We start from the raw sequence: 57,671 nt of genomic DNA, 5'->3' as shown, positions 1-57,671 counted from the left end.
GAGACGGACGACCCGGTCGTCATCGTCTCGATGAGCTGCCGCTACCCCGGCGGCGCCGACTCCCCGGAGCGCTTCTGGGAGCTGGTCGCGGCCGGGACCGACGCCATGTCGCCGTTCCCCGCGGACCGGGGCTGGGACCTGTCGGGAGCGGGCGGGTTCACCGCCGAGGGCGGATTCCTGCACGACGCCACGGAGTTCGACGCGGACCTATTCGGCATCTCGCCCCGCGAGGCCGTCGCCATGGACCCGCATCAGCGGGTGCTCCTCGAAGCCTCCTGGGAGCTGCTCGAGCGCGGAGGCATCGCGCCGACCTCCGTACGGGGCACGCGCGTCGGCGTCTTCGTCGGCGCCTCCGCCGCGGGCTACGCCATGGCCGGCGTCCTGCCGGAAGGCTCCGAGAGCCACGCCCTGACCGGCACCTCCAACAGCGTGCTGTCCGGCCGCATCTCCTACACCTTCGGGCTCGAGGGCCCGGCGGTGACCGTCGACACGGCGTGCTCGTCGTCGTTGGTGGCGCTGCACCTGGCGGCGCAGTCGCTGCGCACCGGCGAGTGCTCCATGGCGCTCGCGGGCGGCGTCACCGTGATGCCCTCGCCCGCGGTGTTCGCCGAGTTCGGCCGCCAGGGCGGCCTGGCCGGGGACGGCCGGTGCAAGGCGTTCGCGGCCGGCGCGGACGGCACGGGCTGGGGTGAGGGTGTGGGTCTGCTGCTGCTGGAGCGGCTGTCGGACGCGCGCCGCAACGGGCACGAGGTGCTCGGGGTGGTGCGGGGTTCGGCGGTGAACCAGGACGGTGCGTCGAACGGTTTGACGGCGCCCAACGGTCCTGCGCAGCAGCGGGTGGTGCGGGCGGCGCTGGCCGCGGCGGGTCTGGAGACGTCCGAGGTCGACGCAGTAGAGGCGCACGGTACGGGTACGCGGCTGGGTGACCCGATCGAGGCGCAGGCATTGCTGGCGACGTACGGACAGGACCGCGAGGAGCCGCTGTATCTGGGGTCGGTGAAGTCGAACATCGGTCACACTCAGGCTGCTTCGGGTGTCGCGGGTGTGATCAAGATGGTGGAGGCGATCCGTCGGGGTGTGCTGCCCCGGACGCTGCACGTGGACGAGCCGACGCCGCATGTGGACTGGTCGGCCGGCGCGGTGACGCTCCTTACCGAGGACCGTCCCTGGCCGGAGACGGGCCACGCCCGCAGGGCCGGCGTGTCCTCGTTCGGGATCAGCGGCACCAACGCCCACGTCCTCATCGAGGAGGCCCCGCGTGAGCCGGCGCCGCAGGTGACCCCGCCGTCCGCCGACGAGCCGGACACCGCCGCTCCGCTCGTGCTCTGGCCGATCTCGGGCCGGTCCGAGGACGCGCTGCGCGCCCAGGCCGACCGGCTCCGCTCGCACCTCGACCGCACCGGCACAGCGCTCGACCTGCGCGCTGTCGCCCGCCAACTGGCCACCGCCCGGGCCGGCCTGGAGCACCGGGCCGTCGTGCTGGCGCCCGACGCCGACGGCCTGCGTCGCGGGCTCACCGGGCTCGCCGGAACCGCCGGTGCCGTCACGGGAGCCGAGATCGTCCGCGGCGTGGCCGCGAGCGGCGACCTCGCCTTCGTCTTCTCCGGTCAGGGCGCGCAGCGCGTCGGCATGGGCCGCGAACTGTACGAGAACTACCCGGTGTTCGCCGACGCCTTCGACGCGGTCTGCGCCCACCTCGACCCGGACCTGGACCGCCCGCTGCGCGACGTCGTCCTCCATGACGCCGAAGCGCTCGGCCGCACCGCCTGGACGCAGCTCGCCCTCTTCGCCTTCGAGGTGGCCCTCTTCCGGCTGCTGGAGTCCTGGAACCTGACCCCCGACCGGCTGGCCGGGCACTCCGTGGGCGAACTCGCCGCCGCGCACGTCGCCGGCATCCTGTCGCTCGACGACGCCTGCACCCTGGTGGCCGCCCGAGCCCGGCTGATGGGGGCGCTTCCCGAGGGCGGCGCGATGGTGTCGGTGCGGATGTCCGAGGCCGAGGCGCGCTCCGCGCTCGCCGGGTACGAGGACCGCGTGGGGATCGCCGCCGTCAACACCCGCGACGAGGTCGTCCTCTCCGGCGACGCCGACATCCTGGCGGAACTGGCCGAGGAAGGCAGGCGCACCGGCCGCAGGATCCGCTCCCTGGACGTCTCGCACGCCTTCCACTCCCCGCACATGGACCCCGTGCTCGACGACTTCGCCGCCGTGGCCGAGACCCTGGAGTACGGCCCCGCCCGCATCCCGCTGATGTCCACGGTCACCGGGCTCGAGGACGACGGTGCGATGTCCACCCCGGAGTACTGGGTCCGTCAGATACGTGCCACCGTCCGCTTCTCCGACGCCGTCGGCACCCTCCTCGGCCAGGGCGTGACCCGCTTCGCCGAGATCGGCCCCGGGGCCGCGCTCACCGTCCCGGTGGAGCGGACCCTGGACCGCGCCCGTGCGCTCGACGACACCACCGCCACGCTCGCCGTGGCGCTCCAGCGCTCCGGCCGGCCGGAGCACGTCGCGCTGCTCACCGCCGTCGCCCGGCTGCACACGGCCGGCGTCCCCGTCGGCTGGGACGGGCTCCTCGGGCCCGCCACCGGGCCCCGCCCCGATCTCCCGACGTACGCCTTCCAGCGGCGCCGCTACTGGCCCGCACCGCACCCCGTCGCGGCGCGGGACGGCGAGCGGACCGGCCGCTACCAGGTGACCTGGCGCCCCCTGCCCGAGCCGGGCCGGGCCGTGCCCCACGGCACCTGGCTCGCGGTGGGCGCCGCCGGCGGCAGCGCCGCCGCCCTGATCGCGCAACTGCGCGAGCAGGGAATGCGGGTGGCCGAGGTCCCCGACACGGGGGACAGCAGGCAGGCGTACGCCGAGGCGCTGCGGACAGCCCACGACGAGGCGACCGCGGTCACCGGGGCCCACGACGAAGCGTTCGCGGTCACCGGTGTGCTCTGCCTCGCCGAGGAACCCGCCACCGTCCTCGCCCTCGCCCAGGCACTCGACGACATCGCGGCGGACGCCCGCCTGTGGTGCCTGACCACGGGCGCCGTCGCCACCGGCCCGGCCGACCCGCCCGCCGACCCCGCCCGCGCCGCCGTCTGGGGACTGGGCCGCACCCTGGGCCTGGAGGCTCCCCACCGCTGGGGCGGCCTGGTGGACCTGCCCGCGAACCCGGACACGAGGACCGCGGCGCGCCTGGCCGCGCTACTCGCCGCCGGTACGTCGGGCGAGGACCAGATCGCCCTGCGGGCCACCCCCATGGCCCGCAGGGTCACCACCGCCCCGCCGCCCGCCGGGGCCGCGCCCTGGCAGCCCTCGGGCACCGTGCTGGTCACCGGCGGAACCGGCCGGCGCGGCCGGACGCTGGCCACGGCGCTCGCCGCGCACGGAGCCGGACATCTGGTGCTGCTCAGCCGCCGGGGCGCCGACGCACCCGGCGCCCGCGAGTTCGCCGAGAGCCTGCCCGTCGAGGTCACCTTCGCCGCCGCGGACGTCACCGACCGGGCCGCCGTCGCCGAAGTGCTGGCGGCGATCCCCGCCGACCGGCCGCTCACCGCCGTGGTCCACGCGGTGGGCGCGGAGGCGGACACCCCGTGGACGAAGCTGCGCCCGGGCGACCTGCGCGCGTCGGCCGCGGCCGACGGCGCCCAGGTGCTGCACGACGTGACGGGCGACCTGGCCACCGGCCTGGAGGCGTTCGTCCTGATCTCCTCGGGAACAGGCGTCTGGGGCGGCACGGGAGCCGCGGCACGCTCCGCCGCGAGCGCCCGGACGGACGCCCTCGCCGCGTACCGCCATTCCCTCGGTCTGCCCGCGACCTCGGTCTCCTGGGGGCCGTGGGCGACGGGCGAGGAGGACCCGGCCGCCCCGCGTCCCGCCCTGCGCCCGCTGGATCCCGCCACCGTCTGGGCCGCCCTGGCCGAGGCGGTGGCAGCGCCGGCGCCCTGCGCCGTCGTCGCCGACGTCGACTGGGGACGCTTCCACCCCGCCTACACCCTGGCCAGGCACCGCCCGCTGTTCGACGAACTCCCCGAAGTCCAGCGCCTGTTGGCCGCATCGGGTACTTCGGCCCTGGCACCGGACGCGGAAGCGGGACCCGGCCTCACCGGGCCGGACCGGCAGCGGGTGGGGCTCGATCTCGTCCGTACGACGGCCGCCACCGTGCTCGGGCACACCGACACCACGTCCGTCACCCCCGACCGCCCGTTCCTGGAGCTGGGTGTCGACTCGGTCGCCGCGCTGGAGATCCGCGACACGCTGGAGCTGGCCACGGGCCTGTCGCTGCCGGGCACCCTCGTCTTCGACCACCCCACGCCCGCCGCCCTCGCCCGCCACCTCGTCGGCGGTACGGCCGCCGACGGCGGCACCGCCCCGGCCGGGACGGCGCCCGCCCCGGTGCTCGGCATCTCGCCCACCGACCGCAACCCGGTCGGCCTGCTCGACTCCCTCTACCGGGAGGCCGTGCGCACCGGGCGGATCCAGGAGTTCCTCGAACTGGTCGGCGAGACGGCGAAGTTCCGGCCCATGGCCGACGACGTGCCCGAGGCGGGCGGACCGGCGGTGCTCACCACCCTCGCCGACGGCCCGGCGCCCGAGCTGCTGGTCTGCGTCAGCGGCCTGACGGCCGGCGGCGGTCCGCACGAGTTCGCGCGGCTGGCCGCACCGCTGCGCGGCGCACGCCGCGTGGCCGCGGTGCCCGTCCTCGGCTACGGCCGCGGCGAGCTGCTGCCCGCGACCCCCGAAGTCGCACTGGACTGGCAGGCGCAGGGCGTCCTCGCGCACGCCAAGGACACCCCGGTCGTCCTCTTCGGGCACTCCGGAGGCGCGCTGCTTGCCCACCGGCTGGCGGTGCGCATGGCCGAACTGGGGGCCCCGCCTGCGGGGTTGGTGCTGGCGGACGTCTACGCTCTGGACGACCCACTGATGGTGGAGTGGAACGCCGAGCTTTCCGAGGGGGTCTTCGACCGGGTGGAGCAGTTCGTCGCCATGGACGACAGCCGTCTCACCGCGATGGCCTGGTACGGCAACCTGTTCTGGACGAACCCGGATCCCGACACCCGCTTCCCGACTCTTCTGCTGCGTGCCACACAGCCGCTGCGCGAGCCCGCCGACGGCCGTGACTGGCGCAGCGCGTGGAAGGCCGCCCGCGACGTCGTCGACGTACCGGGCGACCACTTCACGATGATGGCCGAGCACGTCGGGACGACGGCTCGCGCAGTCCACCGGTGGATCGGGGAACTCCCCCGATGACCACCGTGAACCCCCACCACACCGACAGTCCGGCCGGCCCCGCCGGGAGCGTCCGGAAGCGCCCGTTCCATGGAGGAACCCCGATGACCATCCAACCGCTGGCCCGTGCGATCGGGGTGACCCGGCGCTACGGCGAGACGACCGCCGTGGACGGCATATCCCTCGACATACCGGCCGGACAGCTGATCGGCCTGCTCGGCCCCAACGGCGCCGGCAAGAGCACCCTCATCAACCTCTTCACCGGGCTGCGCAAGCCCACGCAGGGCAGGGTCGAGCTGTTCGGCCGCGACCCCCGGCACGTGGAGGCCCGCCGCCGGATGGGCATGACCCCGCAGGAGACCGGCCTGCCCGAGACCCTCAAGGCCACCGAGGTCATGGACTTCGTGGCGGCGCACTTCACGCGCTCCGCCGACACGAAGGAGCTGCAGGAGCGGTTCGGCATCACCGAGTTCGCCGGCCGCCAGGTCGGCGGCCTCTCCGGTGGCCAGAAGCGACGCCTGGCCATCGCGCTCGCGTTCGTCGGCGAACCCGACCTGGTGTTCCTGGACGAGCCGACCACCGGCCTTGACGTCGAGGCCCGCCGCACGCTGTGGGACGGCATCCGCGCCTTCCACCAGGGCGGCGGCACGGTCGTCCTGACCAGCCACTACCTCGACGAGGTGGAGGAGCTCGCCGAACGCGTCGTGATCATCGACCAGGGCCGCTGCGTCGCCGACGACAGCGTCGCGTCGCTGCGCCGGGTGAGCGGCCTGCGCCGGGTCACCGTGCGGATGGCCGAGGTACCCGATCTTCCCGGCCTCGTCGCCGTCGAGCGGGAGGGCGACCGGGTGCACCTGATCTCCCAGGACTCCGACCAGATGGTGCGCGACCTCGTCGCCTCCGGCGCGCCCTTCGACGAACTCGACGTCAGCGCCGGGTCCCTGGAGGACGCCTTCCTCGCACTGCTCGGCCGCAACCGGGACGCGGCCCCGATCACCGACGAAACCAAGGCCGTCGCGGAGGCGATCGCACGATGAACACCACTCTCGCCTATGTCAAGTTCGAGATCCTGGAGGCCGTCCGCATCCCCGCGGTCTTCTTCGGACTGCTCTTCATGCCCGCCGGCGGCATGTTCGTGTTCGTCGTCCCCACACTGGGCTCCGACCCCGCGACGGCGACCATGGGCACGGCCTCCATGTGCCTCTTCGCGGTGCTCATCATCTGCTCCGCGCAGTACGGGATGGGCATCGCCGACGCCCGGATGAAGCCCTGGGGAGGGTACGTCCGCACACTGCCCGGCGGACCGGTGCCGCGCATGGTCTCCATGGTGACGCTGAGCCTGCTGATGACCCTGCTCGGTGCGATCCCGCTGATCCTGGTCGCCGCCATCGGCACCGAGGCCAGTGTCTCCCCGGGGCAGCTCCTGCTCGGACTGCTGGCCCTGATGCTCGCGGTGGTGCCCTTCGCGCTCTTCATGCTGGCCATCGGGTACGCCGTCAACCCCTACCTGGTGGCCATGCTGACCAGCATCACCCCGCTCGTCCTGGTCGTGCTCGGCGGCCTGCTCGCCGACCCGTACGCGACGGACGGCTTCATCGCCACCGTCGCTCCCTACACCCCGGTCCGCGGCGCCGCGGAACTGGTGTGGGCGGCGGTGAGCGACTACACCCCGCAGCCCGCCTCGCTGATCGCGCAGGGCGTCTGGACCGTCCTCCTCGCCTTCATCGCGTTCCGTGCCTACCGCGCCGACGAGGGCCGCCGCTTCCGCTGAGCACGCGCCACCACCCCCGTCACCCGCACCGGTGTGCACCCGCACCACGCCACCCACACCCCCCACCCGCACCGCCCCACCCGCACCGCGTGCCCCCGTCCGTTCAACCGTGAGGTCTGCCGTGCCCGAAGCCCCGTCCGCCACCGCGCGCGACGCCGCCGTCACCGGCTCCATGTCCGTCCGACCCCTGCGAGTGGAAGGCGCCTACGCCTTCACCCCGAAGGTCTTCCCCGACAGCCGGGGCGCCTTCCTCTCGCCGTACCAGGAACCGGCGTTCACCGCCGCCCTCGGCCACCCGCTCTTCCCCGTCGCCCAGACCAACCACAGCGTCTCCGCCCGTGACGTGGTGCGCGGCGTCCACTACACCCTCACGCCGCCCGGCGCGGCGAAGTACGTCTACTGCGCGCGTGGCAGCGCCATCGACATCGTGGTGGACGTCCGCGTCGGCTCGCCCACCTTCGGCGCCTGGGACTCGGTGCTGCTCGACCAGACCGACCACCGCGCCGTGTACTTCCCGCTCGGCCTCGGCCACGCCTTCATCTCGCTCGAGGACGACACGGTCATGTCGTACATGGTCTCCAGCAGCTACGTCCCCGAGCACGAGCTGGCCCTCACGGTCCTGGACCCCGCGCTCGGCCTGCCGCTGCCGGACCGTGACCGGATGGTCCTCTCCGACCGCGACTCGGTCGCCCCCACCCTGGCCGAGGCGGCGGAGGCCGGGACACTGCCGGTGTACGAGCAGTGCCGGCAGATCGAGAAGGCGATGTACGCATGACGGCCCGCCCCGGCGGCGACGGCCGTCCCCTGGTCGTGGTGCTCGGCGCGTCCGGCTTCATCGGCTCGCCGCTCACCCGTGCCCTGGCCGCCAGACCCGTCCGGCTGAGACTGGTGGCCCGCCGCGAGACCCCCGTCCCCGCCGGGGCGGTCGCCGACATCGAGGTCCGCACGGCGGACCTCGCCGCGCCGGGCGCGATCGCCGATGCCGTCGACGGGGCCGACGCCGTCTTCCACCTGGTCGCGGCCACCGAGGCGGGCTGGCGGGTCACCGAGGACGACCTCGCCGCCGAGCGGCTGAACGTCGGCCTGGTCCGCGACCTCGCCGCGGCGCTCGGGGCCGGAAGCCGGGGAGCACGGCGCCCCGTCGTGGTCTTCCCCAGCACGACCACCCACCTGGGCGCCGGCCCCGGCGGGGCGGTCGACCCGGGCGACGTGAAGAGCCCGTACGTACGGCAGAAACTGCTCGCCGAGAACGTGCTCGCGCACGCCGCCGCCGAGGGCGTACTGTGCAGCGTCTCGCTCTGCCTGCCCACGGTCTTCGGCCACGGCCCCGCCACCACCGCTCCCGACCGCGGCGTGGTCGCCGCCATGACCCGCCGCGCCCTGGCCGGCGAGCCGCTCACCGTCTGGGGCGACGGCTCGGTCCGCCGCGACCTGGTCTACGTCGACGACGTCGTGGAGGCCCTGCTGGCCGCCCACGACCATGCCGACCGGCTCTCCGGCAGCTACTGGGAGATCGGCACCGGCACCGGCGTCACCCTGCTCTCCCTCTTCACCGGCGTCGCCGAGGCCGTCGCCGCGCAGACCGGAAACCCGGCCGTCCCCGTCGTGACCGTGCCCCCGCCCGACCACGCCGACCCGGCCGACAGCGAGGACGTGGTGGTCGACCCGAGGCCCTTCCACGCGGTCACGGGCTGGAGCGCGCGGGTGGAGCTGAAGGACGCGCTGCGACGCACCGCCGCCGCGCTGGCGCCGGCGCCGGCGCACTGGGGTGGAGCAGGCCAGGTGTAGGGGCCGTAGGGGGTGTTCGGCGCGTACGACCAGTCCCTATGTTCCTGCCGAGTACACCACCTCAGTGAACCCGGTCCGTTCCCGTCAACGGTCCCGTCTGGAGGACGGCAATGCGCATTCTCTTCGTGGCACATGCGGAGAAGACGCACTTTTTCAGCATGGTGCCCCTGGCGTGGGCGCTGCGCACAGCGGGCCACGAGGTCAGGGTCGCCACCCAGCCGGAGATGGCGGAGACCGTCACCAGGACCGGGCTGACGGCGGTGCCGCTCGGCGGCGACCACCGGTGGAAGCAGGTCATGGAGGCCAGCCAGGACGAAGGCTGGGGGGCCCGCGTCGCCGAAGCCGTCACGCGCTCGGCGGACCTGGGCCACGAGGAGCTCTTCCGCTTCTTCGACGAGACCACCTCCCGGTACTTCCGCACCGTCAACAACGACGACTTCACCGACGCACTGGTCGACCACGCCCGCTGGTGGCAGCCCGACCTGATCGTGTGGGAGCAGTTCACCTGGGCGGGAGCAGTCGCCGCCCAGGTCACCGGCGCGGCGCACGCCCGCATGCTGTGGGGGGCGGACGTCGTGACCCGCTCCCGCAACGACTTCCTGGACCGCCTCGCGGAGCTCCCCGAGGACCAGCGGACCGACCCGCTGCGCGACTGGCTCACCGAGTCGCTCGCGCGGCACGGCGCGGCCTACGACGAGACCGTCGCCAACGGACAGTGGACGATCGACGTCAGCCCGCCCGGCCACCGCATCGACAACGGCCTGCCGGTGGTCGGCGTGCGCTACATCCCGTACAACGGGCAGGCAGAGCTTCCCGAATGGCTCGCCGCCGAGCCGTCCAAGCCCCGCGTCGCCGTCACCGCCGGCATCTCCGTACGCGGCTACTTCGGCTTCGACATGTTCAGCATCGGCGCCCTCCAGGCCTTCGCCGACCTCGACATCGAGCTGATCGCCACCCTGCTGCCGGCCCCGGGGGAGTCGGCGGACATGGCACCGGACAACGCCACCGTCATGGACTTCGTACCCATGCAGGGCCTGCTGCCGACCTGTTCGGCCGTGATCCACATCGGCGGAGCGGGCGTCCAGTCCACCGCCGCCTACTACGGCGTCCCACAGCTGATCCTGCCCGGCTTCTGGGACACGGTCGTACGCGCCGACCTCGTCGAGCGGTCCGGCGCGGGCATCTCCCTGCCGCCGGGCCAGGTCACACCCGAGGGCGTGCGCGAGTCCCTCGTACGACTCCTCGAGGACCCGTCGTTCCGCACGGGAGCCGAGGCGCTCCGCAAGGACCTGCTGTCCGCGCCCTCGCCCAACGAAGTCGTCCCGGTCCTCGAGGACCTCACCGCCCGCCACAAGAGCGCAGTCTGAGCAGTCCGAGGGGACCACAGCCGTGTACGGTGCAGAATTCGCCGAGATCTACGACCTGATCCACCAGGGCCGGGGCAAGGACTACGCCCGCGAGGCGCAGTTCGTCGCCGGCCTCGCCCGCGAGAAGGCCCCGGCCGCCACCTCGCTGCTGGACGTGGCCTGCGCCACGGGCTCGCACCTGGGTGCCTTCGCCGAGACGTTCGAGACGGTCGCGGGCGTGGAACTGTCCGCGCCCATGGTCGAGGTGGCCCGTCGCAAGCTGGGGGACACCGTCCACCAGGGCGACATGCGCGACTTCGACCTCGGGGCCCGGTTCTCCGTCGTCACCTGCATGTTCGGCTCCATCGGCCACGCCATGACAGAGCCCGAACTCGTCGCCACCCTGAGGCGGTTCGAGGCACACCTCGAAGACGGCGGCGTGATCGTCGTCGACCCCTGGTGGTTCGACGACACCTTCACCCCGGGCCATGTGGCGGGCGACGTGTGCACCGTGGACGGGCTCACCATGGCCCGCGTCTCCCACGCCACCCGCCAGGACGACAAGTCCCGTATGGAGGTCCACTACACCGTCGCGGGCCCGGACGACGGCATCCGGCACTTCGTCGAGACCTACCTGGCACGCCTCTACACCAGGGAGCAGTACGAGAAGGCCTTCGCAGAGGCCGGTCTGACCGCCGAGTACCTGCCCGGGGTGCAGAACGGCCGCGGACTGTTCCTCGCCGTACGCGCCTGACCGGGCCGGAACGACATGACACAGGTGACCGAACAGGCACCCGCCACGCCGTTCGCCGAGTCGGCCCGGGCCGTCGACGGCGTCGTGACGGACACGGCGGCCTTCGACGCCTGGCTCGCCGACTGCCGCGACCGCTTCCACACCACCGTCGAACTCCGCCCGCTGGACGCGCTGCAGGGATGGTCGGTGGACCCGCACACCGGGGACGTCGGCCACTCCAGCGGCCGGTTCTTCGCCGTACGCGGCCTCGACGTGCAGGTCCCGGGCGCCGCCGTGGAACGCTGGCAGCAGCCCATCATCAGCCAGCCCGAGGCCGGCATCCTCGGCATCCTCGTCAAGGAGTTCGACGGGGTGCCGCACTGCCTGATGCAGGCCAAGGCGGAGCCCGGAAACATCAACGGCATCCAGCTCTCGCCGACCGTCCAGGCGACCCGGAGCAACTACAGCGGCGTGCACCGCGGCAAAGCCGTCCCCTACCTCGAATACTTCCGCGACACCGCTTCCCACCGGGTGCTCGCCGACGTCCTCCAGTCCGAGCAGGGCGCCTGGTTCCACCGCAAACGCAACCGCAACCTGATCGTCGAGACCACCGATCCGGTCGAGGTCCTCGACGGCTTCTGCTGGCTGACCCTGGGACAGCTCCACACCCTGCTGCTCCAGGACGACCTGGTCAACATGGACACCCGTACGGTGCTGTCCTGCTTCCCCACGGCCGCCCCCACGCCGGCCGAGTCCGGACCGTCGTACGGAGAACTCCTGCGCTGGATCACCGAGGAGCGCACCCGCCGCGAACGCCACGTCCGCGAGATCCCGCTGAACTCCGTCACCGGCTGGCAGCTCCGCGACGGCCGCGTCACCCACCGGGACGGACTCTTTTTCGACGTCGTCGGAGTCTCGGTGGAGGCAGCCGGCCGCGAGGTCGGCCGCTGGGACCAGCCGCTGCTCGCCCCACGCGGCACCGGACTGGTGGCGCTGCTGGTCCGCGAGATCGACGGAGTGCCGCACGCCCTGCTGCACGCCCGGGTCGAAGCAGGCCACCTCGACGTCCTCGAACTCGCCCCCACCGTGCAGTGCACCCCGCAGACCTACGCGCACCTGCCCCCCGAGGCCCGCCCCCGCTTCCTCGACACCGTGCTGACCGCGCCGGAGGAGAACGTCCTCTTCAGCGCCGTCCACTCCGAGGAAGGCGGACGCTTCCTGCACGCCCGCAACCGCTACGTGATCGTCGAGGCCGACGCCGGCCTCTCCCTCGCGGACTGCCCCGACTACCGCTGGACGGCGCTCCACGACACGGCCGCGCTGCTCCGCCACAGCCACTACCTCAACATCCAGGCCCGCTCCATCCTCGCCTGTCTACACGGCCTGGCCGGCCGGGAGGGAAAAGAGACGTCATGACCCTGCGCGTATGGGACTACCTCGACGAGTACGAGGCGGAGCGCGAGGACATCCTCGACGCGGTGGACCAGGTCTTCCGGTCCGGACAACTGGTCCTCGGACCCTCCACCACCGGCTTCGAGAAGGAGTTCGCCGCCTACCACGGGCTGGCGCACGGCGTCGGCGTGGACAACGGCACCAACGCCCTCGTCCTCGCCCTGCGCGCCCTGGGCGTCAAACCGGGCGACGAGGTCATCACGGTCTCCAACACCGCGGCGCCCACGGTCATCGCCATCGACCAGGTCGGCGCCACCCCCGTCTTCGTGGACGTGCGCGAGAGCGACTACCTGATGGACACCGCCCAGGCAGAGGCCGCGGTCACCCCGCGCACCCGCTGCCTGCTCCCCGTCCACCTCTACGGCCAGTGCGCCGACCTCGCCCCGCTGGAGAAGCTCGCCGCCCGCTACGACCTGGCGCTCCTCGAGGACTGCGCCCAGTCGCACGGAGCCCGGCAGAACGGCCGCCTCGCCGGCACCACCGGCAAGGCCGCGGCGTTCTCCTTCTACCCGACGAAGGTGCTCGGCGCCTACGGCGACGCCGGCGCGGTCGTCACCGACGACGCGGCCACCGACGCCGCACTGCGCCGATACCGCTACTACGGCATGGAGCGGCGCTACTACGTCGAGCAGACCCCGGGCCACAACTCCCGCCTGGACGAGGTGCACGCCGAGATCCTGCGCCGCAAGCTGCGCCGGCTCGACGGCTACATCGAGGCCCGGCGCCGCGTCGCGGCCCGCTACGCCGAAGCGCTCGCGGACACCGACCTCGTCCTGCCGCAGATCGTCTCCGGCAACGACCACGTCTACTACCTCTACGTCGTCAGGCACCCGCGCCGCGACGCCATCATCGAGGCGCTGCGCCCGCTCGGCGTCGAGCTCAACATCAGCTACCCCTGGCCGGTCCACACGATGACCGGCTTCGCCCACCTCGGGCAGCCCGAGGGTTCGCTGCCGGTCACCGAGGCACTGGCCGGCGAGATCTTCTCCCTGCCGATGTACCCCTCGCTCTCCGAGGAGCGACAGGACAAGGTGATCGCCGCACTGCGCGAGGTACTGCGCACGCTCTGACGCCGCACCGGTGCGGGGCGCTCAGTGCGTGAGGCGCAGCGGTAGCTCCAGCAGGCCGTGCAGGTTGAAGTGCTTGTTGACCGGCAGGTCCTCGCGCACCAGCTCGATCTTCCCGTAGCGCTCCAGCAGATGGGAGAAGACGGTCGCGGCCTCAAGCCGCCCCAGGACCGCTCCCAGACAGAAGTGCGGACCCGCACTGAACGCCAGCGTCTTCGGCTCGGTGCGGGCCAGGTCCAGCCGGTCGGGGTCGGGGTAGCGCTCCGGGTCCCGCCCGGCCGCGTCCAGCAGCCCCATGACATGAGCCCCCTTCGGGATGAGCTTCCCTCCGATCTCCAGGTCGGCGGTGGCGATCCGGGTGGCCAGCGTGACCGGCGGGTCGAAGCGGGCCAGCTCGTCCACGGCCGTCGACATCAGCGACGGGTCCGCCCGCAGCGCCTCCAGCGCCTCCGGCTGCTTCAGCAGAGCCAGCATGCCGTTGCCGATCAGGTTCACGGTGGTCTCATGACCGGCGTTGAAGATGAGCAGGATGTTGGCGACGATCTCGTCCTCGGTGAGCTGCTCGCCGTCCTCCGCCTGCATCAGCACCGACAGCAGGTCGTGCTCCGGGTCGGCGCCGCGCCGGGACGCCATCAGATCCAGCAGATACCTGCGGAACTCCGGCTCGGCCTTGTTCATGGCGATCCGCCGGCTGGGCGAGACGTCCGGGTCCAGGACGTAACCCACCTTGTCCGTCCAGTCCCGGCAGCGCGCCCGGTCCTCGACGGGGATACCGAGCAGCTCCCCGACCACCGCGACCGGCATCGGCAGCGCCAGGTCGCGGATCAGGTCCACCTCGCCGTCGCCCATGGCGTCGAGCAGACCGTCCACGATCTCCGTGATGCGCGGCCGCAGCCGGTCGATGAAGCGTGGCGTGAACACCCGCGCGATCAGCTTGCGCAGCCGCCGGTGGTCCGCTCCGTCCTGCAGCAGCAGCCACTTGTCCACGCTGCGCATCACGGGGCAGGTCGGCCCGCCCCGCGTCATCGCCCAGCCCGGCTCCTTGGGGAACGCGCTCGAGGAGTGCGGGGAGCGCAGCAGCGCGGACACGTCGTCGTAGCGGGTGAGCACCCAGTAGCCCAGCGGCGTACGGTGCACCGGATCTGTCTCCCGCAGCCGCCGGTAGTACCCGAACCGGTCGGCGGCCAGGGCGGGGTCGTTCAGGTCGTACAGCGCGCTCATGCCTTCGCTCCCTGTGCGTCGGTGGACTGCCGGCTCAGCTCTTGGTGAGCGCGGTACGGATCACGTCCAGCACCCGCGCGCTGTGGTCGAGCAGGAAGAAGTGCCCGCCGGACAGGACCTCCATCGCGAAGGGGCCGGTGGTGTGCCGCGCCCAGGCCTCGACCTCGGGGATGTGCGCCTTCGGGTCGGCGTCGCCGATCAGCGCGGTGACGGGGCAGCTCAGCGGCTCGCCCTGCTTCCACTCGTACGTCTCGGCGGCACGGTAGTCGTTACGGACGGAGGGGAGCGCCATCCGCATGATCTCCTCGTCCTGCAGCAGCCGGCTGTCCGTACCGGCCAGCGCGCGCACCTCGGCGAGCAGACCGTCGTCGTCACGCTGGTGCACGGTCTCGTGGCGCGTCGCCGAGGGCGCGCGGCGGCCGGAGACGAAGACGTGGGCCGCGGGCCGGCCGGCCTCCATCAGCTGGGCCAGCTCGAAGGCGACGGTGGCGCCCATGCTGTGCCCGAGCAGCGCCGTCGGCTTGTCGTCCAGCTGACCGAGCACCTCGTGGATGCGCAGGGCGAGTTCGGGAAGGTTGTCGATGCACGGCTCATGACGGCGGTCCTGGCGACCCGGGTACTGGATCGCGACGACATCCACCTCCGGAGACAGCGCCCTCGCCACCGGGAGCCAGAAGCTCGCCGAGCCGCCGGCATGCGGCAGGCACACGAGCCGGATCGGCGCGGCCGGGGCGGGCGCGTAGGCGCGGACCCAGGTCGAGGTGGTGTCGTGAATCGTCATGTGGTCGTCCACTTCTCGCGTGCGGAAAGGCTGCCGTGATGCCAGCACCTCGCGGGCGCGCGGACAAGGGGGAGCCGGGGGAACAGGGGCAGCCGGCGCCGGATGTCAGGGGGCGACCGGCCCCGCCGCGCCCGCGGGCCCCCAGGACTGGGGTTCCGGCGGGCCAGTAGGGGGTGTCCAGGCCCCAGGGCGGTGAGTAGCGTCCCGCTCCGCATGAGTGTCAACAATGAGGCAGATCCGAATCGGGCCGGCACCCGCGTGCGCCGGCGCCGGGTGAGGGGGCGACCGTGTCACAACCGCTGTACGAGCTGGGCGACCCCCCGCCGCTGGGCGTGGTGCCGGAGCAGATGTACGCGAACGTGATCCGCCAGGACCGCTTCGGGCCGCCCGCCAAGGCGATGCAGACCGAGGTCATGCCCGTGCCCCTGCCCGGGCGCGGCGAGGTCCTCGTCTACGTGATGGCCGCGGGCATCAACTACAACAACGTGTGGGCCTCCCTCGGGGAGCCCATCGACGTGATCGCCATGCGGCAGAAACTGCACGGCGCCACCGAGGACTTCCACATCGGCGGCACCGACGCCTCCGGCGTGGTCTGGGCCGTGGGCGAGGGCGTGACGCAGTTCAAGGTGGGCGACGAGGTCGTCACCTCCGGCGCGATCTGGGACGAGACCGCCGACGACATCCGGATGGGTGTCGACCCCCTCGCGTCGAAGTCCCTGACCGCGTGGGGCTACGAGTCCAACTACGGCTCCTTCGCCCAGTTCACGCGCGTCAAGGAACAGCAGTGCCACCCGAAGCCCGCGAACCTCTCCTGGGAACGGGCGGGCAGCTTCCTGGTGACCGGCGCGACGGCCTACCGCCAGCTGACCAGCTGGGCGCCGCACGACGTGCGGCCCGGCGACCCGGTGCTGATCTGGGGTGGCTCGGGCGGCATCGGATCGGCCGCCATCCAGGTCACGAACCTGCGCGGCGGCATCCCGATCGCCGTCGTCTCCAGCGAGGAGCGCGCGAAGTACGCCCTCGACCTCGGTGCCAAGGGCGTCATCGACCGCACCGAGTTCAACCACTGGGGGCGGCTGCCCGACCTCGACGACAAGGCCGCGGCGAAGGCATGGACCGCCGAGGTCCGCCGCTTCGGCGCGAAGTTCTGGGAGGTGCTCGGCGAGCGCCGCAACCCGCGGATCGTCGTGGAGCACCCCGGCGAGGAGACCCTGCCGACCTCGATGTTCGTGTGCGACAACGGGGGCATGGTCGTCATCTGCGGTGGCACCAGCGGATACAACGGCGACCTGGACCTGCGCTACCTCTGGATGCGCAGCAAGCGGCTGCAGGGCTCGCACGGCTCGAACACCCGCGAGAACCGGGCCGTCATCCGGCTCATGTCCGAGGGCCGCCTCGACCCGTGCATCACCTGGTGCGGCACCTTCGACGACATCGCCGAGGGCCACCAGATGCTCTACGAGAACCGCCAGGGCACCGGCAACTTCGCCGTCCTCGTCAACGCCACGTCGCACGGGCTGACCACGCTGTCTGGGGTCGGCTAGGGGTTGCCGGGTACGGATCACCGCTTCCTACGATGGCGCGTCGTCGGTGCCGGCCGAGACCATCCCTGAGCGGTGGAGAACTCGATGAATACTCGTGACGAGAAGGCCGTAGAAGCCCTCAGGGCCTCCCTGAAGGAGGTCGAACGCCTTCGCAGGCAGAACCGGGAGATGCGGGACGCGTCCCGCGAACCGGTGGCCATCGTCGCGATGAGCTGCCGGCTCCCCGGCGGCGTCGCCGCGCCGGAGGAGCTGTGGCGGCTGGTCGCCGACGGCACCGACGCGATCGTGGACTTCCCCACCGATCGCGGCTGGACGGAGACCGGGCCCGCCCCGGAGGGCTACGCCCGCCGGGGCGGATTCGTACCGCACGCCACCGACTTCGACGCCGCGCTGTTCGGCATCAACCCGCGCGAGGCCCTCGCGATGGACCCCCAGCAGCGCCTGCTCCTCGAGGCGTCGTGGGAGGCCCTGGAACGGGCGGGCATCGACCCGCACTCGCTGGCCGGCAGCGACACCGGGGTCTTCATCGGCGCCTCGCCGACCGGGTACGCCACGGTCGGCCGGATGCCGGAGAGCACGGTGGGCTACCAGCTGACCGGCAGCGCCCACAGCGTGCTGTCCGGCCGGCTCTCCTACGTCTACGGCCTGGAGGGCCCGGCGGTCACCGTGGACACCGCCTGCTCGTCGTCGCTGGCCGCGCTCCATCTGGCGGTGCAGGCGCTCCGCCAGGGCGAGTGCGGCCGGGCGCTCGTCGGCGGCGTCGCCGTGATCACCACCCCGACCGCGTTCAGCGAGTTCGGCAAGCAGGGCGGCATGTCCTCCGACGGGCGCTGCAAGTCCTTCTCGGCCGGAGCGGACGGCACCGGCTGGAGCGAAGGTGTCGCGGTCCTGGTGGTGGAACGGCTCTCCGACGCGCGCCGGCTGGGGCACGACGTCCTGGCCGTCGTCCGGGGCAGCGCGATGAACCAGGACGGCGCGTCCAACGGCCTCACCGCCCCCAACGGCCCGTCCCAGCAACGTGTCATCCGCGCCGCGCTCGCCGCCGCCCGGCTCACCCCCGCCGACATCGACGCGGTGGAGGCGCACGGCACCGGCACCAAACTGGGCGACGCGATCGAGCTCAAGGCCCTCCAGGACACCTACGGCCGGGACCGGGACACCGCGCACCCGCTGTGGCTGGGCTCCCTCAAGTCGAACATCGGCCACACGCAGGCCACCGCCGGCGTCGCCGGCGTGATGAAGAGCGTGCTGGCGATGCACCACGACCAGCTGCCGCGCACGCTGCACGTCGAGGAGGAGAGCCCCAACGCCGCCCGCCCGGGCGGCGGCGTCCGCCTGCTGAGCGAACCGCGGTCGTGGCCGCGTGGAGAGGCGCCCCGGCGGATCGGCGTCTCGGCGTTCGGTATCAGCGGCACCAACGTCCACGTGATCATCGAAGAGGCGCCGGCCCCGGACCCCGACGGGTCGCCGGACGCCACCCCCTCCGCGCCGGACGAGGCGCGGCCCGCACAGCCCCACGGGCCGGTCGTCTGGCCGGTGTCGGCCCAGACCGCCGCCGCACTGCGCGTACAGGCCGAACGGCTGGCCGGGCAGCTCCAGGAGCGGCCCGACAGCCCCACCGACATCGCATGGTCGCTCGCGACCACCCGGGCCGACCTGACACACCGCGCGGTGGTGTCCGGCACAGGCCACGACGACCTGCTCGCCGGGCTCGGCGCGCTGGCGGCGGGCGCAACCGCCCCGGGCGTGATGACGGGCGTCGTCGGCGAGGGCCGGACGGCGTTCCTGTTCACCGGCCAGGGCGCGCAGCGCATGGGCATGGGCCGCGAACTGTACGAGACCCACCCCGCGTTCGCGGAGGCCTTCGACGCCGTGTGCGCCCGGTTGGACCTCGAACGGCCGCTGCGGGACGTGGTGTTCGGCGACGCGGACGCGCTCGGCCGGACCGTCTACGCCCAGGCCGGCCTGTTCGCCCTGGAAGTCGCGCTGTTCCGCCTCCTGGAGACCTGGGGCATCTTCCCCGACGTCCTGCTGGGCCACTCGATCGGCGAGGTCGCCTGCGCACACGTGGCGGGAGTGCTGTCGCTGGACGACGCCTGCCGACTGGTGTCTGCGCGCGGCCGGCTGATGGACGCGCTGCCCTCCGGCGGAGCGATGCTCGCCGTGGAGTCCGCCGAGGACGATCTCGAACTGCCCGACGGGGTGGACCTCGCTGCCGTCAACGGGCCCACCTCGGTGACCGTCTCCGGTGACGCCGACGCGATCACGGCACTGGAGGAGCGACTCCGGTCCCAGGGGACCCGGACCAAGCGGCTCACCGTCTCGCACGCGTTCCACTCGCACCTGATGGAGCCGATGCTCGACGAGTTCGCCGCCGTCGCACAGACGTTGACGTACCACACCCCCGAGATCCCCGTCGTCACCACCGCACCGGGCGACCTCGCCACCCCCGCCTACTGGGTGCGCCAGGTCCGGGAGCCCGTCCGCTTCGCCGACGGCGTGACGCAGCTACGCGCCGACGGCGTGACACGCGTGGTCGAACTGGGACCGGACGGGGTGCTGTGCGCCCTGGCGCAGCAGAACGCCGCGGACCTCGTCTGCGCACCCCTGCTGCGCAAGGACCGGGGCGAGCAGGAGACCGGCCTCGCCGCGCTCGGCCGCCTGTGGGTCTCCGGAGCCGACGTGGACTGGCCCGTTGTGCTGCCCGAAGGGCGCCGCGTCGACCTGCCCACCTACCCGTTCCAGCGCGAACGCTACTGGCCCGAGCCGCTCACGGACGACCCGGCCGCCGCCCCCACCCCCGCCGACGGTGACGAGGCCCGGTTCTGGGAGGCCGTCGAGCGCGAGGACCTCGCCGAACTGGCCCAGACCCTCGGCATACGGGACCACGCCGGGGCACTCGAAGAGGTCGTACCCGCGCTCTCCTCGTGGCGGCGCTCCCAGCACGAGGACGCCGTCCTCGACTCGTGGCGCTACCACGTCGAGTGGAAGCCGCTCGCCGACGACACCGACGGCAACGCCCCCACTGGCACCTGGCTGCTCCTCACCTCCGGCGAGACCGCCCCCGCACAGGAGGTGGCGGACGCCCTGCGCGCCGCCGGAGCCCAGGTCCGCGAGATGAGTCTGGCACCGGCAGACGACCGGTCCGCCATCGCCGAGCGGCTGGCCGACGCCGCCCCGGACGCGGTCCTGTACGTCACGGGAAGCCCGGACGGAAACCCGCCGCAGGCCACGGCCACCGAACTCGCTGTGCTGCTCAGGGTGTTCCAGGCGGTCAACGACGCGGAGTCCGACGCCCCCCTGTGGTGCCTGACCCGGGGCGCGGTGTCCACCGGAGACGACGACCGGCCGACCAGCCCCGAACAGGCACTGCTGTGGGGCCTGGGCCGCGTCGCCGCCCTCGAACGACCGGCGGTGTGGGGTGGCCTGATCGACCTGCCGCCGACCGTGGACGCCACCACGGGCGCACTGCTCACCTCACTGCTGGCCGGCGACAGGGGCGAGGACCAGGTGGCCCTGCGCGACGGCCGAGCCTACGGCCGCCGCGTCGTACGGGCCCCACAGGCCGAGACCCCCACGCGGCAGTGGACGACCGACGGCACCGTACTCGTCACCGGCGGCACCGGCGGACTCGGCGCCGACGTCGCCCGGTGGCTCGCGGGACGCGGCGTACCGCACCTGCTGCTTGCGAGCCGACGCGGCCCGGACGCACCCGGCGCCGACGACCTGACGGCCGAACTGACCGAGCTAGGCGCACAGGTGAACGTCGCCGCCTGCGACATCACCGACCGGGAGTCGCTGGCCGCCCTGCTGGCCGCAGTCCCCGCCGAGCACCCCCTCACCGGTGTCGTGCACACCGCCGGGGTCGGCGACGGCAGCCCGCTCCTCGAGACCGACGAGGCCGGGCTCGCCGACGTCATCGGCGGCAAGGTCACGGGCGCGGCCCTCCTCGACGAACTCACCGACGACCTCGACCTGTTCGTCGTGTTCTCCTCCATCGCCGCGACCTGGGGCAGCGGCGGACAGGGCGCCTACGCCGCCGGCAACGCGTACCTCGACGCACTGGTGGCCGACCGCCGCGCCCGCGGCCTGACCGGCACGGCGATCGCCTGGGGACCGTGGGCCGAGATCGGCATGGCCAAGGACGACGAGGTCGTGGAGGCACACCGCCGGCGCGGGCTGGCAGCACTGGACCCCAGGCTCGCCATCAGGGGGCTCGGCGGCGCGGTGGACCGCGACGAGACGTACGTGAGCATCGCGGACGTCGACTGGCAGCTTTTCGCACCCGCCTTTCTCTCCGGACGGCCCAGCCCGCTGCTCGCCGACCTTCCCGAAGCCGCCGAGGCAGCCGGCGACGCGGCCGATGCCCCCGACGCCGGCGCGGCGGCCTCGGAACTGCGCGACGCGCTGACCGCCGCACCCGAGTCGGAATGGCCTCGCCTGCTGCTGGAAGCCGTCCGCACCCACACCGCGAGGGTGCTCGGGCACGCCGGAGCGGGCGCCGTGGAACCCCGCCGGGCCTTCAGGGACGTCGGCTTCGACTCCTTGACCGCCGTGGAGCTGCGCAACGTCCTCACCGCCGAGACCGGGCTGCGGCTGCCGGCGACCCTCGTCTTCGACCACCCGACCCCGGTGGCGCTGAGCGAGTACCTGCTCGGCGAGCTGTCCGGCGGAGCGCGGACACCCGCGACGACATCGGCGGCACAGCTCCCCGCCCCGGCCGCGACCGACGACGACCCCGTCGTGATCGTCGGCATGAGCTGCCGCCTGCCGGGCGGCGTGGACGGCCCGCAGGCGCTGTGGGACGCCGTCGTGTCCGGCGCCGACGGAACCGGCCCCTTCCCGGCAGACCGCGGCTGGGAGGCCGACGTCGCCCACGCCGCGTACGCACTGCGCGGCGGCTTCGTGGACGCGGCGACGGACTTCGACGCGGGCCTGTTCAACATCTCGCCGCGCGAGGCCCTCGCGATGGACCCGCAGCAGCGCCTGCTCCTCGAAGCCTCCTGGGAGGCGCTCGAGCACGCCGGAATCGACCCGCTCTCCCTGCACCGCACCTCCACCGGCGTGCTGGTCGGCGCCTCCTCGTCCGGCTACGGCATCGGCACCGACCTGGCCACGGGGACGGAAGGGCACGTCCTCGCCGGCGGCGCCAACAGTGTGATCTCGGGCCGGGTGGCATACACCTTCGGTCTTGAAGGCCCCGCGGTGACGGTGGACACCGCGTGCTCGTCGTCGCTGGTCGCGATGCACCTGGCCGTGCAGGCGCTGCGCCAGGGAGAGTGCGAACTGGCACTGGCCGGCGGCATCACCGTCATGGCCGTGCCGAGCATCTTCGCCGAGTTCGAGCGCCAGGGCGGGCTCTCCTCCGACGGCCGGTGCAGGGCCTTCGCGGACGCGGCCGACGGCACCGGCTGGAGCGAGGGCGTCGGCCTGCTGGTGCTGGAGCGGCTCTCGGACGCCCGGCGCAACGGCCATGAAGTGCTGGCCGTCGTGCGGGGCTCGGCCGTCAACCAGGACGGCGCGTCGAACGGACTGACCGCGCCGAACGGCCCCTCCCAGGAGCGGGTCATCCGACGGGCACTGGCCGACGCCCGGCTGTGCACCGCCGACGTGGACGTGGTGGAGGCGCACGGCACCGGTACGACACTGGGCGACCCGATCGAGGCGCAGGCCCTGCTGGCGACATACGGCCAGGATCGCGAGGAGCCCCTCTACCTGGGCTCGTTGAAGTCCAACATCGGGCACACCCAGGCGGCCTCGGGCGTCGCGGGCGTGATCAAGATGGTCATGGCGCTGCGGCACGGAGTGCTGCCGCCGACGCTGCACGTGGACGAGCCGTCCTCCCGGGTGGACTGGGAGGCCGGGGCCGTCGAGCTGCTGACCGAGGCGCGCCAGTGGCCGGACACCGACCGGCCGCGCCGCGCCGGTGTCTCCTCGTTCGGAATGAGCGGTACGAACGCGCACGTGATCCTGGAGGCCCCGCCGCAGCCCGCCGACGAGGTGGCGCCCGCCGCCCCGGCGGTGAACGCCGACGGTGTGGTGCCGTGGGTGCTGTCGGGCCGTACGCAGCAGGCGCTGCGAGGGCAGGCCGCGCGTCTGCTCGACCACGTGCGGGAGCTGGACGCGGACGGCGGGCCGACGGTCGGTCGGATCGCTTCCTCCCTGGCGGCCACGCGCGCCGCTCTGGGCCACCGCGCGGTCCTCCTGGGCGCGGACCTGGCAGACCTGCGCCCGGCGCTCGAGGCCCTGGCCGAGGGCCGCGAGGTCGCCGACACGGTGACCGGTGTCGCGGGTACCACGCAGACCGGACCGGTGTTGGTGTTCCCGGGGCAGGGGTCGCAGTGGCTGGGGATGGGCCGGGAGCTGGCGGGCTGGTCGCCGGTGTTCCGGGAAGGCCTTGAGGAGTGCGCTGCGGCTTTGGAGCCGCACGTGGACTGGTCCCTGTGGGACGTGCTCGACAGCGAGGACGAGGCGTTGTGGGGTCGGGTGGATGTGGTCCAGCCGGTTCTGTGGGCGCTGATGGTGTCGCTGGCCCGGCTGTGGAAGTCGTGCGGCGTGACGCCGTCCGCCGTGGTCGGTCATTCGCAGGGTGAGATCGCGGCCGCGGTGGTGGCCGGTGGCCTGTCGGTCGTGGACGGCGCACGTGTGGTGGCGCTGCGTTCACGCGCGCTGCGGGTGCTGGCGGGCCGGGGCGGGATGGTGTCGCTCGCGGCGGGTCCGGACGTGGCCGCCGAGCTGGTGTCCGGCTTCGAAGGCCGGGTATCCGTTGCCGCTGTCAACGGTCCCGGTTCGACGGTGGTGTCCGGTGAGCCGGACGCACTCGACGCTCTGATGGCTCTGTGTGAGACGCGTGGGATACGGGCGCGCCGCGTGCCGGTGGACTACGCCTCGCACTCCGTACAGGTGGAAGAGTTGCGCGAGCAGATCCTCGCGGACCTGGCTCCGGTGGCACCGGTGTCGTCTTCGGTGCCGCTGTATTCGTCGGTGACCGGCGGCCGGATCGACACGGCGGTGATGGACGCCGGGTATTGGTACGAGAATCTGCGGTCGTTGGTCCGGTTCGACGAGGCGACGGGCGCGCTGCTGGCCGACGGCCGGTCGGTGTTCCTGGAGTCCAGCCCGCACCCCGTCCTGACCCCTGGCATCGGGGAAACCCTCGAAGCCGCCGACGCCGAGGGCACCGTCCTCGGCACCCTGCGGCGCGACGAAGGTGGAGCACAGCGGTTCCTGACCGCGCTGGCCCAGGCATGGACCGCCGGCGTGGACGTCGACTGGTCGAGCCTGCTGCCCGCCGGCTCCCGCGTCGAGCTGCCGACGTACGCCTTCCAGCGCGAGCGCTACTGGCCGAAGCAGGCCATGACCGGCGACGTCTCGGCCGTAGGCCAGTCCGGGCTCACCCACCCCCTGCTGGGCGCGGTCGTCGCCCTCCCCGACGGCGGCGCGGTGCTGACCGGCCGGCTGTCACCGTCCGCCCACGCGTGGCTCGCCGACCATGTCGTGCTCGGCGCGCAACTCGTGCCCGGCACCGCGCTGGTGGAGATGGCACTGCAGGCCGGCGACCAGGTCGGCTGCGGAGTGCTGCGCGAACTCGTGCTCCAGACCCCACTCGCCCCGGCGCCCGGCGGCGTGGCGATCCGCGTGGCAGTGGGCACGGCCGAGGACGACGGCGACCGCTCGGTGGAGATCTTCTCCCGTGCCGCCGACGACGCGGACTGGGTCTGCCATGCCGCGGGCCTCCTGGGCGTCTCGGAGGCCCCGGCCCTGACGGGCCCCGGCACGACCGGCGAGGAGGCATGGCCCCCCGTCGGTGCACGTCCGGTGGAGACGTCCGGCTTCTACGACGGCCTGGCCGCCGCCGGGTACGCGTACGGCCCCGCGTTCCAGGGGCTGCGCGCCGCGTGGCGACAGGGCGAGACGGTCTTCGCGGAGATCGCACTGGAGCAGGAGTCCGACACCGACGTGTTCGGGATCCATCCCGCGCTGCTCGACGCCGCGCTGCACGCGGCGGGCCTGGCCACCGTGGCCGAAGACCAGGGGACACGGCTGCCGTTCGCGTGGAAGGGAGTGTCCCTCCACGCCACGGGCGCCACGGTCCTGCGGGTGACGCTGACCGTCGGAGCGGACGGACTCGCCGTCCGCGCCACCGACCCGGCAGGACAGCCGGTGGTGACCATCGACTCCCTCGTCCTGCGCGAGATCACCCCCGACGCCCTCTCCCAGGCGCTGACCCGGGCCCAGGACCGCACCGTCCGCACCACCCTCTTCGCTCTCGACTGGACGCCCCTCCCGGACACCGGAAACCCCCCACCCGACACCACGGACTGGGTCACCACCGGTCCGTCCGCCTCCGGTACGCACCCGGCCGACACGACCCCGCCCGCACCGGTCACCGTGCTCGCCCTGCCGGACCCCACGCCCGAGGCCGACACGGCGCACGCGGTCCGGCAGACCACGCACGACGTCCTGCACGCCGTCCAGGAATGGCTCGCCGACGAACGGTCCGCTCAGGCACGCCTCGTGGTCCTCACCCGCGGCGCCGTCCCCGCGGCTCCCGGACAGGCCGTGACCGACCTCGCCGGAGCGGCGGTCTGGGGCCTGCTCCGCTCGGCGCAGACCGAACACCCGGGCCGGATCGTGCTGCTCGACCGCGACCCGGCGGGCGGCGACGACGAGACCTGGCCCGCCTGGGCCCTCGTCGACGACGAACCGCAGCTCGCCGTCCGCGACGGCCGGGCCCGGGTGCCCCGCCTCGCCCACCGCGCCACCGACGACGCGCTCGACGTCCCCGCCGGGACGACTGCCTGGCGGCTGGACGTCACCGACGAAGGAACCCTCGAGAACCTCGCCCTCGTCGCCAACCCCGAAGCCGACGCCCCCCTGGAACCCGGCCAGGTCCGGGTCGCCGTGCGCGCCGCCGGAGTGAACTTCAGGGACGTCCTCATCGCCCTCGGCATGTACCCCGACCAGGCCCGGATGGGCGCCGAAGCGGCCGGCGTGGTGACCGGGACCGGCCCCGGCGTCACCGATCTGGCCGTGGGCGACCGCGTGTTCGGCTTCTTCAGCGGCGGCATCGCCTCACGCGCCGTCACCGACCGCCGCCTGCTCGCTCCCATCCCCACAGGCTGGTCCTTCGCCCAGGCCGCGACCGTGCCCGTCGTCTTCTCCACCGCGTACTACGGCCTGACCGACGTGGCGGCCGCCCGCCCCGGAGAGTCGGTCCTCGTGCACTCGGCGGCGGGCGGCGTCGGCATGGCGGCGATCCAACTCGCCCGCCACCTCGGCCTGGAGGTGTTCGGCACGGCGAGCCCCGGGAAATGGGACACGCTGCGCTCCGCCGGCCTCGACGACACACACATCGGCTCCTCACGCGACCTCGCCTTCGAGGACCGCTTCCGGTCCGCGACCGGCGGCCGTGGCGTGGACGTGGTGCTCAACTCGCTGGCAGGCGAATTCGTCGACGCGTCGCTACGGCTCCTCGCCGACGGCGGCCGGTTCGCCGACATGAGCCGTACCGACCTGCGCGACACCGCTCAGGTGGCGGCTGACCACCCGGGAACGCACTACCGGGCGTTCAACCCCGCCGAAGCGGGAGCCGACCGCATGCGGGAGATCCTCCGCGAGGTCCTCGCCCTCTTCGACAGCGGCGCACTCACCCTGCTGCCCACCACCGTGTGGGACGTACGGGACGCGGCCTCCGCGTTCCGCCACATCAGCCAGGCCCGTCATGTCGGAAAGAACGTCCTGACCGTACCGGCACCCCTCGACCCCGACGGCACCGTCCTCATCACCGGCGGCACCGGGACCCTGGGCGGACTGCTCGCCCGGCACCTCGTCGCCGAGCACGGCGCCCGCAACCTCCTGCTGCTCAGTCGCCAGGGCACGCAGAGCGCGGGCGCCGCCGAACTGCTCGACGACCTCCACGCGCTCGGGGCCCGGGCCGAGATCGTCACCTGCGACGCCGCCGACCGCCAGGCGCTTGCGCAGGTCCTCGCGGCCGTCCCCGCCGAGCACCCGCTCACCGGCGTCGTGCACGCGGCAGGGACCCTCGACGACGGCGTGTTCGAGGCGATGACGCCCGCCCGCCTGGACGCCGTACTCCGGCCCAAGGTGGACGCGGCCGTCCATCTGCACGAACTGACCGCCGACGCCGACCTCGCCCTCTTCGCGCTCTACTCCTCCGCCGCGGCCACTTTCGGCACCGGCGGCCAGTCCAACTACGCGGCGGCGAACGGCTTCCTCGACGGCCTCGCCTCCTGGCGCCGCTCCCACGGCCTGCCCGCGCAGTCCCTGGGCTGGGGCCTGTGGGAACAGGCCAGCGCGATGACCGGCCATGTGCTCGACCCCTCGGCGGCACCGTCCGCGAGCAGGTCCAGCGGCAGGAAGGTCCCGACGCTGGGCACCGAGCTGGGCCTGGCGCTCTTCGACGCCGCGTCCGCCATGCACCTCCCGCACCTGGTGCCCGTCGCCCTCGACCGCACGCGCGACGCGGCGGTCCCGGCGCTGCTGCGCGGGCTGATCCGCCCGCTGGGCCGACGGGCCGCCGGCCGGGACTCGGACACCCACACCACCCTCGCACGGCGGCTGCACGGGCTGTCCGCCGCGGAACGGCGCGAGGCCGTGCTCGATCTCGTACGAGGCAACGCCGCGACGGTTCTCGGGCACGCCCACACCGAAGCGATCGGTGCCCGCCAGGCCTTCCGCGCCCTCGGCTTCGACTCGCTGACGGCCGTGGAACTGCGCAACCGCCTGAACGCAGCGACCGGTCTCCGGCTCCCGGCCACCCTGGTCTTCGACCACCCCACCCCTTCGGTACTCACCGACCATCTTGTCGGCCTGCTGGGCGGCGAGCCCGCACCGGAGGCCGTCGTACGACCGGAGACGGCCGCCGCCACGCACGAGGAGCCGATCGCGATCGTCGGCATGGCCTGCCGGCTGCCCGGCGGGGTCGCCTCACCGGGGGACCTGTGGTCACTGGTCAGCACCGGCGCGGACGCGATCGCCGGCTTCCCGGCGGACCGGGGCTGGCCGGCGCGGGTCGTCGCGGGGGAGGCCGCACGCGGCGGTTTCGTGGACGGGGCGACGGAGTTCGACGCGGGGCTGTTCGGGATCTCGCCGCGTGAGGCGCTGGCGATGGACCCGCAGCAGCGGCTGCTCCTCGAGGCCTCGTGGGAGGCGTTCGAGTCCGCGGGCATCCTGCCCTCCGACGCGCACGGATCGGCCACCGGCGTCTTCGTCGGTGCCGCCCACGCCCAGTACGGCCTGGGAATGCACCTGCCGGACTCGGCGGCCGGTCACGTGATGACCGGTACCGCGACCAGCGTGGCCTCGGGCCGGCTGGCGTACGCCTTCGGGCTCGAAGGGCCCGCGGTGACGGTGGACACGGCGTGTTCGTCGTCGCTGGTGGCGCTGCACCTGGCGGTGCAGGCGCTGCGCTCGGGCGAGTGCGACATGGCGCTGGCCGGTGGCGTCACGGTGATGTCCACCCCTGGTGTCATCACCGAGTTCGACCGGCAGCGCGGCCTGGCCTCGGACGGCCGGTGCAAGGCGTTCGCGGACGACGCGGACGGCACCGGTATGTCCGAGGGCGTGGGCCTGCTGCTCGTGGAGCGGCTGTCGGATGCTCTCGCGCGAGGCCATGAGGTGTTGGCTGTGGTACGGGGTTCGGCGGTCAATCAGGACGGTGCGTCCAACGGTCTGACGGCGCCGAACGGTCCGTCGCAGGAGCGGGTGATCAGGCGGGCGTTGGCGAACGCGCGGCTGGCTCCGTCGGATGTGGATGTGGTGGAGGCGCACGGGACGGGTACGCGGCTGGGTGACCCGATCGAGGCGCAGGCGTTGCTGGCGACGTACGGGCAGGACCGTGTGGAGCCGCTGTATCTGGGGTCGGTGAAGTCGAACATCGGTCACACGCAGGCGGCTGCGGGTGTGGCGGGTGTGATCAAGATGGTGTTGGCGATGCGGCACGGGATCGTGCCGGCGACGCTGCATGTGGACGAGCCGTCGTCGCGGGTGGACTGGTCGGTGGGCGCGGTGCGCCTGGCGACGGAGAACCGGGAGTGGCCTGAGACGGACCGTCCGCGCCGGGCAGGCGTCTCCTCGTTCGGTATCAGCGGCACCAACGCCCACATCATCCTTGAACAGGCCCGACCGGACGCCCCCGCCGATGTGGTGGACACACCAGGAACCCTGGGCTGGGTGGTCTCGGCCCACACGGAAGAAGGGCTGCGCGCCCAGGCGGAGCGCCTGACCCAGGTGCCCACGGAACACGAGCTCGCCGCGCGGGACGTGGCGTGGTCACTGGCCACGACCAGAGAGGCCCTGGACCACCGAGCGGTCATCGTCGGCAGCGCCCCGTCGGACCTCGCGGACGGCCTGTCCGCCCTGGCCGCAGCCGAGCCCTCGACCCGGGTCGTCACCGGCACCGCGCGCGAGGGCAGGACCGCGTTCCTGTTCTCGGGTCAGGGTGCGCAGCGGGTCGGGATGGGACGTGAGCTGTACGACGCCTTCCCGGTCTTTGCCGATGCTTTCGACGCCGTCTGTGCGCGAGTGGACCTCGAACGGCCACTGCGCGAAGTCGTGTTCGAGGACAGCGAGGCGCTGGACCGCACCGTCTACGCACAGGCGGGGCTGTTCGCGGTCGAGGTGGCGTTGTTCCGGCTGGTGGAGTCCTGGGGCGTGACCCCGAATGTACTGGTCGGGCACTCGATCGGTGAGCTGGCTGCCGCGCATGTGGCCGGGGTGCTTTCGCTGGAAGATGCGTGCCGTCTGGTGTCGGCGCGTGGCCGGTTGATGGATGCGCTGCCGTCGGGCGGCGCGATGCTGGCCGTCGAAGCATCCGAAGACGGGCTGGAACTGCCCGAGGGTGTGGACCTGGCGGCTGTGAACGGCCCCACTTCGGTGACGGTTTCGGGCGACGCCGACGCGATCCGTGCGCTGGAGGAACGGCTCCGAGCAGAGAACGTACGGGTCAAGCGGCTCACCGTCTCCCACGCGTTCCACTCGCACCTGATGGAGCCGATGCTCGACGATTTCGCGACGGTCGCGAAGTCGTTGACGTACAACTCCCCGACGATCCCGATGATCACCACAGCGCCGGGTGACATGGCGACCCCCGAGTACTGGGTCGGCCAGATCCGCGAACCCGTCCGCTTCTCGGAGGCGATCGCTTCCCTGACCGGGCACTCGCGGTTCCTCGAACTCGGCCCCGATGGGGTGCTCTGCGCCGTGGCTCAGCAGTCTGCCGGTGAGGGTGTGTTCGCGCCGTCGCTGCGCAAGGACCGTGACGAGAGCGAGTCGGTGCTGGCGGCGCTGGGTCGTCTGTGGGCGTCGGGTGTCGAAGTGGACTGGTCGGCAGTGCTGCCGGCGGGCCACCGCGTCACGCTCCCGACGTACGCCTTCCAGCGCGAGCGATACTGGCCTGAGGCGTCCGCGATCGGATCGGAGGCTGGCGCGGCCGGGTACTCCGACGAGGTCGAGGCCCGGTTCTGGGAGGCCGTCGAGCGCGAGGACCTCGCCGGATTGGCCGACACCATCGGACTCCCGGACACGTCGGAGCACCTGGACTCCGTGCTCCCCGCCCTCTCGGCGTGGCGACGCTCGCGCCGCGAGGAGTCGCTGACCGAGTCCTGGCGCTACCGCGTCACCTGGACCCCGCTCGCCGGCCTCGTGGAGACGGCCGAGTCTGCCGGCATCCTGTCCGGCACCTGGCTGCTCGTCGGCGAGCCCCGGCCCGCCCTCGCCGACGCACTCCGCGCCGCCGGTGCCGACGTATGCCCGGTGTCAGGCGACGCCGAAAGCCTCGGCGCCGTCCCGCACCCCGTCACGGGCATCGTCGTGGTGGTCCCGTCCACCGCGGTGGTGACCGAATCCGTGGCCCTTCTGAGGCGGCTGGACGAAGCGAAGATCGACGCTCCTGTGTGGCTGGTCACGAGCGGGGCGGTGTCGGTCGGCCGCTCCGACCCGCTGCGCAGCCCCGAGCAGGCACAGGCGTGGGGACTCGGCCGAGTCGCGGCCCTGGAACAGCCGCGCCGCTGGGGCGGCCTGATCGACCTCCCGGCCGAGCCCGACGCCCGCGCGACCCGACTCATGGTGTCCCTCCTCGCGGGCGGCACCGGCGAGGACCAGGTGGCGGTGCGCACCTCGGGTGCGTACGGCCGACGCCTGGCCCGTAAGACCGGGGACGGCCCGGTCGCAGCGCCCTGGACGCCCACCGGCACCATCCTGATCACGGGCGGGGCAGGGGCGCTCGGCGGACACGTGGCGCGCTGGCTCGCCGGGCGCGGCGCGCCCCACCTGGTGCTGCTCGGCCGCCGAGGCGGGGACACGCCCGGCACGCAGGCACTGGTGGCCGAACTGGCCGCTCTCGGCACCGAGGCGACCGTCGCCGCGTGCGACGTCACCGACCGGACCGCGCTCGCGGCGGTGCTGGACGCGATCCCGGACGCGCACCCGCTGACCGGCATCGTGCACGCCGCCGGAGCAGGACAGGCCATGCCGCTCGCGGACACCGACGACGCGGAGATCGCCCGCGTCCTGGACGCCAAGGTGGCCGGCGCCGCACATCTCGACGAGCTGACCCGTGAACGCGGCCAGGAGCTGGACCTGTTCGTCGTCTTCTCGTCGATCGCCGCCACCTGGGGCAGCGGCGGGCAGGCCGTCTACGCGGCCGCGAACGCTCACCTGGACGCGCTCGTCGAACAGCGGCGGGCACAGGGGATCACGGGCACCTCGGTGGCGTGGGGGCCGTGGGCCGGACCCGGCATGGCCGAGGTGGGCGGCGCGGAGGAGCACCTGCACCGGCACGGTCTGGTCGCCCTCGACCCGCACCTCGCCGTCGTCGCCCTCGCCCGCGCCGTGGACCTGGGCGAGAGCTGCGTGACCGTCGCCGACGTGGACTGGACGCGCTTCGCCCCCGCCTTCGTGTCCGGCCGCGCCAGCGCCCTCCTCACCGGGCTGCCCGAGGCCGCGGCGGCACTCGCGCCCGTACCGACGGTCGGCGCCCAGACCTCGGGGTTCCGCGACAGCCTCGTAGCCGCACCCGAGGGACGACGTCACGGAATGCTGCTCGACCTGATCCGGTCGCGTGCCGCCGTCTGCCTCGGCCTGCCCTCCGCGGCAGCCGTCGAAGCCGGCCGGTCTTTCCGCGATCTCGGCTTCGACTCGCTCACCGCCGTTGAACTGCGCGACCTGCTGGGCGCGGAGACCGGGCTCGCGCTGCCCGCGACCCTCGTCTTCGACCACCCGAACACCGACGCGCTCGCGGCACATCTGGCCGGCGAGCTGCTGGAACACGCCGGTCCGCTCGCCTCGGCGAACCCGGCCGTGCAGGGCACCGTCGTGGCCCCCGCGGACGAACCGATCGCGATCGTCGGCATGAGCGCCCGCTACCCCGGCGGGGTGCGCTCGGCCGATCAGATGTGGGACCTGGTCGCGCGCAAGGGCGACGGCGTCGCCGGATTCCCGGCCGACCGGGGATGGCCGGCCGACGCCATGGAAGGCGTATCGGCCGCCGGCGGCTTCGTCGACGGCGCGACGGAGTTCGACGCGGGCCTGTTCGGGATCTCGCCGCGCGAGGCGCTGGCGATGGACCCGCAGCAGCGGCTGCTGCTCGAGGCCTCGTGGGAGGCGTTCGAGTCGGCGGGGATGAATCCGCGCTCGCTGCGCGGCCGCCCGGTCGGCGTGTTCGCGGGAGCCTCCTCGTCCGGGTACGGCGACGCCGGCGGCCTGGACGGAGCCGAGGGGTACCTTCTCGCCGGCACCGCCAACAGTGTGATCTCGGGCCGGGTGGCGTACGCCTTCGGGCTCGAAGGGCCCGCGGTGACGGTGGACACGGCGTGTTCGTCGTCGCTGGTCGCGATGCATCTGGCGGCGCAGGCGCTGCGCAACGGCGAGTGCGACATGGCGCTGGCCGGTGGCGTGACGGTGATGACGACTCCGGGCGTGTTCGCGGAGTTCGAGCGCCAGGGCGGCCTGGCCTCGGACGGCCGGTGCAAGGCGTTCGCGGATGCCGCCGACGGCACGGGCTGGGGCGAGGGCGTCGGCGTACTGGTGCTGGAGAAGCTGTCCGACGCGCGACGACTGGGGCACGAGGTGCTGGCGGTCCTGCGCGGCTCGGCCGTCAATCAGGACGGCGCGTCCAACGGCCTGACCGCCCCGAACGGCCCCTCCCAGCAGCGGGTCATCCGTCAGGCGCTGACGGCGGCGCGGCTGTCCCCGTCGGACGTCGACGCGGTCGAAGGGCACGGTACGGGCACCAGGCTGGGTGACCCCATCGAGGCGCAGGCCCTGCTGGCGACATACGGACAGGACCGCGACGAACCCCTGTACCTGGGCTCGGTGAAGTCCAACATCGGTCACACCCAGGCGGCTTCCGGCGTCGCCGGCGTGATCAAGATGGTGCTGGCGATGCGGCACGGCGTCCTTCCGGCGACGCTGCACGTGGACGAGCCGTCGTCGCAGGTGGACTGGTCGGCCGGTGCGGTGCGGCTGCTGACGGAGGCACGGGAGTGGCCGGAGGCCGGCCGTCCCCGTCGGGCGGGCGTGTCGTCGTTCGGAATCAGCGGCACCAACGCCCACATCATCCTCGAAGAAGCAGAACCCACCCCGCAGGCCGCCCTCCCGGTGGCCGCGGCGGACACCCTGGGCTGGGTCGTCTCGGCCCACACCGCAGAGGGGCTGCGCGCCCAGGCGGAGAACCTCGTCCGCGTGCACGCGGAGCTCGACGTCGCCGCGCGGGACGTGGCGTGGTCACTGGCGACGGGACGTGCGGCGCTGGAGCACCGGGCGGTCGTGCTCGGTGACGACCGGGACGAGCTGCTGGCCGGGCTGGGCGCACTGGCCGAGGACAGGCCCGTGCCGTCCGTGGTGCGCGACGAGGCCGAGCCCGGCGGGCTGGCGCTGCTGTTCACGGGACAGGGCGCGCAGCGCGTAGGTATGGGCCGCGAGCTGTACGAGGCGTTCCCGGCGTTCGCGGACGCGTTCGACGCGGTGTGTGCGCGGGTGGACCTCGAACGGCCGCTGCGTGACGTCGTGTTCGAGGACGGCGAGGCCCTGGACCGGACCGTCTACGCGCAGCCTGCTCTGTTCGCAGTCGAGGTGGCGCTGTTCCGATTGGTCGAGTCCTGGGGTGTCACCCCGGACGTCCTGGTGGGCCACTCGATCGGTGAGCTGGCCGCCGCGCACGTGGCCGGAGTGCTGTCCCTGGACGACGCCTGCGCTCTCGTCTCAGCACGCGGGCGCTTGATGGACGCGCTGCCGTCGGGCGGCGCGATGCTGGCCGTCGAGGCAGCAGAAGACGGGCTGGAACTGCCCGACGGCGTGGACCTTGCGGCCGTCAACGGCCCCACCTCCCTGACGGCGTCCGGCGACGCCGATGCGATCGCGGAACTGGAGGAGCAGCTCCGTGCGCAGGGCGTACGGGTCAAGCGGCTCACCGTCTCCCACGCGTTCCACTCGCACCTGATGGAGCCGATGCAGGCCGAGTTCGCGGCGGTCGCGAAGTCGTTGACGTACAACGCTCCGACGATCCCGATCGTCGCCACGGCGCCGGGCGACATGGCGACTCCGGACTACTGGGTCGCCCAGATCCGCGAGCCCGTCCGCTTTGCCGACGCCGTACGCCAGTCCCAGGACTCCGGTGCCAGCCGCTTCCTCGAACTCGGCCCCGACGGGGTGCTCTGCGCCCTTGCCCAGCAGAGCCTCCCCGAGCACGCTCCCGCGCCGCTGCTGCGCAAGGACCGGGGAGAGACGGCCACCGTGCTGCGTGCGCTGGCGGGCCTCTGGGCCTCGGGCGTCGCGGTCGACTGGGCCACGGTGCTGCCCGAGGGCCATCGCGTCACACTGCCGACGTACGCCTTCCAGAGCGAGCGGTACTGGCCGCAAGCCGCCGTCTCCGCGGACGTCGTGCCCGCCGCCGACGCGGTGGACACGCGCTTCTGGGACGCGGTCGAACGCGCCGACGTGGACCAGCTCGCCGGCCTCCTCGGCTCCGGCGGCTCCGTGGACCTGCTCGCCCCGGCGCTGCCGGTGCTTTCCTCGTGGAGCCGTCAGCGGCGCCGCGAATCCGTGCTCGGATCGTGGCGCTACCGCACCACGTGGCGCCCGGTCGCCGGCCTGCCCGCGACCACCCCGTCCCTGACCGGCCGCTGGCTGCTGGTCGTACCCGAGACGCCCGACGGCGACGTCGCGTCCGCTCCGGCCGACGCGGTCGCCGCGGCGCTCGCGGCCGCCGGTGCCGAGCCGTTCCGGCTCGCGGTGCCCACCGACACGGACCGCGCCGCACTCGCCGCTCGCCTCGCAGCCGCGGGCCCGGTGCAAGGAGTGGTCTCGCTCGCTGCCTGGGCGCAGCAGCCGGCACCGGGCTCGGCGGTGCCCGCCGGACTCACGCTCAACCTGAACCTGTTCCAGGCACTAGGCCATGCCGGGATCACCGCCCGCTGCTGGGCGCTGACCTCCGGAGCGGTCTCCGTCGGGCGCGCGGACATGCTGACCCACCCGGTACAGGCGCAGACCTGGGGCCTGGGAATGGTCGCCGCACTGGAGCACCCGGACCGGTGGGGCGGACTGGTCGATCTCCCGCCCGTCCTGGACGCACGAGGCGGGGCCCGGCTGGCCGCCGTCCTCGGCGGAAGCACGGGCGAGGACCAAGTGGCCGTCCGTGACTCCGCGGCGTACGGACGACGCCTGGTGCGCGCGGAATCCGGCGCAAGCGGCGCGTCGTGGTCGCCGTCGCGGCCCGGTTCGGTCCTGGTGACCGGTGGCACCGGCGCGCTGGGCGCGGTGGTCGCCCGCCGACTGGCCGACCGAGGCGTACCGTGCGTGCTCCTGCTGAGCCGGCGCGGCACACACGCCCCCGGCGCGGCCGAACTCGTCGCTGAACTGGGCGAGAAGGGCACGCGCGTGATCGTGGCGACGGGCGACGTGAGCGATCGGGAGGCACTGACCGCGGCACTGGCTCAGCTCCCGGCGGAACTCCCGCTGACCGGAGTCGTCCATGCCGCGGGCGCACTGGACGACGGCACCCTCGACACGCTCACCCCCGAGCGCTTCGAGGCGGTACTGACGGCGAAGGCGTCCGGTCTGGTGACACTCGACGAACTGACCCGGCCGTACGACCTGGACTTCTTCGTGGCGTTCTCTTCGCTGGCCGGGACTGTCGGCAGCGCCGGACAGGGGAACTACGCCGCGGCCAACGCCTTCGTCGACGCGTGGATGCGCGGGCGGCGCGAACAAGGACTTCCCGGGGCGTCGATCGCCTGGGGACCGTGGGCGCACAACGGCATGGCAGCCGAGGACCAGGCCGTGGCCGGGCGACTGCGCCGCGGCGGCCTGTCGCCGATGGACCCGGACCTGGCCGTGACGGCGCTCGAACACGTCATCGCGGGCGACGACACCGAACCGCAGTCGGCGGTGGCCGACATCGACTGGTCGCTGTTCGCCGCCGGGTTCACCGAGAGCCGGCCGAGCGTCCTGCTGTCCGAACTGCCCGAGGTGGCCTCGGCCGTACGGGCCCCGAGCGGTGACTCCGCCCCGGCCGGAGGGTTCAGGGCCGAGCTGGCCGCGGCACCGGCGAGCCGACGCGGCGCCCTCCTGCTGGACGCGGTCCGCGCGTGGGCCGCGGCGGTGCTCGGGCACCGCTCGGCGGACGCGATCGGTGCCCGCCAGGCGTTCCGTGACCTCGGCTTCGACTCGCTGGCAGCCGTGGAGCTGCGCAACCTGATCGGTGCCCGCACGGGTCTGACGCTGCCCGTCTCGCTGGTGTTCGACCGGCCGACCCCGGAGGCCCTGGCGCGCTTCCTCGAACAGGAGATGTTCGGCGCGGAGTCGTCGGAGGAGCCGGCAGTCGCCGGGACTGTCATCGGGACCGGCACCGACGCGGCCGACGAGCCGGTGGTGATCGTCGGTATGAGCTGCCGGTTCCCCGGCAGCGTATCGACGCCCGACGAACTGTGGGGGCTGCTGACAGGCGGAGTCGACGCGATGACCGGATTCCCGGCCGACCGCGGATGGAAGCCCGGCAGCGCCCGCGGGGCGTTCGCGCCGGAGGGCGGCTTCGTTGACGGGGTGACGGAGTTCGACGCGGGGCTGTTCGGGATCTCGCCGCGTGAGGCGCTGGCGATGGACCCGCAGCAGCGGCTGCTCCTCGAGGCCTCGTGGGAGGCGTTCGAGTCCGCCGGGGTGGATCCGCGCGGAGTGCGGGGCAGCGCGGTCGGCGTCTTCGCCGGCACGAACGGCCAGGACTACCCCCAGGTGGTCGCCGCCTCGGGTGAGCCCATCGAAGGACACGTGGCCACCGGGAACGCCGCGGCGGTCCTCTCCGGCCGGGTGTCGTACGCCTTCGGGCTCGAAGGGCCCGCGGTGACGGTGGACACGGCGTGTTCGTCGTCGCTGGTGGCGCTGCACCTGGCCGCCCAGGCTCTGCGCTCGGGTGAGTGCGACATGGCGCTGGCCGGTGGCGTCACAGTGATGTCCACACCGACGGTGTTCGCGGAGTTCGAGCGGCAGGGCGGACTGGCGGCCGACGGCCGCTGCAAGGCGTTCGCGGATGCCGCCGACGGCACGGGCTGGGGCGAAGGTGTGGGTGTGCTCCTGGTGGAGCGGCTGTCGGATGCTCTCGCGCGTGGCCATGAGGTGTTGGCTGTGGTGCGGGGTTCGGCGGTCAATCAGGACGGTGCGTCGAACGGTCTGACGGCGCCGAACGGTCCGTCGCAGGAGCGGGTGATCAGGCGGGCGTTGGCGAACGCGCGGCTGGCTCCGTCGGATGTGGATGTGGTGGAGGCGCACGGTACGGGTACGCGGCTGGGTGACCCGATCGAGGCGCAGGCGTTGCTGGCGACGTACGGGCAGGACCGTGTGGAGCCGCTGTATCTGGGGTCGGTGAAGTCGAACATCGGTCACACGCAGGCGGCTGCGGGTGTGGCGGGTGTGATCAAGATGGTGTTGGCGATGCGGCACGGGATCGTGCCGGCGACGCTGCATGTGGACGAGCCGTCGTCGCGGGTGGACTGGTCGGTGGGCGCGGTGCGTCTGGCGACGGAGTCGCGGGATTGGCCTGAGGCGGACCGTCCGCGCCGGGCAGGTGTCTCGTCGTTCGGTATCAGCGGCACCAACGCCCACATCATCCTCGAAGCCGCGCCCGCCGCCGACGACACGGCCGACCCGCAGGACGACGCCGCGGCGCCGTGGCTGCTGTCGGGCAGGTCGCCCAAGGCGCTGGCCGCACAGGCCGAGCGGCTGCGCGGGTTCCTCGCCGGACGGCCGGACCTGGCACCCGCGACGGTGGCCCGGACCCTGCTGTCGCGTGCCCGACTGGAACACCGCGCGGTGGTGTCCGGTGCCGACCGCGACGAGCTGCTGGCCGGGCTGAGCGCGCTGGCCACTGGCGAGCATGCCCGGAGCGTGGTGCGAGACCGGGTCGCGCACGGCGGGCTGGCGTTCCTCTTCTCGGGTCAGGGCGCGCAGCGGGTCGGGATGGGCCGTGAGCTGTACGAGGCGTTCCCGGTGTTCGCCGACGCCTTCGACGCCGCCTGTGCGCGGGTGGACCTCGAACGGCCGCTGCGGGACGTCGTGTTCGGTGAGGATGCCGAGCTGCTGGCCCGTACGGCGTACACGCAGCCTGCTCTGTTCGCGGTCGAAGTGGCGCTGTTCCGTCTGGTGGAGTCTTGGGGTGTGACCCCGGAGGTGCTGGTCGGGCATTCGATCGGTGAGCTGGCCGCCGCGCATGTGGCCGGGGTGCTGTCCCTGGACGATGCCTGTGCTCTCGTCTCGGCACGCGGCCGTTTGATGGACGCGCTGCCGTCGGGCGGCGCGATGCTGGCCGTGGAGGCGGCCGAGGACGGGCTGGAACTGCCCGAGGGTGTGGACCTGGCGGCCGTCAACGGCCCCACCTCCCTGACAGTCTCGGGCGACGCCGATGCGATCGGTGCGCTGGAGGAACGGCTCCGAGCACAGGGCGTACGCGTGAAGCGGCTGACCGTTTCGCACGCGTTCCACTCGCACCTGATGGAGCCGATGCTCGACGAGTTCGCGACGGTCGCGAAGTCGTTGACGTACAACGCTCCGACGATCCCGATCGTCGCCACGGCGCCGGGCGTCATGGCGACTCCGGACTACTGGGTCGCCCAGATCCGCGAGCCCGTTCGCTTTGCCGACGCCGTACGCCAGGCCCACGACGCCGGCGCCACCCGCTTCCTCGAACTCGGCCCCGATGGGGTGCTCTGCGCCTTGGCTCAGCAGTCTGCCGGTGAGGGTGTGTTCGCGCCGTCGCTGCGCAAGGACCGTGACGAGAGCGAGTCGGTGCTGGCGGCGCTGGGTCGTCTGTGGGCGTCGGGTGTCGAGGTGGACTGGTCGGCAGTGCTGCCGGCGGGCCACCGCGCCATGCTGCCGACGTACGCGTTCCAGCGGGAGCGTTACTGGCCCGAGGCGTCCGCGCCCCCCGCGGAGGCTGGCACGTCCGGGCATTCCGACGAGGTCGAGGCCCGGTTCTGGGAGGCCGTCGAGCGCGAGGACCTCGCCGGACTGGCCGACACCATCGGACTCCCCGATGCCCCCGACGAGTTCGGGAACCTGCTGCCGGCGCTCTCGTCGTGGCGCAGGCGCTCCCGGGAGGACTCGGCGCTGGCCGGGTTGCGCTACCGGGTCGACTGGCGGCCCACCGTCGTGCCGGATGCCGTGCTCGACGGAACCTGGCTGCTCGTCATCGAGACGGGCGACGCGGACGACGACGCGGGCGTGGGTGACGCGCTCCGGGCCGCCGGTGCCGAAGTCGTCCGCCTGGCGGTGGACGCGGCCCGATCCGACCGGGACGACCTGGCCGCACGCCTCCGTGCGTCCGCCGACGCCGTCACGGGCGGCATCACCGGTGTCGTCCACGTGGCAGGACCGCACGCCGGCTTGCCCATGGAACTCGCCCTCGTCCAGGCCCTCGGCGACGCCGAGCTCGGCGCGCCCCTGTGGTGCCTGACCCGCGGCGCCGTCGCGGTCAACGCGAGCGACCGCGTCACCCAACCCGAGCACGCCCAGCTGTGGGGCTTCGGGCAGGTCGCCGCGCTCGAGAACCCCAAGCGCTGGGGCGGCCTGATCGACCTGCCCGTCGACCAGGGCGCATGGAACCCGGCCAGGCTGGTCGCCGTCCTCGCCGGTGTCACGGGCGAGGACCAGGTCGCCGTACGCGGCGGTCGCGTCCTCGGTCGCCGCCTCCTCCGGGCCGGCCACGCGGAGCAGGCCGCACCGGCCTGGACACCGTCGCGACCGGGCACGGTGCTGGTCACCGGCGGCACCGGTGCGCTCGGAGCCACCGTGGCCCGGTGGCTGGCGGACCGAGGCGTCGCGCATCTGCTGCTCACCGGCCGCCGCGGCTCGCAGGCCCCCGGCGCCGCGGAACTGATCGCCGAGCTGGAGGCCAAGGGCACCCGGGTGACCGTCGCCCAGTGCGACGTCTCCGACCGGGAAGCGGTGGCCGAGCTCCTCGCCTCCGTCCCCGCGGACCTGCCGCTGACCGGCATCGTCCATGCCGCGGGTGTCCCTCAGGCGGAGCTGGTGGAACGCACCGGGCCCGAGGCCATCGCGGAGGTGACCGACGGGAAGGTACGCGGAGCGGCCCACCTGCACGAGCTCACCACGGACGCCGACACGTACGCGGACCTCGAACTCTTCGTGGTCTTCTCGTCCATCGCGGCCACCTGGGGCAGCGGCGGGCAGGCCCTGTACGCGGCGGGCAACGCATACCTGGAGGCGCTGGTCCGCGCCCGCAGGGACCGCGGGCTGGCCGGCACCTCGGTGGCATGGGGGCCGTGGGCGGGATCCGGCATGGCCGCGACGGGGGAGGCGGAGGAGTACCTGCACCGCCGCGGTCTCACCCCCCTCGACCCGCAGCTCGCCACCGCCGCGCTGGCGCAGGCGATCGACGGCGGAGAGTCCGCGCTGACGGTCGCCGACGTCGACTGGGCGCGGTTCACGCCGGTGTTCACCTCGGGCAGGCCGAGCCCGCTCCTTGCCGAGCTGCCGGACGCGGTCCGCGCACTGACGGCGGAGGTACAGGACGACGAGGGCGACACCGGCCTGCGCGACCGGCTCGCCACCCTCGGCGCCGGCGAGCGGCTGGCCGAACTCGCCAGACTGATCCGGCACACCCTCACCGTTGTCCTCCGCTACGCCCCGGACGAGCACATCGACGACTCCCGGCCCTTCAGCGACCTGGGATTCGACTCCCTGACCGCGGTCGAGTTCCGGGACCTGCTGGCCCGGGAGTGCGGACAGCCACTCCCGGCCACGCTCGTCTTCGACCACCCGACACCGGCCGCGCTCGCCGACCATCTGCACCGGACGCTGCCGGGCGCCGCACCGGTCACGGACGTCGGGCCGCTGATCGGAGCACTTGACGCGCTGGAGGCCGTGGTGGCCGACAGCCCGCCGGACGAGCTGTCGAAGGCGCGGCTCACCGTCCGCCTGCAGGCCTTCCTCGACACGTGGACGGCGACCGGCCCGGCCGGCAGGACCACCAGGACGGTGCGGGTGGGCGATGCCGCCGACACCGCCGACGAGCCCGTGGCCGACCGGATCGCCGCCACCGATGACGACGACGAGCTGATCAACCTCATCCGTGAGCAGCTCGGCGACGGCCTGGCCGACTGATCTCGCCGCCCGAAGCGACGTGGGCCGAAACGACGTGGCCCGGACCGGTGTCAACCGGTCCGGGCCACGTCGTCGATGCCGACAGCCGATCAGCTCACCTTGTCCTGCACCTTCCTCGGCTGGTGGTCGTCCATCGCCAGCAGCCAGCTCGGCAGGTCGGTGCGCTGACGAACGTTCAGCTTGCGGTACGTCCGGGTCAGATGCTGCTCCACGGTGCTCACGGTGATGAAGAGCGCGTCGGAGATCTGCCGGTTGGTCTGCCCCCGCGCGGCCAGAACCGCCACCCGCAGTTCGGCCTCGCTCAGTACGTCGTCCCTGTCAGCGTCCTCCGCGGCCGGCGGCTTGCCCTGCTGCTCCTGCCACTCCGGTGCCTGGCGCACCCAGGGAGCGGAGTCCGAACCCTGGGCCGCGTCGTCGGCACGGAACAGAAAATGCCGCGTGCGTCCCGGTTCCCCGGACTGCCGCCGCACCTGGTCGGTGTCGGCCAGTGCCCGGGCGAGCCCACGCCGGTCACCGCAGGACTGGAACAGCTCCACCGCCTTGGAGAGCAGCTTGCGCCGATGGTCGGGCGCGGCGGTGGAGGCGAGCAGGTGCAGCGCCCTGCCCCGGGTCCGCTCGTCGAGGCCGTGCGGAACGTGCAACTGCTCCCGCAGGAGCTGCGCGGCGTGGGTACGGTTGCCGAGCGCGATCTGTACGCGCGCCAGCTCCAGTCGCCAGGGCACGAGCCCGGCGGCCTCCAGGTTCCAGCCGCGCATCATGGCACCGCAGCGCTGGAAGTCCGAGGAGGCGGCCTGATGCCGCCCCATGCCCAGATGATGGGAGCCCCGGGCGATCAGGTAATGAGCGCCCACCGGGGTGCGGAACATCCCCGTCGGTACGGGCTCGGCGAGCCAGCGGTCGGCCTCGGCATGCCTGCCGGCCTCCGTCGCACAGGAGATCAGCGTGCCCAACGGCCCGCCGACGGCAATTCCCCACGCGGGCGCGGGCAGGTCCTCCAGGGCGGCACGGGCACCCTGCTCCGCCTCGGCCAGATCGCCCAGGCGCAGCGCCGCCTCCGCGCGGATCGACCGCACGACGCCCCGCCACACAGGGGTATGGCGAGCCTCGGGCCGGCCGAGCAGGATGCCGCTCCACGCCACGACCCGGTCCGCGCGCCCCCCGTACAGCAGCGCCAACAGGGGAGCGACGAGCAGGCCCCGGTTGCCCCGGTCGAGATGATGCCGCTGCAGGAACTGCTCGGCCGCGGCCGTACTGTCCACCTCGTCCGTCGGGAGCAGAGCGCTGCCCAGCACGGAGACGGCCTGCACGAGCGGACTGACCGAATGGGGTGCGGTGGCCGCCTTGCTCCAGAGGCCCTGCGACTGCCGCACCGACACCAGGAAGTCCGGGTGAGAGAGCGAGACCAGGAGCCGCATCGCCTGCAGCCGTCCATCCTCGGGACCCGCCGTCTCGGCGGCCTTCGCCTCGGGAACCGCGGCGACCGCTTCGGCGGCCTCCTCCGCCCGCCCCTGCCACAGCAGGTACGGAACCGCGGCAACGGCCGCCGAGACCGGGTACCCGTCGGTCTTCGCCGACCGCACCAGCTTGTCGAGGTCACCGTTGGCCGCCAGCGGATTGACCTGCCAGCGTGCGCTGACCAGCATGCTCGTGAGCGCCTTGCGCCGCTCCTCGTCGGTGCCGGCCTCGCAGCCCAGCCGCAGGTAGGCCACCGTCAGGTCGGGCCGGCCCGCGGACAGCGCGTGCTCGGCGGCATCCTGGAGCACGGGCGCCACCCAGTCGTCCCCCCTGAACCCGGAGGCGATCAGGTGCCCGGCGACCACGCTCGGCTCGGCGCCGTACTCGTGCAGCGTCTTCGCGGCCCGCTCGTGCAGCCACTGACGTATCTCGGCCGGCGTGTCGGACAGCACGGAGTGCAGGATGCGTGGGTGCCGCAGCCGGTCGGCGTCGACGAGCCCCGAGCTGTGCAGGACCCGCAACGCCGACGCGACGGAGGCGGGCAGCAGGTCGAGGAGCTGGCCGAGGAGCTCCTGCGACACCGGCCGGTCGAGCACCGCCAGCGCCCGGGCGACCTTCCTGGCCTCCGGCTCGTGGCGGTAGAGACTGTGGAGCACGGCCCGGCCGAACGCGTCCCCGACGCGCGCTGCAGGGGCGGGCCCGCCTTCCTCCTCGCGCCGGCTGGGCTCGCCCACCAGCGCCTGGACGAGCAGCGGATTGCCGCCGGTCATGTGCAGCAGCCGCTGCGCCTCCTGCAGCACCTCGCTGCTCCCCGTGCCGCCCCCGGACTCTCCGCCGCGCTCCTGCAGCAGCTGCGCGACGGAGTCCACGGTCAGCGGGGGCAGCGTGAGGTGGGACAGCCGCGGGCGGCTGCGCAGCTCCGCATGGAAAAGGGAGTTCGCCGGGCGCAATGTCGACGTCTCGGACAGCAGCACCATGATGGGGGCGTGGTGCAGCCGCCGGGTCACATACAGCAGGCAGTGCAGCGACGTCGCGTCCGCGTGCTGGAGGTCGTCCACCACGAGTACGAGCGGACCCCGGTCGACCAGGTCGAGAAGCGTCGCGAAGACGTCGCGCAACAGCGGTGGCCACATGGGCCCTTCAGCCGGCAGCTCGTCCGCTGCCGCCCATCTGGCCTCGGCCGTGGGGATGGCGCCGGCGGCCTCGGCCATCAGCTTCTCGACCCGTGCGGTGTCGCATCCCGCCAGCCGGGCGCCGTGCAGAAGCTGCCCGAGCACCCCGAAGGGCAGGCCCTGTTCCGCACGGGACCCGGCGGCCGTCAGCACCCGCGCGCCGGTGGCGGCCGCCCACTTGCCGAAGGTCTCCAGCAGCTGTGTCTTGCCCATGCCCACGGGGCCCGTCACCAGGGCCACATGCCCCATCCTGTGTTTCTCACAGGAGTGCAAATTCCGCCGGAGTTGGGCGAGTTGCTCGCCTCGTTCGATCAGCACGACTGGTCCTGCCTCCCCGTCTGCTGTGCCGGACCAGCGGAAATGGTGCTGGCCGGCACTGCTCCCCGTACCGCGCCGCTGGACATGCCCGCTCGAATTCGTGCGTGCCCCTAGCGGGGGTGACTCCATGCCGCTGATGCGGATCCCCGGAACCGACAAAAGTTCTCAAAAACAAAGCAATGCCGAAGTCAAACCTTGGTCAGAGTTGCATGTGCGTCTCAGGGGATGCAACAGAAGCAATTGAGGCCGACCGGTGAAGCAACCCCCACCGCGTGGGGGCCCCGTGAAATGACACCGTGGCCGTGAAGCGACGAAAAAACGGCGCTTTCCCCTGGCCGAAGCGGGTAGGGAACTTCTCGCTCCGGTACGCGTCGTGCTCATCACCCACCCGGAGAGGCCGAGTCGGGGTGCGAGTTCGCGCGCGCGTCCACGGCGATCGTTGAGGCGGTCTGGAGTGTTTCTCTAGCGGCCGAAGGACGAGGGGTGGTGGCCGGTCCGCTCCCCCCGCCGTCCCCCTCACCTGTCCGCAGGGAACCCGGCGGCGAGATGGTCCGTCAGCTGCCCCGGCGCGTCCTCCTGGAGGAGGTGACCCGCGCCTTCGATCCAGTGCAGCTCGGCGTGAGGGATACGCGAGTGCAACCACTCCGCGTACTCCGGGGGAAGGATGCGGTCCTCACGGCCCCAGATGAGGCGTACAGGCAGAGAGATCCCGCCCAGCAGGTCCTCGTACGCCGCGGTGTCGGCCTGTCTGATCTGGCTGTACTGACGGTAGAAAGCGGCGTGCCCCTCGGCCCCCCGCCACGGTGCGAGATACGCGTCGAGGACACCGGGCCGGAAGCCGGTGTACGTCGCATGCCGCATATGGCTGGCGACCAGCGCTTCGTGCGCGTAGCCCGGAAGCTGCCGGAAGACCTCAGAATGCTCAAGGAAGAGCCGGAAGAGCCCTCGCTCCCACTCGCCGCCGCTCACCGCGTCGAAGAGAGTGAGATCCCGGTAGTTCCGCTTCTCCAGCAGCAGCGTTCGGAGGGCCACGGCCCCGCCGATGTCATGGGCGATGACGCTGGGGCTGGACAGCTCCCAACGGTCGAGGAGCCGGGCGAGGTTTCTCGCGTGAGCCGTCAGGCCGAGGTCCTGGCCCTCACGCTGGTCCGACTGGCCGAAGCCGAGGTGGTCGAAGACGTAGACCGTGCGGGTACGGGCGAGCGCCGGAGCGATGTCCCGCCACAGAAAGGAGGAATACGGGGTGCCGTGCACCAGCACGACCGGCTCCCCGCTACCAAGGACCATCCACCGCAGCATCCCGCCGGGCGTCTCGAACTCCTCGCCAAGTGTCCAGTTCACCAGTGCCTCCCGAACTCACCTCAACAGCATCCCCTTGCGCAGTCTTGGGCGCCTCCCCGACCGCCAGCAGGCCAATGAGAAATCCACGCGAAATCCAGAGCGAGTCTGGACATGCGATCGGGGTAGGGTGTGGCACGGAGGTGAGCTCTGTGCCCACGGAGAACGAGCTGTTCAGTGCTATCGATGCGCTACTGGAACAGGTCGCCCAGGATGACCTTCCGTCACCCGACGAGCGCAAGCGTCTGCGGGAAGCGGCCGGACTGAGCCAGGAGCAGGTCGCGAAGGCGCTGAACAGCCGGCGCGAGACGATCGGGAACTGGGAGACAGGGGCGACCGAGCCGCGCCCGCCGAAGCGAGCCGCCTACGCCCGCCTCCTGGAGGGCCTCGCCGCGCGCTTTCCCGTACCGGACACGCCCACCGTCCCTGCTGCCCCGGAACCGCAACCGGCCCCGGCCCCGGCACCCGCAACCGCGCCACCGCCCCGCCCAGAGGCGAGCGCCCCCATCGCACCCACACCTGCAACGCGGCGCCCGGATGCGAAGAGGGCGAGGGCCGTGGCGAAGCCCCCCGCAGCCGCCACAGAGGACCCGCGCTTCGAGAACGGGCCGCTCGCGGTGATCGACTGTGGCGAGGACGGGCTGGTGTCGGCGTACTGCGTCGGCGGCCTGATCCTGGACGTGCCCGCCAAGAGCATCCCGGCACTGGTGGAGTGGACGCTCGCGGAGGCGCGCCTGGGACAGCCGCGGCTGCACCGCAACGGTAAGGACGCCGACCCGATCCTGGTCCTGATGCCGTCGGCTCTGGAGCGCTACGGCCTGCCCGCGGCCCTGTCGGAGGAGGAGCGGCGCGCCGGCCGGCTCCCGGCAGGGCACAAGGTCCTGAAGCAGCTGGAGCGGGCCGAATGGCAGCTCACTCAGCGCGGGTTCGGGCCGTGGGCACGGATCTTCCGTCCGGCCGAAGGGTCGAAGCGCAACTGCGTCCAGCTGTGCATCCCGGCCTGGAACGCGCTGGACGTCCGCGAGTGGGACGACAAGGACCACCCGATCCTGCCCACGATGGGCGCGGCCGACCTGGCCCGGTTCCTGGGTGCGTACGCGTCGCGCGTGATGACGCCGCGCGGCACGACGGCCGTCACCGGCCTGGAGCTGATGGTGGCACTGCACCCGCCGACGATGGCCGTGAGGGACGACAGGACGGGGGAGTGGCGCGGCGCTCCGGCGCCGGGCGCGCTGACGGCGGTGTACGAGCCGGTGGAGTGCGAGGTGCCCGACGGGCACCCCGTGCTCAAGGGCAGATACGCGCGCCACCACCAGCGGACTCCGGCCGAGATGCTGATGGAGGAGTCCTTCGACTGGTGCCGTCCACTGACGGACGCGGAGTGCATGAAGCCGTTCGTCGTCGGCATCGACGTCAACATGGCGTTCGCCGCGGCCGCGAACCGGCTCACCGTGGGCCTGGGCGGCCCGACCCACCTCACCCACCCCGCCTTCGACCCGAAACTCCCCGGCTCCTGGCTGGTGGACCTTTCCCACATCGAGCTGGACGAGAGGCTGCCCAGCCCGTTCACGGCGAGGGGTGAGCGCCCTGAGGGCCCGGCCTGGTACGCCACGCCCACCGTCGCGTACGCGGTGGAACTCGGCTACCAGGTGCAGCCGATCGAGGCGTACGTGCGTTACGAGCACGGCGGCTACCTGGACGCCTGGTACCAGCGCCTGCGCGACGCCTACATGGCGACGATGGCCGACCTCGGTGTCGTGTCCGGGATGGAGGAGCAGGCGTTCCTGGAGGCGATGGCGCGGCACAAGCAGGTGGACTCCGAGATGGCGCTCGTACTGAAAGCGATCAAGGCGACCGCGAAGGGCGGCATCGGGAAGCTGCGCGAACGCCCTAGGACCACGCCGCTGTTCGAGCCGTGGCCGGCCTTGGAACGCAAGGAGTGGCGCCCCGACATCAGGGCCGCCGTCCTGTCGGCGACGAGGGTCAACATGCACCGCAAGATGATGAGGGTAGCGGCCGCCGCCGACATCTACCCCGTGGCGATCGGCACGGACTGCGTGGTCTACCCCTCCGACGGGCCCAGCCCGATGGACTTCCTGCCGCGCACCCCGGACGGCAAGCCGGTGCCGGGTGGTTTCCGGCTGGGTGTGAGCCCTGGGATGGTGAAGCATGAGGGCACGCAGACCACGCTGTGGGCGGAAGAGCAGTACGAGAAGCACGGCCTGGTGAACATCGCCCGCATCATCAAGGACGGCGGCAGGCCCGCCGACGACGGGGAGTAGTCGATGGCCGACCAGCTCGGGGACAGCCTCGACCGCGCGGTGGAGAAGGCGTTCACCCGCCCGATCCCCAAGTCCGCGCAGGCGCAGATGAAGTACCTGGTCAAGCAGCTCAAGGGCACCAAGGCCACCGCCCGGGCGCTGGGGGTGTCCCAGCGGACCGTGGAACGTTACGTCAAGGGCGAGCTCAAGCGGCCCCGCAGAGACCTCGCAGCGCGTATGGAGCGAGAGGTCAGGAAGCGCTGGCAGCCCCAGATCAGGGCCAGGGCGAAGAAGAAGGCGGCGACCACCGACGGCATTGTCGTCGCCACCCGGGCGCGCTTCGGGTACACCGCGGCGCCGGGCTCCACCGATGACGCCCGGGTCCGGCACATCACCCAGGCGCTGCCACCGCAGTGGGCCGAGCGCCTGTTCGCCGCCCGCGACGCCGGCGCCACCGAACAGCAACTCCTCGACATCGCGGCCCAGGGCCTGGGCCAGATGTACTTCCGCGACAACGACCGCCGCGCCCGCGACCTGCTCGTGGAGTTCACGGACGTCGAGGAGATCGAGGTGGAGCTGTAAGGAGCCCGGTCTCGCGTATCCATCGTCGGGCGACGGGGCCTGGCCGTGTTCGAAGCGAGCGGCGGCCAAGAGGGCGCTGTTCAGTTCGGGGTGAAGCGCAGGCTCTCATCCGTGCCGTGACGGAAAGTATCGGACGCTGTGTGTCCCAGGGCGGTCGGGAGGGCTTGCGAGCCGGGCGATCTCTCCCCCGGCTTGCTCTTTGCCGCCACGTCTCATCGCGGTACGACCACACGTGATCCCCGCCGAGCGCCCTCATGACGGGCGAGCTTGACCGCGGAGACGAGCAGGATCACGGCAAGGGCGGGGATGAGGACCAGGTCCGGGAACACTCCGAGCAGGAGTCCGCCCAGTACGGCTCCGGTGATCGAGCCGGCGATCATGACCAGTGTGAACCGTCGGTTGGCGCCGAGGACGGCGAAGCTGCCGTCACGGCTGTAGCGGGCGAAGGCGACCAGCATGGTGGGCAGCGATACCAGCAGGGACATGCTCCCGGCCGTCTTGATGTCCAGGCCGAACAGCAGGACGATCGTCGGGATCAGCAGCTCGCCGCCGGCCACGCCCATGATGGCCGCGACCGCCCCGATGCCGAAGCCCGCGACGACGCCGAGCGGCACCTGCGCCACGAGGGGGAGTGCGAGGTTGCCCAGGGTGGTGGTGTGGGTGATGACCAGGGCCGAGGCCATGAGGACCATCAGCGCGGCCAGCACCTTGTAGAGGGTGGAGCTGCGCATCCGCACTGCCCACGATGCGCCGGCCCACGCGCCCAGCAGACTCCCGGCCAGCAGGTTGGCCGCGACGGGCCAGTGCGCGGCGAGTTGGGATGCCGGGACGGCCGCGGTGCGGGCGGGGAGCGCGACCAGGACGACGACCAGGCTCATCGCCTTGTTCAGGACGACTGCTGAGAGCGCGGCGAATCCGAAGAGGCTGATCAGCAGCGGCAGGCGGAACTCGGCGCCGCCCAGACCGATCATCCCGCCGAGGGTGCCGATGGCCGCTCCGGCACCGAACACCAGGGGTGTCGAATGCGCTGAACGAGGCGGGGCGGGATGCTGGTCGGTGCTCATGGCGGGAATCTTCCCTGGTGGCAGCCTCGGGCCGCTATGGCTCGGCGCCACCTTCGGTCGAACGGACCGGACTCCCGTCCCAACTTCGTCCGGACCTCCGAGCGCTGTCAGCGCAGCGGGATATCGGACTCCCTCGCGTCGCCGCAGGGCGACGGCAAGCATGTCGCCGCCGACGTCCGGGTGGCGGCCGCCGGCGATCGTCGGGAACAGCGCGGCGGGCGCGTGTCGTCGGCGACGCTCTTGTGCCTGGGCAACGGCGTTGTCGGCCGGCGCGGCAGCGATCGCCCGCTTCTCCAGCGCCCTTGTGGCGCGGCCGGTCGACCAGGGCCAGCGGCAGCAGGCAGTGCGGGTCGCCCACTGGACGGAGCCGGCCGGTGCGTCGGTGGGGCCGGGGAGTCGTCGACGGCCCGGCGGGGGCGTCGCGGGCGACGGCCGCTGGGCCATCGGCTTGGGCCCGTAAGACGCTAGTTGTTTCGGGTGGTGCGTGTTTCTTCGAGGGAGGTGGTGAGGATGGTGGTGGCGCGGGTGAGCCAGTCGTTGAGTACGGCGATTTCTTGTGGGGTGTAGTCGGCGAAGAGTTCTGCGATGCGGCGGTAGTTGGTTCCGTAGGCCTCGTACAACCGTTCCGCGGCGGTGGCGTCGGCGACGACGTGGACGCGTCTGCGGTCGTTCGGGTCGTTGCGGCGCCGGGCGTATCCGGCGCGTTCGAGTCGGTTGATGACTCCGGTGATGGCTCCTGTGGTCAGGTTCGCCCGCTGTGCGAGGTCGCCTGCGGTGAGCGGCTGCTGTGCTCCCTCGGCTTCCAGGATGAAGCCCATGCAGGTGAGGTCCGTGACGTTCAGGCCCAGTCGCTGCGCCATGTCGTGCTGGGCGACGATGCCCAGCGCGATGAGGTGATCCATCTGGGCGTGTGCCTGCTCAGGGGTGGAACGGGGGCGCTCCTTGCCATCCAACGCAAACTTCCCTTAGTGTCTAAGTAGCTTAGCTCGTGAGATAAAGCTTCTCCTGGGCCAGCGTATCCCCAGCTTCCGGAAAGGACGTCATGAGCGCGCACGGCGATGTGGATCTTGGTCATACCGTGGCGGGCTGGACGGGAACGGCGATCGCTTGCGTCGGCTTGGGCGTCCTGGCGCTCGCCGTCGTCGTGGTCTCCCTGCCGCTCGCCGTGCTGGGCGCGGGGATCGGCGCTTTCGCGGGTCTCGTGACCTGGTTGCTGCACCTGGCGGGGTGGGGGAAGCCGACGGGGCCTCGTCCGGCGGGCGAGTGGTCCTGGCGGGTGAGGGACCTGGCGGCGCGGCGGGGGCACCCCGACTGCCTGGGATGCCGTATGGCCGGACGACGCATTTCTGCCGCCACGGCCACTGCCTGGCCCGGTACGGCGACTCGTCCCGCGCCGGCCGCCGCGGCCCCCTGACCCCGTCGAGTCACCTCGGCGGTATGGCCACTCCAGCTGCTCCGCAAGGGTCAGGGCCCACGGCGTGGTCGAGGGCACCCGGGTTGCTTGAGGTGGCGCTGCTGGGCTGTCACCTCGCGCACGGGCACATCGTCGCCGGCCTGGCCGCTGCTTTTCGGGCCGGGGGACCTGCCCGGGGGCGCGGTGGCGTTGAAGGCCTGCAAGGCGGGGCGCATACCGAGGGCGAGCCCGCTGCCAGCGCCGCTGAGGTCCCGGCGCCGCGGGCTGGCTGTGGCACCGGGAGGCGTTTGTAGTCACGGGGCGTTGCGGCGTGCCTTCATCAGCCAGCCGATCGTCCTCTCGACCCTGTGGCGGCGGGGCGGCACCTTGATGGTGCCGAGCTCCTCGGCGAGGTCGCCCGGTTCGAGGACAGCTGTCCGCTCTGCTACGTCCGCGGCCCGGAGGGCATCAGCGTCGGACTGGCCGAGCACCTCAGCAGTGTGCAAGAGCGCCTCACCGGCCCCACGGTGAATATCCCGTTGCTCGGCGGGTGGTTGTGGGTGATGGCCTGGTCATTCCGGGACGGTGCAGTCCAGGATCCTTCCGTCCATTGTCCCTATGACCAGTCGCTGTTGGTCTGCCCGGAAGGCGACGGATACCGGCGTGACTGGGTGGCCGTGTGCGCGGAGGGTGTGCCGGTCCCGTACCTCGCCCGTCGCCGTGTCGAGGGTCTCTACCTCGCCGGTGAGGTAGACGGCGTACACCTCGCGCTCGTCGCCGTCGAGACCGGCGAGCGGCTGGTCGGTCTCATATACCCAGCGTGCCGCTCCGTCCGGGAGCCGACGGTTCACGACGTAGGTGCCCGTGCGGGCTTGTGCGTGGGTGGGGCCCCGCTCGTACGACCGGCCTGCTTGGACGAGGGTGTCTCCCAGCTCGACGGCGGGGCCGAACCAGGGCTGGAGTGCGGACGCCGGGTCCCAGTGCAGGGGGAAGAGGGCGCTTACGGTGGCGGGACCGTGGGCGCCTGGCGGCTCGATCGCGTGGATCCACGGAGCGTCGCCGTGCGGGCCGGGACCGTCCACGTACAGCAGGCGGGTGCTATGTCTGACGCGCAGCGCCGGGGAGTTGGAGCGGCGGGGCGCAAGCCCGACGTGTGCCGCCTCTTGGTGTGCGGGGTCGAGCAGCAGCGCGGCCTCTGCGTCGCGCCCCAGTGGGCGCAGGGCCAGCCAGCCCTCGCTCGTGGCGCTCCATGCGGGTGCCGATGGCATGTCCACGCAGTCCACGACACCGCCGTCCGCCGTCGATATCCGCCGTACTGTGGTCGCCCGGTCGACCAGCCGTCCCGTCCCGTCGTCGCGGCAAAAGCCCCGGTACGTCACCCACGCCGACTTGTCGTCAGGGGCTGCCTCGACCTGGACGCTTCCCTCCCCGCTGGCTGGTAGAGCCCAGCTCGGCGCGCCGGACGCATCCCAGCATTCGAGGTCCGTGTGCGGGCCGGTAGCCAGCACCCTGCCGTCGGCCAGCACCGTGAGGTCCCGTACTTCCGCCCGCCTCCGCCACCGGCCCTCTGTCAGTCGGGCGAGGGCGTCCTCCACATGGGGGTCGTAGAGGAGCCCGCTTTCGACCATCGGATGGCGAACGTGGTCGGGGTCGACCAGGCCGGCCGGAGCGGACAGCCAGTCGTCCGCCGCGACGGCCAGCTCGAAGCCTGTGCGGAAACCGCCATCCTTGTCCTCGGGGGAGAGCAGCATCGCGAGCCTGCCGTCCTCCAGCCAGCGCAGGTGCCGCACTTGGCGGCTCTTGCTCAGCAGGTCCGTCACGAGCCCGGTCTCGAGGTGCAGCACAAGCAGCTGTCCCTCGAAGTCCCACGAACCGTCGTAGCGGCCGGTGCCCACGGCGACGATCGGCAGCTCCGGGTGAGGCGCGATGGCACATACGGAGTAGCGGGAGGCGACAACGTGGCGCGGCCGGAGGGTGCCGGCTTCGTACACGCCGATCCGGTGGCCGAGCCAGCGTCCCGTGCCGTGCCATGGGACGTGGCCGAGGTCGCCGGCCGTGATGACGCAGCCGTGACGCGTGGCGGTCACCACCCACTGCGGCCGACCCATCTCGGCGAACGGTTGGTCCCCGAGTATGCGGCGAACGGTCAGCTCTCCCGGCACAACGATCTCCCCTCAGGCGGCGCACAGTCTGCCAGGTCCGGCCGGGCGTTCCTGCGCCCTCTCGAGTCGCTCGACTCATCCGTACCAGGACGGGCCGGCGCGCTGTCCTGAACGGCCAGCGGCCCGTGCCGAGCCCGCAGAGGCGTACGCAGCGGACACGGTCACCTTCTCGAGCGGCCGCACCCACTCGAAGAACTCGTTCATGTCTGGCGAACGACACGTTCCTCTTCCGTAGCGAGGACCTCGATCGCTGCGCCCTCGGTTTGGGCCAAGTAGGTCCGGCGAGGGCATGAGGACGTTGCACGCGGTCCGCGTGGCTCAGCCCCACTGCGCGTGGCGACGAGGCTCTTGCTGGATCCGTTCGCCGCGATCTCTGCGTCCGCAGTCCTCGCTCCTGGGGGTCGTGTTACACGGCGCGCTTGGGGCGAACTGCTACGACCATCGCATGCCGATGGCGGACAGCTGCTCCATTCGTTCCGGGGTGAGTGTGGCGGCCCGGGTGCGTTGGTTGCTGACCCACGCTCCCAGACGGAGTTCTCGCTGCTCCTGGTCCTTCGCGCCGTCCCCGCTGATGGTGATGGTTTCGATGTGTTTGCGGGGGACTCGAAGGTGTCCTTCGCGTTCGTAGAACTGCCGGGCCGCGGTGAGGTGCATTGCCCATTTCTCAGCCTGGCTGGTGCGGGGCTTGGGCTTTTCGTCTTCGTTGGCGGGCTGGATTCCGAGGACCTGCTCACACATCCATTGCTGCACGGTGGTGAGTTTGTCCCACCCGAGCCTGACCGAGCGCACCCACCGCCCGAGGTCCTCGCCCTGGTGCATCACCTCACCGGGCCCGGTGGGCAGCTCGCCGCCGACTTCCTCCAGGTGAAGGCGAGTGAGGTGGAAGGAGCGTTGCCATTCGATGGGCCAGGTGGGGCACCAGGAGGGGTCGATGTCCTCCAGCTGCTCGCGCCGTTCCGGCGACAGCGCCCCGGACCATGACTCCACCGGCAGTCCTTCGGTCTGGCGCTGTTCGAGGTCCTGGGCGCGTCGGGCGGCGGCCCGCGCGTTCTTCAGCCAGATACCCACCTTGTACCCCTGGTGGGCGGCATCGAGCGGCGCCAGGAGATGGCCGTGTTCGGCGGCCCATCCACGGGCGGCGGACAGGCCCTCTTCCCACGCGACGTCGAAGTGGGACCAGACCATGCCCAGCTTCTCGAGCTGCGCGATGCGGTCTTGATCCAGACGGCCGCGGGCGTAGGAGCGGCGGTTGTCGGCGGTCCACTGCCCCAGCGGGAAGCCCGCGAGCGAGGCCGGCCACCCCACTCCTTCGGCTTCCTCGCCTTCGGGGACGCGGTAGGTGAACGGGACGCGCAGGTCGCCGTGCTCGCGGGCGTAGATCACGGCCGCTGCCACTCCGCGCCGCCAGTGCTCGTGCTCGGGGTTGAGGACGCGCAGGTTGATGAACGCTGCGAGGGCGGCCGGGTCGCGGGGTGTGGAGAACTTCAGCAGGGCCTTGGCGGGAGTGCTGACGCCTTCCCACTGCCCGGGCTGCTCCTCCTCCCTGTCACCAAGTTCGCGGCCTTTGGGGGAGTGGCTGGGGGCCTGCTGCTCCGCGAGGGCCTCTACGACTCTGGCGTCGTGTGCCCTGAGCGCCTCCAGCAGCTTGGCCAGCCCGCCGTATGCCCGGGAGGTGAGCATGTTGTCGGCTGTCTCGCCGGGCCCGAGCAGGATCGGCACGACAAGCGACGCGGTCTTGCCCTCGCCCGGCTGCATCCGCAGCGCCCGCCCGACCGCCTGGACGAGGTCGGGCATCGAGCCGCGTACATCCGCCCAGTAGACGGAGTCGCAGTTCTTGGTGTCCACACCCTCACCCAGGACCTTCACCGACCCCAGGTAGCCCTTGTCCACCACGGTCCCGTCCGTGGCGATCCCGTCGGCGAACTCACCCAGCACGCGGCGCCGGTGGAGCGGCCTGTGCTCGCCGCACAGCCAGTTGGCCCAGATCGTCTTCGGGTACAGCTCCGGGTCCGCGTCGTGCAGCCGCGCGGCGACCTCCGGAAGGCCGGCCGCGAACGCCTCGGCCTCCTTCACCACATGGTGGAACACCAACGTACGCCGGAAGTCCTCCTGCGCCGACGCCTTCACCAGCGCCGTCTGCAGAGCGGCGAGCCGCGCCCCGCGGACCTCGACCGTACGGCCTTCTGCGCCCAGGAGCTGCGCGGCCTGGAACTGCGTGTCAGTCACATCCACACATACGACCTGGTAAGGGGCACAGATTCCCCGATCGATCGCCTCCGAGAGCGTCAGGGTGAAGCACCTGCTGCCGAAGGGCGAGTCGGCGTCGTCGTCCATGCTCGCCACCAGCTCACCGGGCGTCCCGGCCTCATCCTCGTCCCCGAGTTGCCACAGCCGGGGCGTGGCCGTCATGTACAGCCGGCGCAGTGCCGGGATCCGGGTGTTGTCGTGCACGACAGCCCACGGCTTCCCGAGCCGCCCCGACGTCCGGTGCGCCTCGTCCACCACGATCAGGTCCCATGCCGGGAGGCCGGCGGCGTGTGCCCGCTCCAGCGTGCCGAGTCCGAGGGAGGCGTACGTGGCGTGCACGGTGACCTTGTCCAGCCCGCGGGTCCGCTCCACCAGTTCGTCGACGTCCGTGGTGTTGGGGAAGGACACCTCCTCACCCCGCAGGGAGGAGACCCCGATCATCGGGCCTCGGCGGCCCCCCTCGCGCCAAGCATCCGCGGTCTGGGAGAGCAGGTCCAGCGAGGGCACGAGCACCAGCACACGGCCCGCGCGGAGCTCCTCCGCACTGCGGACCGCCACCCGGGTCTTCCCGGACCCGGTCGCCATGATCACCTGAGTCCGGAGCCCTCGCTCAGGCACAAGCGATCTTGCAGGCAACTCGAGGGCACGCAGAACCGCATCAACAGCCTCCCGCTGAGCGGCCTCGCGCTGGTCAGCACGGTGTTCGATCGACATGTCCGGCCCCCTTCTCCTGGTTCCGTCCGAGCGACCGGAAACGAAACCTGCTGTCGCCGGTCAGTGAAACTGACCTGGGCTCGTCCAGGTTGATCGAGCGAGCCGTGGCTGCGCTGGCTCACTGAATCTGCGCCGGTGGGGGACGCTCTACCGTCTACCTTCGGCTTTCCTGGCTCAGACTCTGGCTGTGCAGGGATGGGTACTGCGCAGTTTCACCGGTCCGCGACAGGAAGCGAGGCCGCCACTTGGCATCGAGAGTGCTCCCTGGTTCCAGAGTTTATCCCTAAGCCAGAATGAAGCACTCACTTGAGTTCGGTGATCAGCCAAGTGCCATCGACGTCAACAAGGACCAGCTGCGTCAGACCCAACGGGTTGTCACCGAGCTCGACGTACCCCCGGCGCCCCTTGGCGACCGGAAAGCGCGTATCCGTGTCCTCAAGCCAGCCTCTCTGATCAGAGGTAAGCGGCTCGAGCAACTCCCCGATCGCGGCAGGGCAGTCTTCCGTCCGGTACACGGCAGCCAGCTCGACCTGGGCGGTACGGGTCATGACGGAGCAAGCGGCTCGACCGTCTGATCTGCTCAGGTGACCCAGATAGCGAGAGGAAGACTCCTCGAGAGGATCCAAAGAATCGAACAGAAACTTCGCAAGAAAGCCGATGAAGGCCACAAGAACGACAGAAACACCTATAAATGACCAAACAAGTTTCCTTGACGCCACACGTACCCCCTCGACGAGCAATGGTCAGCCGGTCGAGGGTAGCCCGCAGTTGCACCCAGCTCCCCCTCGAAGAAAGTCCAACCCGAGCCCCGCATCCACCGGCGCCGCCGAGGCCAGAACCCTGACCTCGGACGCCCGAACGGCGCTCCCCGACTCCGACCAGGAGCATCATGAGCAGACGAGGCATCAGCTCCCTCGGTTCAGGATGAGAGTCAGGGCGCCGGTATACCCCCAGCCTCCCGAGGCGGATGCTCTGCATGTGGTGAAGCATGCAATGAGGACGTGAGCAGAGGTCACCTTCATCCACCGGGCCGGCCTTCCCAGGCACCCGGGGCACTCTCTTCCCTAATGACACGTCAGGCAGGACCCCCACCCCCTTACTGCCGGGCCGTCAGGCCCGTGGGTGTGCCACGCGGAGCGTGGCACACCCAGTGAACCCAGCACACTGGGTGGCTGGAGCGCAGCGGAGGCCACCGGACAGCCGGAGCCTGCCGAGCCCCGCAACGCGGGGCGCCCCCCTGCTGTTGGGGCCTGGAGCGAAGCGGAAGGACCCTGCCCGGCGGAGCCGGGCGCGGTGAGCGCAGCGAGCCGCTAGCGCCCCCCGCGGAGCGGGGAGCGCAACTGGGGTGCGAAGCACCCCAGTTCGCTTGCACATCGCGCAGCGATGTGGTACCCGCTCCGCGGGGGATCGGA

Annotated in this window: 23 protein-coding genes and 1 pseudogene (1 of these 24 running past the window's edge); 15 read left to right on the top strand and 9 right to left on the bottom strand. The window is 72.4% G+C overall.

Annotation, left to right across the window (positions count from 1 at the left end):
* The 9 genes from ACFY8U_RS35515 to ACFY8U_RS35475 form a co-directional block, all read left to right on the top strand.
* Positions 1-5,241, top strand: partial view of an SDR family NAD(P)-dependent oxidoreductase gene (locus tag ACFY8U_RS35515; protein WP_389576249.1) — the 3' portion only. 2,292 nt of this gene lie to the left of the window's left edge; 5,241 of the gene's 7,533 nt are visible here — the last part of the coding sequence; the start codon falls outside the window, past its left edge; the stop codon is at positions 5,239-5,241.
* Between the two features lie 83 nt (positions 5,242-5,324).
* A complete protein-coding gene (locus ACFY8U_RS35510) occupies positions 5,325-6,257 on the top strand; it encodes an ABC transporter ATP-binding protein (protein ID WP_389576248.1) in 933 nt (310 codons plus the stop codon).
* On the top strand, positions 6,254-6,991 hold the full coding sequence (locus tag ACFY8U_RS35505; protein WP_389576247.1) for an ABC transporter permease: 738 nt from the start codon (positions 6,254-6,256) through the stop codon (positions 6,989-6,991). Before ACFY8U_RS35510 ends, ACFY8U_RS35505 begins: the two co-directional genes overlap by 4 nt.
* A 172-nt stretch (positions 6,992-7,163) precedes the next feature.
* Entirely contained in the window at positions 7,164-7,766 is a 603-nt protein-coding gene (locus ACFY8U_RS35500) for a dTDP-4-dehydrorhamnose 3,5-epimerase family protein (RefSeq protein WP_220652093.1), read from the top strand.
* Positions 7,763-8,779 (top strand): NAD-dependent epimerase/dehydratase family protein, encoded by a 1,017-nt coding sequence (locus ACFY8U_RS35495; RefSeq protein ID WP_389576246.1) that lies wholly within the window; start codon positions 7,763-7,765, stop codon positions 8,777-8,779. The genes ACFY8U_RS35500 and ACFY8U_RS35495 overlap by 4 nt, the downstream gene beginning before the upstream one ends.
* A gap of 110 nt (positions 8,780-8,889) precedes the next feature.
* The gene (locus ACFY8U_RS35490; protein ID WP_389576245.1) at positions 8,890-10,146 is read left to right on the top strand and encodes an activator-dependent family glycosyltransferase; all 1,257 of its coding nucleotides are present in this window, start codon (positions 8,890-8,892) and stop codon (positions 10,144-10,146) included.
* 22 nt (positions 10,147-10,168) lie between these two features.
* Positions 10,169-10,879 carry a class I SAM-dependent methyltransferase gene (locus tag ACFY8U_RS35485; protein WP_361769202.1) on the top strand — a complete coding sequence of 237 codons (711 nt, stop codon included), beginning with the start codon at positions 10,169-10,171 and terminating at the stop codon, positions 10,877-10,879.
* Positions 10,880-10,894: 15 nt separating this feature from the next.
* Entirely contained in the window at positions 10,895-12,274 is a 1,380-nt protein-coding gene (locus ACFY8U_RS35480) for an NDP-hexose 2,3-dehydratase family protein (protein WP_389576244.1), read from the top strand.
* A complete protein-coding gene (locus ACFY8U_RS35475; RefSeq protein WP_389576243.1) occupies positions 12,271-13,380 on the top strand; it encodes a DegT/DnrJ/EryC1/StrS family aminotransferase in 1,110 nt (369 codons plus the stop codon). The genes ACFY8U_RS35480 and ACFY8U_RS35475 overlap by 4 nt, the downstream gene beginning before the upstream one ends.
* A gap of 21 nt (positions 13,381-13,401) precedes the next feature.
* Here ACFY8U_RS35475 and ACFY8U_RS35470 read toward each other — a convergent pair whose 3' ends face one another.
* Both ACFY8U_RS35470 and ACFY8U_RS35465 read right to left on the bottom strand, forming a co-directional pair.
* Positions 13,402-14,598, bottom strand: coding sequence for a cytochrome P450 (locus tag ACFY8U_RS35470; RefSeq protein WP_389576242.1), 1,197 nt, complete (start codon positions 14,596-14,598; stop codon positions 13,402-13,404).
* Between the two features lie 34 nt (positions 14,599-14,632).
* A complete protein-coding gene (locus ACFY8U_RS35465) occupies positions 14,633-15,379 on the bottom strand; it encodes a thioesterase II family protein (RefSeq protein WP_389576241.1) in 747 nt (248 codons plus the stop codon).
* Between the two features lie 287 nt (positions 15,380-15,666).
* On the opposite strand from ACFY8U_RS35465, the gene ccrA reads away from it, so the two are divergent.
* The gene (ccrA, locus tag ACFY8U_RS35460) at positions 15,667-16,923 is read left to right on the top strand and encodes a crotonyl-CoA carboxylase/reductase (protein WP_389576240.1); all 1,257 of its coding nucleotides are present in this window, start codon (positions 15,667-15,669) and stop codon (positions 16,921-16,923) included.
* A gap of 84 nt (positions 16,924-17,007) precedes the next feature.
* A complete protein-coding gene (locus ACFY8U_RS35455) occupies positions 17,008-41,553 on the top strand; it encodes a type I polyketide synthase (RefSeq protein WP_389576239.1) in 24,546 nt (8,181 codons plus the stop codon).
* A gap of 89 nt (positions 41,554-41,642) precedes the next feature.
* Here the strand turns inward: ACFY8U_RS35455 and ACFY8U_RS35450 are convergent, their stop codons facing one another.
* Together ACFY8U_RS35450 and ACFY8U_RS35445 are read right to left on the bottom strand one after the other, a co-directional pair.
* Positions 41,643-44,627 carry an AAA family ATPase gene (locus ACFY8U_RS35450; RefSeq protein ID WP_389576238.1) on the bottom strand — a complete coding sequence of 995 codons (2,985 nt, stop codon included), beginning with the start codon at positions 44,625-44,627 and terminating at the stop codon, positions 41,643-41,645.
* Positions 44,628-45,014: 387 nt separating this feature from the next.
* Entirely contained in the window at positions 45,015-45,839 is an 825-nt protein-coding gene (locus tag ACFY8U_RS35445) for an alpha/beta fold hydrolase (RefSeq protein ID WP_389576237.1), read from the bottom strand.
* Positions 45,840-45,988: 149 nt separating this feature from the next.
* On the opposite strand from ACFY8U_RS35445, the gene tap reads away from it, so the two are divergent.
* Entirely contained in the window at positions 45,989-48,118 is a 2,130-nt protein-coding gene (tap, locus tag ACFY8U_RS35440; protein ID WP_389576236.1) for a telomere-associated protein Tap, read from the top strand.
* Between the two features lie 3 nt (positions 48,119-48,121).
* Positions 48,122-48,679 carry a telomere-protecting terminal protein Tpg gene (tpg, locus tag ACFY8U_RS35435; RefSeq protein WP_389576235.1) on the top strand — a complete coding sequence of 186 codons (558 nt, stop codon included), beginning with the start codon at positions 48,122-48,124 and terminating at the stop codon, positions 48,677-48,679.
* A 212-nt stretch (positions 48,680-48,891) separates the two neighbouring features.
* Here tpg and ACFY8U_RS35430 read toward each other — a convergent pair whose 3' ends face one another.
* Positions 48,892-49,743 (bottom strand): sulfite exporter TauE/SafE family protein, encoded by an 852-nt coding sequence (locus ACFY8U_RS35430; RefSeq protein ID WP_389576234.1) that lies wholly within the window; start codon positions 49,741-49,743, stop codon positions 48,892-48,894.
* A gap of 464 nt (positions 49,744-50,207) precedes the next feature.
* Positions 50,208-50,696: a MarR family winged helix-turn-helix transcriptional regulator gene (locus ACFY8U_RS35425; RefSeq protein WP_389576233.1), complete on the bottom strand. Its 489-nt coding sequence runs from the start codon at positions 50,694-50,696 to the stop codon at positions 50,208-50,210.
* 89 nt (positions 50,697-50,785) lie between these two features.
* On the opposite strand from ACFY8U_RS35425, the gene ACFY8U_RS35420 reads away from it, so the two are divergent.
* A complete protein-coding gene (locus ACFY8U_RS35420) occupies positions 50,786-51,157 on the top strand; it encodes an HGxxPAAW family protein (RefSeq protein ID WP_389576232.1) in 372 nt (123 codons plus the stop codon).
* Positions 51,158-51,528: 371 nt separating this feature from the next.
* Positions 51,529-51,630 (top strand): annotated as a pseudogene (locus ACFY8U_RS35415) (VOC family protein); the annotation flags it as partial.
* Positions 51,631-51,708: 78 nt separating this feature from the next.
* Here the strand turns inward: ACFY8U_RS35415 and ACFY8U_RS35410 are convergent.
* The 3 genes from ACFY8U_RS35410 to ACFY8U_RS35400 all read right to left on the bottom strand — a co-directional run bounded on the left by ACFY8U_RS35410 (position 51,709) and on the right by ACFY8U_RS35400 (position 56,927).
* Positions 51,709-53,244, bottom strand: coding sequence for a hypothetical protein (locus tag ACFY8U_RS35410; RefSeq protein WP_389576231.1), 1,536 nt, complete (start codon positions 53,242-53,244; stop codon positions 51,709-51,711).
* A 486-nt stretch (positions 53,245-53,730) separates the two neighbouring features.
* Positions 53,731-56,259: a Helicase associated domain protein gene (locus ACFY8U_RS35405; RefSeq protein ID WP_389576230.1), complete on the bottom strand. Its 2,529-nt coding sequence runs from the start codon at positions 56,257-56,259 to the stop codon at positions 53,731-53,733.
* A 302-nt stretch (positions 56,260-56,561) separates the two neighbouring features.
* Entirely contained in the window at positions 56,562-56,927 is a 366-nt protein-coding gene (locus ACFY8U_RS35400; RefSeq protein WP_389576229.1) for a hypothetical protein, read from the bottom strand.
* Between the last annotated feature and the right edge of the window lie 744 nt (positions 56,928-57,671).

This window comes from Streptomyces sp. NPDC012508, assembly GCF_042902595.1.
Taxonomy (GTDB): domain Bacteria; phylum Actinomycetota; class Actinomycetes; order Streptomycetales; family Streptomycetaceae; genus Streptomyces.
The sequence above is the reverse complement of the archived record's forward strand: the minus strand, read 5'-3'. Positions and strand labels throughout refer to the sequence as shown.

Coding starts and splice junctions, on each gene's coding strand:
- ACFY8U_RS35510 (WP_389576248.1), top strand. CDS start 5,325: ATGACCATCCAACCGCTGGCCCGTGCGATCGGGGTGACCCGGCGCTAC.
- ACFY8U_RS35505 (WP_389576247.1), top strand. CDS start 6,254: ATGAACACCACTCTCGCCTATGTCAAGTTCGAGATCCTGGAGGCCGTC.
- ACFY8U_RS35500 (WP_220652093.1), top strand. CDS start 7,164: ATGTCCGTCCGACCCCTGCGAGTGGAAGGCGCCTACGCCTTCACCCCG.
- ACFY8U_RS35495 (WP_389576246.1), top strand. CDS start 7,763: ATGACGGCCCGCCCCGGCGGCGACGGCCGTCCCCTGGTCGTGGTGCTC.
- ACFY8U_RS35490 (WP_389576245.1), top strand. CDS start 8,890: ATGCGCATTCTCTTCGTGGCACATGCGGAGAAGACGCACTTTTTCAGC.
- ACFY8U_RS35480 (WP_389576244.1), top strand. CDS start 10,895: ATGACACAGGTGACCGAACAGGCACCCGCCACGCCGTTCGCCGAGTCG.
- ACFY8U_RS35475 (WP_389576243.1), top strand. CDS start 12,271: ATGACCCTGCGCGTATGGGACTACCTCGACGAGTACGAGGCGGAGCGC.
- ACFY8U_RS35470 (WP_389576242.1), bottom strand. CDS start 14,598: ATGAGCGCGCTGTACGACCTGAACGACCCCGCCCTGGCCGCCGACCGG.
- ACFY8U_RS35465 (WP_389576241.1), bottom strand. CDS start 15,379: ATGACGATTCACGACACCACCTCGACCTGGGTCCGCGCCTACGCGCCC.
- ACFY8U_RS35455 (WP_389576239.1), top strand. CDS start 17,008: ATGAATACTCGTGACGAGAAGGCCGTAGAAGCCCTCAGGGCCTCCCTG.
- ACFY8U_RS35450 (WP_389576238.1), bottom strand. CDS start 44,627: ATGGAGTCACCCCCGCTAGGGGCACGCACGAATTCGAGCGGGCATGTC.
- tpg (WP_389576235.1), top strand. CDS start 48,122: ATGGCCGACCAGCTCGGGGACAGCCTCGACCGCGCGGTGGAGAAGGCG.
- ACFY8U_RS35430 (WP_389576234.1), bottom strand. CDS start 49,743: ATGAGCACCGACCAGCATCCCGCCCCGCCTCGTTCAGCGCATTCGACA.
- ACFY8U_RS35420 (WP_389576232.1), top strand. CDS start 50,786: ATGAGCGCGCACGGCGATGTGGATCTTGGTCATACCGTGGCGGGCTGG.
- ACFY8U_RS35410 (WP_389576231.1), bottom strand. CDS start 53,244: ATGGGTCGGCCGCAGTGGGTGGTGACCGCCACGCGTCACGGCTGCGTC.
- ACFY8U_RS35405 (WP_389576230.1), bottom strand. CDS start 56,259: ATGTCGATCGAACACCGTGCTGACCAGCGCGAGGCCGCTCAGCGGGAG.